The organism is Nonomuraea sp. NPDC003560, assembly GCF_042878785.1.
Lineage (GTDB): Bacteria > Actinomycetota > Actinomycetes > Streptosporangiales > Streptosporangiaceae > Nonomuraea.
In genome coordinates this window covers 1-57,458 of sequence record NZ_JBIAOF010000003.1, presented here as the reverse complement: position 1 = coordinate 57,458, position 57,458 = coordinate 1, and the positions used below count along the sequence as shown (strand labels likewise).

The window sequence follows — 57,458 nt, the reverse complement described above, 5'->3', positions numbered from 1 at the left end:
CAGGAAGCACGGCCCCGTGGCGCTGCTGCACTTCGACGCGCACCTCGACACCTGGGACACCTACTTCGGCGCCGAGTACACCCACGGCACCCCCTTCCGCCGGGCGGTCGAGGAGGGCATCCTCGACACCGAGGCGCTCAGCCACGTCGGCATCCGGGGCCCGCTGTACGGCAAGAAGGACCTGGAGGACGACCGGCGGCTCGGCTTCGGCATCCTGACCGCCGCCGACGTGCTCCGCCGCGGCCTGGACGAGGTCATCGACGTGCTGCGGCAGCGCGTCGGCGACCGCCCGCTCTACGTCTCCGTCGACATCGACGTGCTCGACCCCGCCCACGCCCCCGGCACCGGCACGCCGGAGGCCGGCGGGCTCACCAGCCGGGAGCTGCTGGAGATCCTCCGCGGTCTGGCCGGCTGCCGCCTGATCGGGGCCGACGTGGTCGAGGTGGCCCCCGCCTACGACCACGCCGAGATCACCTCGGTCGCCGCCTCCCACGTGGCCTACGACCTCGTCAGCCTGCTGGCGATGCAGGAGAAGACATGAGCATCACCGAGATCGAGACCTACGGCGTCGAGCGCATCCCCGACGCCGACCGCACCGCCGGGCCGTTCGACCTGTTCCGGGTCGCCTTCGGGGGCGCGAACACGTTCGCCACCTGCGTGCTGGGCGCCTTCCCCATCCTGTTCGGCCTGTCGTTCTGGCAGGGGCTCGCGGCCACCGTGCTCGGCCTGGTGGTCGGGGCGCTGATCCTGGCCCCGCTGTCGCTGTTCGGGCCGCTCAACGGCACCAACAACGCCGTCTCCTCCTCGGCCCACCTGGGCGTGCACGGCCGGGTGGTCGGCTCGTTCCTGTCGCTGCTGACCGCCATCGCGTTCTTCTCGATCTCGGTGTGGTCGTCGGGCGACGCGCTGGTGGGCGGCGCGCACCGGCTCGTCGGTCTGCCCGACACCGACGTGTCCTACGGGGTGGCCTACGCCGTCTTCGCGCTGCTCGTCCTCGTGGTCTGCGTGTACGGCTTCCGCTTCATGCTGTTCGTCAACAAGATCGCGGTCGCGGCGGCGTCGCTGCTGTTCGTGCTCGGGCTGTTCGCCTTCGCCGGGGACTTCGACCCGTCCTACCCCGGGACGCTGGCGGCCGGCGACCCGCTGTTCTGGCCGTCGTTCATCGGCGCGGCGCTGATCGTGTTGTCGAACCCCGTGTCCTTCGGCGCCTTCCTGGGCGACTGGTCCCGCTACATCCCGGCCTCGACCCCGCGCTCCCGCGTGATGGCGGCGGCCTTCCTGTCGCAGCTCGCCACCATCCTGCCGTTCTTCTTCGGGCTGGCCACCGCCTCGATCATCGCCGCCAAGGCCGCCGAGTACGTCGACCCGGCCGCGCCCAACTACGTGGGCGGGCTGCTGGCGATCTCGCCGGCCTGGTACTTCGTCCCGGTCTGCCTGATCGCGCTGATCGGCGGCATGTCCACCGGCACCACCTCCCTGTACGGGACCGGGCTCGACTTCTCCAGCGTGTTCCCGCGCTTCTCCCGGGTGCAGGCGACCGTCTTCATCGGCACCCTGTCGATCGTCTTCATCTTCGTCGGGCGCTTCGCGGCGAACCTGACGGCCAGCATCTCCACGTTCGCCACGCTGATCATCACCTGCACCGCCCCCTGGATGGTGATCATGATGCTCGGCTACGTGACCCGCAGGGGCTGGTACGACCCCGACGCCCTGCAGGTCTTCAACCGGCGGCAGCGCGGCGGGCGGTACTGGTTCACCCACGGCTGGAACTGGCGCGGCCTCACCGCGTGGCTGCTCGCGGCCGCCGTGGCGCTGACGTTCGTGAACCTGCCGGGCCAGTTCGTCGGGCCGCTGGGCGACCTGGCCGGCGGCGTGGACGTCTCGCTGCCGCTGGGCCTCGCGGTCGCGGCCGTGCTCTACCTGACGCTGCTCGCGCTCTTCCCCGAACCGCGCGAGGTGTACGGCCCGCAGGGCCCGCGCCTGGTGCGCTCGGCCGACACGCCGATCCTGCCCATCGTGGACGCGGCAGAATCGATGGCGTGATGGAACTCGTCGACCTGTCGGTGCCCGTCGAGGCGGGGATGCCGGTCTATCCGGGCGATCCCGAGGTCTCGGTCGCCCCGGCGCTCACCGTCGCCCGCGACGGCGTCAACGTGCTGCGCCTGCACCTCGGCTCGCAGTCGGGCACCCACGTCGACGCCCCCTTCCACATCGACGACGCGCTGCCGGCGCTCGGCGACCTGCCGCTGTCCCGCTTCGCCGGGCCGGCCGTGGTGGCCGACGCCCGGGGGCTCGCGCCCCGGTCGCAGATCGGGGCCGGGCTGCTCGACGGCCCGGCCTGGCCGTCCGGCGGCGACGCGCCGATCGTGCTGGTCGCGACCGGCTGGTCGGCCCACTGGGGCGGCGGGTCCTACCAGGCCCACCCCTTCCTCACCGAGGAGGCCGCCAGGCTGCTGGTCGAGCGGGGCGTGCGCACGGTCGGCATCGACGCGCTGAGCGTCGATCCGACGCCGGCCGACGACTTCCCTGCCCACCGCGTCCTGTGCGGGGCGCACGCCGTGATCGCCGAGAACCTCACCGGCCTCGACCGGCTGCTGGACGCCCAGGCCAGGGGGCGGCCGATCGAGGTCTGGATGATGCCGCTGCGGCTCGACGGCGCCGACGGCGCGCCCGTGCGGGCCGTGGCGCGGATCGGTTAGCGCGTGCCCCAGGAGTACGACTGCTTGCGCAGCTTCAGGTACACGAACGACTCCGTGGCCCGGACGGCGGGGATGGCGCGGATCTTGCTGAGGATCTCCAGCAGGTGCCCGTCGCCCTCGCAGACCACCTCGACGATCACATCGAAGGAGCCCGCCGTGAGCACCACGTAGTCGATCTCCTCGATGGCCGACAGCTCGTCGGCCACCGACTCCAGGTCGCCCTCGCAGTTGACCCCGATCATCGCCTGGCGGGGGAAACCGAGGGTGAGGGGGTCGGTGACCGCGACGATCTGCATCACCCCGGCGTCCTGCAACCGCTGGACGCGCTGACGGACCGCGGCCTCGGAGAGCCCGACGGCCTTGCCGATCGCCGCGTAGGGCATGCGCCCGTCTGACTGGAGCTGCTCGATGATCTGCTTGGAGAGATCGTCGAGCACGACGGGCCCGGAACTGGCGTTGTTTCGTCGTACGCGGGGCGGCGTCGTCATGTCAGAGGAATCCTCCTAGCGGTCCGGCGTTACGGGGGCGTTCCCGCTCGATTGCCGTCCTGGTGCGACATGTTGTCAGTTCTTGGCGGTGTGTCAAGCGAATTCGTAGCAATTTGATATCTTCACCACGAAATCCCTTGTCCAGATGCATCTGCTCTGTAAGAGTCGCGGCATCTCAGCCACCTCAACGAGGAGGTCGTGCATTGACCACCCGTCTGCAGAACTTCATCAACGGTGAGTTCGTGGACGCCCAGAGCGGCCGGTTCTCCGACATCATCGACCCTTGCACGGGAGAGGCCTACGTTCAGGCCCCGATCTCCGGCGTCGAGGACGTCGACGCGGCCTACGCCGCGGCGGCCGTCGCGTTCGAGTCGTGGGGTCGGACCACCCCCGGTGAGCGGGCGAACCTGCTGCTCAAGGTCGCCGACGCGATCGACGCCCGGGCCGACGAGATCAACGAGGCCGAGTGCCTCAACACCGGCAAGCCGCGCGCCCGCATGGCCGAGGACGAGACGCCGGTGGCGGCCGACCACTTCCGCTTCTTCGCCGGCGCCGCGCGCACCCTGGAGGGGCCCACGGCCGGGGAGTTCCTCGCCGAGCACACCAGCGTCATCAGGCACGAGCCCATCGGCGTCGTCGGCCAGGTCACCCCCTGGAACTACCCGATGATGATGGCCGTGTGGAAGATCGCCCCGGCGCTGGCCGCCGGGAACACGATCGTCCTCAAGCCGTCGGACACCACCCCGGCCTCGACGCTCAAGCTGGCCGAGATCGTCGGCTCGGTGCTGCCGCCCGGCGTCTTCAACGTCGTCACGGGCGACCGCGAGACCGGCGCGCTCGTCGTGGGCCACCCGACCGCCGCCATGGTGGCGATCACCGGGTCCGTCGGCGCGGGCATGGCGGTCGCCAAGAGCGCCGCCGACGACCTCAAGCGGGTGCACCTGGAGCTCGGCGGCAAGGCGCCGGTCGTGGTCTTCGAGGACGTCAAGGACCTCGCCAAGGCCGCCGCCGACATCGCCACCGCCGGTCTCTACAACGCCGGCCAGGACTGCACCGCGGCCTGCCGCGTGCTCGTCCAGGAGAGCGTGCACGACGAGTTCGTGGCCGCGCTGACCGAGGCCGCCGCCGCGACCGTGACCGGCGACCTGGGCAACGAGGAAGCGCTCTACGGCCCGCTCAACAACGAGAACCAGCTCGCCAGGGTCCAGGGCTTCATCGACCGGGTCCCCGGCCACGCCAAGGTGCTCACCGGCGGTAACCGCGTCGGCGACAAGGGCTATTTCTTCGCCCCGACCGTCGTGGACGGCCTGCGCCAGGACGACGAGATGGTGCAGAACGAGGTCTTCGGCCCCGTCATCACCGTCCAGACGTTCACCGACGAGGCCGACGCGCTGGCCAAGGCCAACGACGTCAAGTACGGCCTGTCCAGCTCGGTGTGGACCTCCGACCACGGCCGCGCCATGCGCATGTCGAACCGTCTCGACTTCGGCGTGGTCTGGGTCAACACGCACATCCCGTTCGTCTCGGAGATGCCGCACGGCGGCTTCAAGCACTCCGGGTACGGCAAGGACCTGTCGGTGTTCGGTCTGCACGACTACACCAGGGTCAAGCACGTCATGCACTACATCGGCGAATAAGGACGAGCCCTGGACATGACCGAGCTATCCGCGATTCAGCTTGAGGACGTCGTCAAGGAGTACCTCTCGCACGGCGAGGTCGTCCAGGCGGTCAAGGGTGTGTCGCTGGACATCGCCGAGGGGGAGTTCTTCTCCCTCCTCGGCCCGTCCGGATGCGGCAAGACCACGACCATGAGGATGATCGCCGGCTTCGAGGAGCCCACCAAAGGGCTCGTGAGGCTGCACGGCAAGGACGTCACCGACGTCCCGCCGAACAAGCGCGACGTCAACATGGTCTTCCAGTCCTACGCCCTGTTCCCGCACATGAGCGTGTGGGACAACGTGGCGTTCGGCCTGAAGCAGCGCAAGACGCCGCCGGAGGAGATCCGGCGGCGGGTCGGCGAGATGCTGGAGATCGTCGACCTGACCGGCCGGGAGAAGCGCCGGCCGCGCGAGATGTCCGGCGGCCAGCAGCAGCGCGTGGCGCTGGCCCGCGCGCTGGTCAACCGGCCGCGGGCGCTGCTGCTCGACGAGCCCCTCGGCGCGCTCGACCTCAAGCTGCGCCAGGCCATGCAGATCGAGCTCAAGCGCATCCAGCGCGAGGTCGGCATCACGTTCGTGTACGTGACGCACGACCAGAACGAGGCTCTGACCATGAGCGACAGGATCGCCGTGATGAACGACGGGCTGGTCGAGCAACTGGCGAGCCCGCGGGAGATCTACGAACGGCCGGCCACCGCGTTCGTGGCGGGGTTCATCGGCACCTCCAACCTGATCACCGGGACGGTGACCGGCGGGGTGCTGGCGATCGGCGGCGGCCGGGTGCTGGTGCCGGGCCACGAGGGCGACGTGACGGTGACCGTCCGCCCCGAGAAGATCACGATCTGCGCGGACGAGCCGGGGCCCGGGCTGAGCGCCGTCCCCGGGACCGTCACGGAGATGGTCTACCTGGGCACCTATAACAGCTACGCGGTGCAGCTCGCCGACGGGGCCGAGATGACCGTTTTCGAGCAGAACGCGCATGACGCGACGGCGACCGCGGAGCGGGGCGACTCCGTGTGGCTGTCGTGGGAGGCGCAGCACTCTTATGTGATTGGAAGTTGATAGCACCCCATGAACCCCCGCCAGATCACCCCCGCCCTCCTGAGGGGCATGACCCAGCCCCGCACCCGCCGCGACTTCTTCCGCGTCACCGGCCTGTCCGCCGCCGGCCTCGCGCTCGCCGCCTGTGGCGTCCAGGGCCAGAAGGCCGCCCCTCCGAAGGCCGACGCCGTCCAGGACTACTGGTCCAAGCAGAGCAAGCACGGCAAGCTCGTCTTCGCCAACTGGCCCGAGTACATGCCCGAGGACCAGGCCCCGCTGAAGAAGTTCACCCAGACCACCGGGATCTCCGTGGAGTACAAGGAGGTCATCCAGGAGAACGCGGAGTTCTTCGGCAAGGCCGACCCCGTGCTCCGCGCCGGCCAGTCGCTCGGCTACGACATCGTCGTGATGACCAACGGCGTGCAGCTCCAGCACATGGTCGAGCTCGGCTACATCGTGCCGCTCGACCACAGCCGGATGCCGAACTTCCTGGCCAACGCCGGTGACAAGTACAAGGAGCGCGCCTACGACCCGGGCAACCAGTACACGATGCCCTACACCTCGGGCGTGACCGGCATCGCGTACAACACCAAGTACGTCAAGGACGACATCACCAGCATCGAGTCCCTGTTCGACCCCAAGTACAAGGGCCGGGTCGGGATGATGGCCGACGCGCAGGAGATCGGCAACTTCGCGATGTTCGCGCTGGGCGTCGATCCGGAGAAGTCGACCGAGGCCGACTGGAAGAAGGCCGGGGAGAAGCTCAAGCAGCAGCGCGACGCGGGAATCGTCCGGAAATATTACGACCAGAGCTACATCGACGCGGTCTCCAAGGGCGACGTCTGGCTGAGCATGGCCTGGTCGGGCGACATCTTCCAGCGGCAGCTCGCCGGCGAGCCGGTCAAGTTCGTGGTGCCGGCGGAGGGTGGCACGATCTGGACCGACAACATGCTCATCCCCAAGGGCGCGGCCAACCCCGTGGACGCGCTCACCCTCATGGACTACCTGTACCAGCCCGCGGTGGCCGCCGACCTGGATGAGTTCATCCAGTTCGTCACCCCGATCCCGGCCGTGCAGGACCTCCTGCGCGAGAAGGCCACGACGGCCAAGGGCGAGGACAAGAAAGCCCTGGAGGACATGGTGGACAGCCCGCTCATGTTCCCCTCGGAGGCCGACTACGCCAAGCTGCGCACCTACACCACGCTGACCACCCAGCAGGAGCAGGTGTTCAACTCCATCTTCCAGTCGATCACCCAGGCATAGCCATGAAACGGCTCACCCCCTACCTGCTCGCCCTGCCGAGCTGGCTGTGGCTGGCGATCTTCCTGGTCGTGCCCATGGTGGCGATGGCGTCGGTCTCGCTCCAGACGGGCAACGCCATCGACGGCTACGCGATGACGTTCAGCTTCTCCAACTACGCCGACGCGCTCGGCAGGTACAGCGACCAGCTGCTGCGCTCGCTCCTGTACGGCGGCCTGGCCACGGTGGCCATGCTGGTGATCGGGTACCCGGTGGCGTACTGGATCGCCTTCAAGGGCGGCAGCCGCAAGTCGGTGTACCTGTTCCTGCTGCTGCTGCCGTTCTTCGTCTCGTTCGTGCTGCGGACGATCTCGTGGAACTTCCTGCTGGCCGACAACGGCATCCTGTTCGGGACGCTGAAGGGCTGGGGGCTGCTGCCGGAGGGCTTCCACGTGCTGGCCACGACCGTGGCCGTGGTGGGCGGGCTCACCTACAACTTCCTGCCGTTCATGATCCTGCCGATCTACGTGGCCCTGGAGCGGGTGGACCCGCGGGTGGTGGAGGCGGCCCAGGACCTGTACGCCACCCGCGCCGGGGCCTTCCGCCGGGTGGTGCTGCCGCTGTCGCTGCCCGGCGTCTTCGCCGGCGTGCTGATGACGTTCGTGCCCGCGACGGCCGACCCGGTCAACGCGCAGATCCTCGGCGGCACGGCCAACACCATGATCGGCAACATCATCCAGACCGAGTACCTGACCAACCTCGACTACCCGACCGCCTCGGCGCTGTCGTTCACGCTGATGGCGATCCTGCTGGTGGGCATCTTCGTCTACGCCCGCGCGCTCGGCACCGAGAACGTCCTGGAGGCGGCGGCGCGATGAGCGGTGAGCGAGCAATGAGCAGGGGCACGCGGGGCAGGTTCGGCGACCGCCTGCTGCACGTCTACACCTGGCTGATCATCCTGTGGCTGTCGTCGCCGATCGCCGTCATGATCCTGTTCGGCTTCAACGACAAGAAGAGCAAGTCGAACACGAGCTGGCAGGGCTTCACCCTCAAGTGGTACGGCGAGCTCTTCGAGATCTCCGACCTGACCACGGCGCTGCGCAACTCCATCGTGATCGCCCTGGCCAGCACCGTGATCACGGTCGTCATCGGGACGATGCTGGGCCTGGCCGTCGGCCGGCACCGCTTCCGCGGCCTCGGCGCCACGAACTTCCTGGTCTTCGCCGCCATCTCCACACCGGAGCTGGTGATGGGGGCCTCGCTGCTGTCGCTGTTCGTCTCGGGCAACGTGCCGCGCGACGGCAACACGATCATCGTCGCGCACGTGCTGTTCTCGCTCTCCTTCGTCGTGGTGACGGTCAGGGCGCGGGTCATCACGCTCGACCCGTCGCTGGAGGAGGCGGCCAAGGACCTCGGCGCGACCGCCTGGGGCACGTTCCGGCAGGTGACGCTGCCCTCGATCATGCCGGGCGTGCTCGCGGGCGCGATGCTCTCCTTCGCGCTGTCGATCGACGACTACGTGGTGACGAGCTTCGTCAACGGCTCGACCGTCACCTTCCCCCTGTGGATCGTGGGTGCGGTGAAGACCGGCATTCCGCCGCAGGTCAACGTGATGGGTACGCTCATCTTCGGGATCGGTGTGCTGATCGCCGTGGCGAACGCCGTGGCCGCCAGACGCCGCGCCTAGGATCTGCTCCAACAGGCTTTCCCCCCGCGATCCGGCGGGGGGATTGGTGTATTCCGACCAAGAACAGGGAGGCGAGATCGGATTTCGGCGGGGGGAACCCGCGCGTGATCACATCATGCTTTTGGATCCCGCAATCAACAAAGAACAACTAAGACTTTCGTAGGGAAGTGGGATTTGTGGATCCGCTGAAGGCGCTGGCTGACGCGGAGCGCAAGCCGTACTGGCTGGACAGCCCGGCCAGACCCGAGCCGCGCGCGCGGCTCATCGGAAACACCGACGCCGACCTGGTCGTCGTCGGCGGAGGCTTCTCGGGGCTCTGGACCGCCCTGATGGCCAAGGAACGTGACCCTTCGCTGGACGTGGTCCTGCTCGAAGGGCGCAGGATCGGCTGGGCGGCGACCGGCCGCAACGGCGGGTTCTGCATGGCGACCCTCACCCATGGCCTGGCCAACGGCCTGGAACGGTGGCCGGAGGACATCGGCCGCCTCGAACGCATGGGCGTGGACAACCTCGACGAGATCGAGCGCACGCTGGAGCGGCACGGCATCGACTGCTCCTTCGAGCGCACCGGAGAGCTGCACGTGGCCACCGAGCCGTGGCAGCTCGACTCGCTGGGCGAACACCTGGACCTGATCTCCGAGCTCGGCCTCGACTACGTGCCGATGGACGAGCGGCAGGTGCGGGCCGAGGTCAACTCGCCGACCTACCTGGGCGGCCTGTGGGAACGCAGCGGCTGCGCCATGCTGGACCCGGCGCGGCTGGCCTGGGGATTGCGCGAGGCGTGCCTGCGGCTCGGCGTACGGGTCTTCGAGCGCAGCCCGGTGCGTTCACTGCGTGACGACGGCACGACGATCACCCTGCGCACCCCGTACGGGTCGGTCGTGGGCCGCCGGGTGGCGCTGGGCACGGGGGTCTTCCCGCCCCTGCTGCGCAGGCTCAAGCACTTCGTCGTCCCGGTGTACGACTACGCCCTGATGACCGAGCCGCTGAGCGCGGCCCAGCTCGCCGAGGTGGGCTGGCACAACCGGCAGGGCGTCGGAGACTCGGGCAACCAGTTCCACTACTACCGGCTCACCGACGACAACCGCATCCTGTGGGGCGGCTACGACGCGGTCTACTACAACGGCGGCCTGGTCAAGCCGGAGTACGAGCAGCGCGACGAGACGTTCGTCAAGCTGGCCGAGCACTTCGCCACCACGTTCCCGCAGCTCTCCCAGGTGCGCTTCACGCACCGCTGGGGCGGCGTCATCGACACCTGCAGCCGCTTCAGCGCCTTCTACGGCACGGCGCACGGCGGCCGGCTGGCCTACGCCGTGGGCTACACCGGCATGGGCGTCGGGGCCACCAGGTTCGGCGCCAACGTGATGCTCGACCTGCTGTCGGGGGAGGCCACCGAGCGGACCGAGCTGCGGATGGTCAAGGAGAAGCCGGTGCCGTTCCCGCCCGAGCCGGTCCGGTCGGGGGTGATCCAGTTCACCCGGTGGTCGATCGCCCAGGCCGACCAGCATCAGGGCAAGCGCAACCTGTGGCTGCGCACGCTCGACAGGATGGGCCTCGGGTTCGACTCCTGATCCGGTGTTCCGAGGGGGCGCCGGGCCCGCCCGCGGCGGGCCTGGCGCACACTTGTCACCATGAAAGTCGAGTTCGCCGCCGACGGCGTGCGCCTGACCGGTGACCTGCGGACGCCCGAGGGCACGGGCCCCTGGCCGGGGCTGGTGCTCACCGGGCCGTTCACCGGGGTGCGCGACCAGGTCACCGGCCTGTACGCCGAACGGCTGGCCCGGCGCGGCTACGTGACGCTGTCCTTCGACCACCGCAACTGGGGCGAGTCCGGCGGCGAGCCGCGCGGGCACGAGGATCCCCAGGGCAAGCTGGCCGACCTGCGGGCGGCGGTGTCGCTGCTGCGGTCGCGCCCCGAGGTGGACGGCGACCTGATCGGCGCGGTCGGCATCTGCCTGGGCGCCGGGTACGCGCTGAGGTTCGCCGCCTTCGACCCGCGCGTACGGGCGTTCGCGGGCATCGCCGGGGCCTACAACAACCCGTACACGATGCGGTCCGGCATGGACTACCAGGCGGCGCTGGCCGGGTTCGCCGGCGTGCTGGAGCGGCAGGACCGGGGCGGCCCGGTCGAGTGCCTGCCCGCCGTGGCCGAGGAGGGCGAGGCCGCGATGCCGGGCGACGAGCCGTTCGCCTACTACGGCACCGAGCGCGGGGCCTCCGCCTCCTGGCGGAACGCGGTGACCCGGGCCGGGCTGCGCGAGCTGATCACCATGGACAACATGATGGGCGCCGACTTCCTGTCGCCGAAGCCCGCCCTGATCGTGCACGGCGTGATCGACAGGTTCTGCCCGCCGGAGGGGGCCGAGGAGGCGTTCAGGCGGCTCGACCAGCCCAAGAGGCTCGTCTGGGTGGACGCCAAGCAGCACATCGACCTCTACGACCGCGAGCCGTACGTGTCGCAGGCCGTGGACGCCACCGCGGACTTCCTCGCCGAGCACCTCCGGCCGGGAGGCTCCGGAGCCTGACGTCTACGCTGGGGGGTATCGCGCGGAATGGGGGGATTCATGCGTGCCATCCAGTTCACCCGCTTCGGCGGCCCGGAGGTGCTCGAAGAGGCCGAGGTGCCCGATCCGGTGGTGGGGCCGGGCCAGGTGCTGGTCGACGTCGAGGCGGCGGGGCTGAACTTCGCCGACGTGCGGCAGATCTCCGGCCACTACTCCGCCCCCGACCGCCTGCCGCACATCCCCGGCAGCGAGGTCGTCGGGCTCGATCCCCGGGGGCGGCGGGTGATGGGCTTCACCGCCAACGGCTACGCCTCCAGGGCCGTCCTGGACGAGGGCGACGTCGTGGTCGTGCCCGGCTCGCTGCGGGCCGGGGAGGCGCTGGCGCTGCTCGTCCAGGGGCTCACCGCCTGGCACCTGCTGCGCTCGTCGGCGCGGCTCAGGGAGGGCGAGAGCGTGGTCGTCCACTCCGGCGCGGGCGGCGTCGGCAGCCTGGCCGTGCAGCTCGCCAAGGTGTTCGGGGCCGGACGCGTGATCGCCACCGCCTCCAGCGAGGACAAACGCTCGCTCGCCCTCGACCTCGGCGCGGACGCCGCCGTGGACGGCGCGGCCGACGGGTACGCCGAGCGCGTCATCGAGGCCAACGGCGACCGGCCGGTGGACGTCGTGCTCGACGCCGTGGGCGGCGCGGTCTTCGACGCGGCGCTGACCGTGCTGGCCCCCTTCGGGCGGCTGGTGAGCTACGGGTCGTCGTCGGGGGAGCAGGCCGCGCCGGTCGAGGTCGCGCGGCTGACCGCGGGCAACCTCGCCGTCCTCGGGTTCTGGCTGCGTCCGCTGCGGGGGCGGCGGGAGATGGTCGGACCCCCGCTGGGCGAGCTGCTCGCGCTGACCGCGGCCGGGCGGCTGAGGCCGCTGGTGGGCGGCGAGTACCCGCTGGCGGAGGCCGGCCGGGCCGTGGCCGACCTGGCCGGACGGCGAACTGTCGGAAAAGTGGTGCTCCTGCCCTGACGTGCAGGGTGTGACCATTGACGCCACTGGGCAGAAGGTGATCAAAACCCCCGAGACGTGACGATCGCGGGGGTTTGCGGGTGTGGTGGAGATGGCTGGCCGTCGTGGTGGTCTGGGGGCTCGCGGCCGGGTGTGCGGCCGGACGGCTGCCCGAGGTGCCCGGCGTGCGGAAGGCGCCGGTGACGGTCGGCCGATGCGTCCTGAAATTTCAGGACAAGAGGGCTGGGAGGGCGGCCCGCGACCGGCTTGAGCACGACATCGAGCAGTACCTGTCCAGACGCCCGGGACGGGTCGCCTACAGCATGCTGGAGCGCGACAGCGGCATCACCCTGGGCCGCGGCGAGCACCAGCACGACATGATCACCGCCAGCGGCGTCAAGGTGGACATCCTGACGGCGCTCGTGCTCGGCCGCGGCGGCCTGGGCGAGGAGGAACGCGACCTGGCCGAGCGCATGATCACCGAGAGCGACAACGGCGCCGCGGACGCGTTGTGGGGCCGGGTCGGCGGCGCGATGGGCGAGTTCTACCGGCGCATGGGCCTGACCGAGACCGTCCCCGGGCCCGGCGTCTTCTGGGGCGGCACCAACACCAGCCCCGCCGACCGCATCCGCCTGCTCCAGGTGCTGGTGGAGGGCGGCGAGGGCCTGTCCGGCCGCGACCGCGACCTCGTGCTCGGCCTGATGGGACGCGTGGTCAAGGACCAGTCGTGGGGCGTCAGCGCGGCCGCCCGCCCGGTGGACCGGGTGGCGTTGAAGAACGGCTGGACGCCACGCCCGTTCATCCACAACACCTGGGCGGTGACCAGCTACGGCCGCGTCGTCGGGCCGGGGCGCGACCTGCTGCTGGCGGTGCAGACCGACGAGCAGCCGGGGGAGGGGGCGGGCATCGAGACCATCGAGGGGGTGGCCAGGATGATCGGCTCCCGCCTCGACGAGCTGTCGCCGACGATGATCCGGTCCTGCCCGAGGAACCCGGGCCCCTGACGCCGCCCCTCCCGACCCCCAAGACCTCCGGCATCCCGGAGTTGAAGTCAACGACAAATGAAATAAGTCGCCCGTTTCCTGCAATAGGATCGGCTCTCGTCGCGTTTGACTGAAGTGACTGATTGACCGCTCGGCGGCCGGCACCCGCCGGTATCTACCCCGGTCGAAGCCCACCTCCGACGGTGCGCTCCCCCGGGGGAGGACTCCGTCATGATCTGGACGGAGACCCTTGAAGTCCTACCTCGACGTGCTGGCCACCCCCGGCGCCTGGCGGTTCCTCGTGCCCGCGCTGCTGGCCCGGGTGCCGTTCGCGATGACCCAGATGGGCATCCTGCTGCTGGTCCAGTGGTCCACCGGCTCCTACGGCGCGGCCGGGATCACCGCCGCCGCCTCCGCCGTCTGCCAGGCCCTCATCGGCCCCCAGACGGGCCGCCTGGCCGACCGGTACGGCCAGGCCCGCGTGCTGCTCCCGCAGGTGGCCCTGCACGCCCTGGCCATGGGCGGCCTGCTGGCCCTGGCCGCCGCGCACGCCCATCTCGCGCCGCTGGTCGCCATGGCCGCCCTCGTCGGCGCGTCAGGACCGCAGGTCGGCTCGATGGTCCGGGCCCGCTGGGCGCACCGGCTCGGCGGCACCGGCAGGCTGAACACGGCGTTCGCGGTCGAGTCGATCACCGACGAGCTGACGTTCACGCTGGCCCCGGTGCTGCTGGTGGGGCTGTCCACGGCGTACTCGCCGGTGGTCGCGCTGCTCGGCGGGCTGGTGCTGATCCTGGTGGGCACGGTCGTCTTCGCCGCCGTCCGGACGGGCGCGCCCGTGCCGGTGCCGGTCAGGATCGCCGCCTCCAAGGGCGTGCTGCGGCGGCGCGGCGTGGCGCTGCTGGCCGCCGCCTTCCTGGCCATGGGGTCGGTCTTCGGCAGCCTCCAGGTCGGCGTCACCTCGCTCACCACCGCCCTGCACGCGCCCGCCGCCGCCGGACCCGTCTACGGCGTCTTCTCCGGCGCCAGCATGCTCGGCGGCCTGCTGTACGGCGCTGTCCGCTGGCGGTCGTCCGCCCGCGCCCGGCTGGTCGCCGGACTGGCCCTGCTCGCGGTCGCGACCAGCGCGTTCACGCCGGCCGGAGCCGTCCCCCACATGTACGTCGCCGCCGCCCTGGCCGGCCTGGTGATCGCCCCCGTGGTGATCACCGGCTACACCCTGGTCGAGGGCCTGGTCGCGGCGGAGGTCCGCACCGAGGCGTTCACCTGGCTGAACGGCGGCATCGCCCTCGGCATCGCGGCCGGGTCGTCGGTCGCCGGGCAGCTCGTGGACCATTTCGGCGCGTCCCTGGCGTTCGTCGTCGCGCCGGCGGCGACGGGCGTGGCCGCGCTGCTCGTGCTGGCCAGGGTGCGCAGCCTGCGCCCGCTGCCCGCCGGGCCCGCGGAAGAGACCCCGTCGCTCACCGAGGGACCGGCTGCTCTTCCTGGATGACCTTCGGCACGCCGCGCAGCCAGGCCAGCGCGAACACCGCGACCACGGCCAGCAGGACCGCCGTGACCAGCGTCGTCACCTGCATCCCCGACACGAACGCCGTGCGTGCCGCGCGCATCAGCTCCCCGGCCGCCTGCGGGGGCAGCTCCGCCGCCGTGGCGGTGGCCCCGGCGATCGACTCCCGCGCCGCCTTGCCGGGCACCCCCGCGGGCACCAGCAGGTTCGCGCGGTAGACGCTGTTGAGCACCGTGCCCAGGACCGCGATGCCCAGCGCCCCGCCCAGCTCGAACGCCGTCTCCGACACCGCGGCCGCCGCCCCCGCCCGCTCCTTGGGCGCGGTGGCCAGGATGTTGTCGTTGTTCACGGTGAAGGTGAGCCCGACCCCCAGCCCGCCGATCATCATCACCGGCAGCAGGGTGAGATAGTCCAGCTCGGTGCCGAGCATGGCGTACCGGACGAACGCGCCGGCGTTCAGCGCCAGGCCGAGCGCGACCACGCCGTTCCTGCCGAGCCGGCCGATGAGCCGGGCCGCGAGCACCCCGCCCACCGCGCCGCTGAGACCGCCGGGCAGCTGCGCCAGCCCGGCCTGGAGCGGGGTCCACCCCAGGACGAGCTGCAGGTACCAGGCGAACAGCAGGTTCATGGCTGACAACGCGAAGATCGCCAGCAGGTTCGTGCCCACGGACGCGCTGAAGGCCCGCCGCCGGAACAGCCGTACGTCGATCAGCGGCGTGGCCAGCCGGCCCTGCCGCCGGACGAACAGCACCAGGCACACCGCGCCCACCACGGCCGTCCCCAGCACGTCGGCGTGCGCCAGGCCCTGGTGGGCGGCCTCCTTGACCGCGTAGACGGCCGTCACGACACCGGCGAAGGACAGCACCACGCTGGGCCCGTCCACCCGCCCGGCGGGGCCGCGCGACTCCGGCAGCACCAGGAACCCGCAGACCAGCACCAACGCCATGATCGGCACGTTGATCAGGAACACCGACCCCCACCAGAAGTGGTCCAGCAGCACGCCGCCGACGACCGGCCCCAGCGCGAACCCGGCCGCGCTCATCCCGCTCCAGATCCCGATGGCCGCGGTCCGCTCACGCGGGTCGGCGAAGACGTTCCTGACGATCGAGAGCGTGGACGGCATGATCATCGCGCCCGCCAGGCCCAGCAGCGTCCTGGCGGCGATCAGCAGCTCGGGGTTCGGGGCGTAGGCGGTCACCACCGAGGCGGCGCCGAAGCCGGCCGCGCCGATCAGCAGCAGCCGCTTGCGGCCCACGCGGTCCCCGAGGTTGCCCATGGTGACGAGGAGTCCGGCCAGGGCGAACCCGTACATGTCGCCGATCCAGAGCAGTTGCGTCGAGCTCGCACCGAGGTCGGCGACCAGCCGGGGGAGCGCCAGGTGCAGCACGGTGAGATCGACCGAGAGCAGCAGCGTCGCCAGGCAGGCGATGGCCAGACAGGCCCATTTTCGCGTCATGCCGTCCACGGTGGCGAGGACGGCTGACGGGCCGCCTACCGTTCGCTGACCGCCCGGCCGAGGGCCTCGTCGATGCGGTTGCGGATGTCCTCGGTGCTGTACCAGTCGTCGGGGCACTCCGCGCGGGCCTGGGCCAGCAGGGACAGCGCGGCGTCGCGCTCGCCGCCGATCAGCGCCACCTCGGCCATCCCGAGGTGCGCCCACGCCAGCATGTCCATGGAACCCACGCGACGGGCCAGCTCGGCCGCCTCCTCGTAGTCGGCCCGCCCGCCCAGCGGCTCGCCCATGCCGAGCAGCGCGTCGCCGCGCCGGCACAGGGCCTCGGCCATCTCCGCCCGCGCGTCGAGCTCGCGGGCCAGCGTCAGCGCCTCGTCCGACAGCGCGTACGAGGCCGCGTAGTCGCCCTCGCGGGAGGCCAGCTCGCCGAGGCCCGACAGCACCAGCACTGCCCCCCAGCGCTCGCCGATGCCCCGGAAGGCGGCCAGGGCGCGCCGGAAGGCGGCCAGCGACTCCTCGACCCGCCCGAGGATCTGCAGCACGAACCCCGCGCCGCTGTACGACAACGCCCGCTGCCAGGGCGGCAGCCCCTCGGTGTGGGCCTGCAGCTCGTGGTAGATCTCCTCGACGTCGCCCGGCGGCCCGGTGAACATCGACCGCATCATCATCAGGAACTCCACCCGCTCCGGCAGATGGGTGATCGGCAGCAGCTCGCGCACCTCGGCCAGCCGCTCGCGCACGACGTCGTCGGCCACGCCCGTCCAGGCGGTGACGAGCAGGCACATGACGTACTCCTCCTCCATGCCTGCGGGGCGGGCGTCGCCGATCCTGGCCAGCAGCGCGGCGGCCAGCCCGGCGATGACGCCGCGGTGGCCGCGCATCCACCAGTAGCAGGCGCTGTGCGCCAGCAGCCGCAGGCCGGTCTCCGGCTGCCCGGACGCGGTCGTCCAGCGCACGGCGGCTTCGAGGTCGTCGCTCTCCTGGTCGAGGCGGGCCAGCCAGGTGAGCTGGTCGGCGGTCCGCAGCAGCGGGTCGGCGGTCAGGACGAGGTCGAGGTAGTAGGCGGTGTGCGCGTCCCTGGTCGCGGCGGTCTCGCCGGACTCGGCCAGGCGTTCCGCGCAGAACGCCCGGATCGTGTCGAGCATGCGGTACCGGCCGCCGACGTACTCCACCAGCGACTTCTCCGCCAGCGAGAACAGCACCTCCTCCGGCAGCCCGCACACCCGCTCGGCCGCCTCGGGCGTGGCGCCGCCGACGAACACGCTCAGGCGGGCGGCCAGGCGCTGCTCGGCGTCGTCCAGCAGGTCCCAGCTCCACGCGACGACCGCGCGCAGCGTCTGGTGCCGGGGCAGCGCCGTACGGCTGCCGCGGGTCAGCAGCCGGAACCGGTCGTCCAGGCGCGCCGCCACGTCGGCGACCGACAGCGTGCGGAGGCGGGCCGCGGCCAGCTCGATGGCCAGCGGCAGCCCGTCGAGCGCCCGGCAGATGCGCACCACGTCGGCGGCGTTGCCGGCGTCCACGGCGAACCCCGGACGCACGGCGGCGGCCCGGTCGGCGAACAGCCGGACGGCGGCGTACTCCAGCGGGTCGTCCGGCTCCGGCGGCGGCAGGCGCAGCGGGGACACCGGCAGGATCGACTCCCCGGTGATGCCCAGCGCCTCGCGGCTGGTCGTCAGCACCCGCAGCCCCGGGCAGGAGGCCAGCAGCGCGTCGGCGAGCTCGGCGACGGCGGCGACCAGATGCTCGCAGTTGTCCAGGACGAGCAGCAGGTCGCGCTCGGCCAGCGCGGTGAGCAGCCGGGTGACGGGACCGACCGCGGCGCGCTGGGGCGCGGGCAGCAGGGCGTCGCGGATGTCGAGGGCGACCAGCACCGCGCCGGGCACCCCGGCGGCGCCCGCCACGTGGGCGAGGGGCACGAAGCACACGTCGCCCGGCTCCTGGGCGGCAGCCTCCTGCGCCAGCCTGGTCTTGCCCGCGCCGCCGGGGCCGATCAGCGTGACGAGCCTGCTGTCCCGCAGCCGCGCGCCCACCTGCGCCAGCTCCTCCGCCCGGCCCACGAAACTGGTCAGCTGCGCCCGCAACCCCTGCTTGAACCCCCCGCGCGACGACCCGGCAGGCCCTCCGGGCGCGGGAAGGGACGAGGGAACCGGCGGCTGGATCGGCGCGGCAGCCGGTGCGGAGGCCGGCGCAGCGTTCGGCGCGGTGCTCAGCGGGGGGTTCGGTGCGGTGCTGAGCGGGGGGTTCGGCGCGGTGCTCAGCGGGGGGTTCGGTGCGGTGATCTGCGGGGTGAGGGACGGGTCGGCGCGCAGGACGGCGAGGTGCGCGGCGGCCAGCTCGGCGCCCGGCTCGATGCCCAGCTCCCGGTCGAGCAGCCGCCGCGCCTCGTCGTAGGCGGCCAGCGCCTCGGCCTGCCGGCCGCTGCCGTACAGGGCGCGCATGAGCTGGGCGCGCAGGCGCTCGCGCAGCGGATGGGCGGCGGTGAGCCGGCGCAGCTCGGCGACCAGGTCGCGGTGCCGCCCGAGCGCCAGGTCGGCCTGGAGGCGGTCCTCGACGGCCGCCAGCCGCAGCTCCTCCAGCCCGGCCGCGGCGGACACCGCGTGCGGCGCGTCGGCGAGCGGCGCGCCCCGCCACAACTCCAGCGCCTCGGAGAGCAGCGCCGCCGCCCGCCCGGCGTCCCCGGCGGCCAGCGCCCGCCGCCCGTCCACGGCCAGGAGCTCGAAGCGGCGCGCGTCCACGTCGTGCGGGTCGGCGACCAGCCGGTAGCCCGCCGGGTGGAACTCGACCAGGTCCCGGCCGAGCGCCCGGCGCAGCCTGGACACCTGGGACTGCAGCGCGTTGGCCACGCCGTCCGGCGGGTGGGGGCCGTAGAGGTCGTCCACGAGCTGTCCGGCGCCGACGACGCGGCCGGCGTTCAGGGCCAGCAGGGTGAGCAGGGCGCGCACCCGCGGCCCGCCGAGCGCCACCGGCGCGCCGTCCTCGTCCAGCACGCTGGTGGGTCCGAGGATCTCGAAGCGCATGCCCCGATTATCGGGTCTGCGGGAGGAGCGCGGCGATTTCTCCGTACGTCGGCAGCGCCGGGGCGTCCTTGCCCTGCGCGCCCAGCACGGCGGCCAGAGCGCCCTGGAGCGCGGCCCGGTAGAGCAGCGAGCCGGTGCTCACCCGGGCCACCCCCGCCTCGGCCAGCCGGTCCAGCGTCGGCCCGCCCGGCTGGTAGAGCACGTTGAGCGGCAGCCGCGTACGCGCGACGACCTCGGCGATCTCCGCGAGATCCGAGAGCCCGGGGACGAAGATGCCGTCGGCGTGCTCGTAGGCGTCCACCCGTTCGCGCCAGTCGCCGGTGCCCAGCCAGTGGGTGTCGGTGCGGGCGTTGACGAACACGCCGTGGCCCTTGGCGGCCTCGATGATCCGCCGGTGCAGCTCGACCGGGCGCAGCGTGCCGTCCGGACGGCCGTCCTCCAGGTTCACGCCCGCCACCCCGAGCGCGGCCAGGCTCGCGACCAGGTCCGACACCTCCTGCGGGTCGTCGCTGAAGCCGCCCTCGATGTCCACCGTGACCAGCACGCCCAGGTCCTTGACCGTCTCGGCGAGTTCGATCGTCTCGGCCCTGGTCGCGCCGGCGGCGTCCGGCTTGCCGTGCACGGCGGACACGCCGAGGCTGGTGGTGCCGATCGCGGGGAAGCCGTGCGCGGCCAGGATCGCGGCCGAGCCGTAGTCCCACGCGTTGGGCAGCAGCAGCGGGTCGCCCGGCTTGTGCAGGTCGTGGAAGTTCATCGGCGGGTCCCTTCGAGGAGCGCGTCGAGCACGCCGGCGGCCAGCGCTAGGGCGTGGGCGGGAGCGGGGCACGGGCGCAGGCCGTCCCCGAACGTCAGGTGGGGGGCGGGGCCCCGGGAGGCGTCGAAGCGGTCGGGGTCGGCGAACACCTCGGGATCGCGGTTGGCCGCGACCAGGTCGATCGTGACCTCCTCGCCGGTGCGGGTGTCGAGCCTGCGGCTGGCCTTCAGCGGCGGGTCCTGCCTGAGCGTCTCGCGCAGCACCGCCTCGGGGTCGTCGCCCGGCACGGCGTGGGTGAGCGCGTTCTCGATGAGCGCCTCGGTGGCGGCGTGGCCCTGGAGCAGCAGGGTGACGGCCGGCAGGTCGGTCAGGCCGAGCAGTTCGGCGACGGCGGCGTCGGCCTGCGGGCTCCCCTCGCCCGACAGGTAGCCGCTCGCGGCCGCGGGCACGGCCGAGGTGTCCGGCACGCCGAGCGCGGCCCCCAGCACGGCCGTCGGCACGCCGCGCCAGTCGCCGTCACGGTCGCCGTCACGGTCGCCGTCACGGTCGCCGCAACGGTCGAGCGTCGCGGCCCTGGCGGCCGTCCGCAGCTCGGCCGGGTCCAGGGCGGACAGGCGCTCGACGACCAGGCGGCGGCGTTCGGCGTGCGTCTCGCCGGTGCTGAAGCGCGACACGTGGGCCCGCAGCCAGGCGAGCGTCCCCGGCTCGCCGTCCTGCGGGACGGGCGGCGGCACGTACCGGCCGTCGGAGAGCACCGCCCGGGCTTCGGCGTGGTGGGTGATGAGCATGGGTCCACGCTAGGCCGCCGACCGTTCGACGGCGGACGAAGTGTGGCTGCGCATCCCCGTCACGCCGCCAGCCGCTGCGGGCTCTCGGGCTGCGCGGGCGCCCCGGTGGCCCGCGTGCCCTGCTCCCGTGCGGCGGCGCGGCCCGGTGCGCAGGCCAGCGCCATGGCGACGACGAGCACGATCTCGGCCAGCACCAGTCCCCGTTCGAGCAGCCCGTAGTACGCCTCGCCGCCGATCAGCGAGGAGGTGACGGCGGCCGGGTGGGCCGCCAGGTAAGCGACCAGCGTGAGCCCGGAGGTCACGCTCAGGGCCTTGACCGCGCTCCAGCGCGCGGCCGCCGCCCGTCCCCTGGCCAGGGTCCAGCCGGCGACCGGCAGCGCGGTGAAGACCACGGCCGCCGACCAGCGGTGGATCTCCCCGCCGAGCGTGCTGACGTCCGACATGCCGGGATCGGTGGGGAAGATGGCGCTGAGCATCAGCCCGGCCGCCCCCGCCAGCAGCAGCACGCGGGTCGCGGCGGTCCGCCCCGGCTCCCGGGCGGCCAGCCCGTACGCCAGCGCCAGGCAGGCGGCGGCCAGCGCCAGCGTCCCGGCCAGCACCGGCAGCATGCCGCCGGGGACGAGTGCGTAGTCGCTGATCAGCGGCTGCTCGGGCAGGGTCACCTGCGCGTAGCCGAGGGCGGCCACCGCCGCCACGGCTCCGGCCACGGGAGCGAGCACGGCACGCCAGGTCATCGTGTCACCTCGTCGTAGATCTGCTCGAAGCGGGCCAGCGACACCTGGTCGTCGTGGGTCAGCGCCAGCGCCCGGCTGGCGTTGCCCAGGCGGGCGCGCAGGTCGTCGTCGGTGAGGACGGCGGTCAGGTGCCTGGCCAGCGCGACCACGTCGCCCGGCTGGTAGAGGTAGCCGTTGCCGTTCACCAGGTGCGGCAGGGCCATCGCGTCGGCGGCCACGACGGGCAGGCCGGACGCCATGGCCTCCAGCGTGGCGATGCTCTGCAGCTCGGCGATGCCCGGCATGGCGAACACGTCGGCGGCGGCGAACGCCTGCGGCATGCTCTCGTCGGGCACGAACCCGACGAAGAACACCCGGTCGCCCACCCCGATGCGCTTGGCCAGCTTCTCCAGCTCCATCCGCTGGTTGCCGCGGCCCACGAACGCCACCTGCGCGTCGGTCTCGTTGAGCACGAGGGGCAGCGCGCGGATGAGCTCGTCGAGGTGCTTCTCCTCGTCCAGGCGGCCCACGAACAGGGCGGTCGGCCGGTCGGGCAGCGCGAACCGCCGGCGCGCCCACGACTTGGGCTCGGCGTGCGGGTGGAACCTGGCCAGGTCGATGCCGCACGAGACGGCCTCGACGTCGCGGGAGAAGCCCTGGTCGGACAGGAGCTTGGCGGCCAGCGGGGTCGGCGTGGTGATGTGGTCGGCGCGCTTGAAGACGCGGCTGAAGTCGCGCCAGGCCAGCCGGCCCGCCCTGGCCCGCAGCGCCTCGGGGACGTGCCCGAACTGGAAGAGGTTGTCGGGCATGAAGTGGTTGGTGGCCACGACCGGCACGCCGCGGCGCCGGGCGGCGGCGATGGCGGCCCGGCCGACCACGAAGTGGCCCTGGGTGTGCAGCACGTCCGGGTCGATGTCGGCCACCAGCCGGTCGAGCCTGGTCGGCACGGTGACCCGCATGGTCGGGTGGACCAGCAGCGGGGCCGAGCGCAGCCGGTGGACGATCACGCCGTCCACCACGTCGGCGCTGGCCGGCCCGGCCTCCGACTGGCACACCACGTGCACCTCGTTGCCGCGCGCGGCCAGGCCGGTGGCCAGGCGGTGGGTGAAGTAGGCGGCGCCGTTCACGTCGGGGGGATAGGTGTCGGTCGAGATCAGGACGCGGCGGGGACGTTCGGGGGCGGGTGCGAGCTGGGCGTGGTCGGTGACGTTGCGCAGGGGCATGGCCATGACGGTGACTCCGCTTTCACAAGGGGGGACGGCTGGGGGAGGGCCGATGGACGAACAGGGGGTTTCGGTCAGGGGAGGGGATCAGGCGAGGTCGTTGCGCGCCTCCAGCGGGGACGTCCGGGCCAGGGCGAACGTGCCCGCCGCGGTCAGGGCGGCGGCCGCGATCGGCGCGAGGCCGGACGGCAGCGGCTCGCCGAGCAGCAGCGCCCCGAAGGCCACCGCCGTGAGCGGGTCGGCGATCTGCAGCGAGGCGAAGGAGACGCCGAAGTGCCCGACGGCGTAGGCGCGTTGCAGCATCACCAGCGCCAGCAGCAGCGGCACCGGCAGGGCCAGCAGGTACCACCAGTTCCAGCCGCCGTCCACGAGCACGCGCATGAGCGTGGCGGTGGCGCCGTACAGGACGCCGGAGCCGGTGGCGAGCAGCGCGGCCCGGCCCGCGGGGGAGGCCGCCTTCGAGCCCGCCCACAGCAGCACCGCCGCGACGCCGGCCACGGCGAGCAGGGTGAGCACGCCCGTGGGCGCCAGGTACGTCGGCCCGTCGGACTCGGGCACCAGCAGCACCAGGCCGATCAGCCCGGCCGCGACCACGCCCGCCGCGGCCAGCTCCTTGCGGGAGGGCCGGCGGCCGTGCAGCGCGGCGGCGATGGGCAGCGCGAACAGCAGGCTGGCCACCCCCATCGGCTGCACCACGGTCAGCGGGCCGAGCCCGAGGGCGACGATGTGCAGGCCGCCGCCCGTCACGATGGAGAGGCCGCCGAGCAGCCAGCGCGGCCTGCGCAGCAGGGCCAGCAGCGCGGGCTTCGCCGAGCCCGCCGCCTCGAACTGCTGCAGCGCGGCCCCGAGCGCGAAGAACAGCGAACCGACCAGCGCGATCGCCGCGGCCAGCACACTCATGCGCACTCCCTTCAGACGGATGGTTGCCGGACAGGGTCAAACGGACGTGTCCACCGGAAGACGTTCCGGGGAAGGCTGGGTGGCGCGCCGCTTCCTGGCCCACCGCACCAGCTCGACGAGCCCGGTGATCGACAGCGCGATCCCGAGGCCCAGCAGCAGGCCCTTGATCGGGTCGTTCTCGAAGGCCATGCCGCCGAAGAAGCCGATCAGCCCGGAGTACACCGCCCACGAGCTCGCCGCGATGGCGTCGAAGAACGTGAACGAGCGCAGCGGATGACCGACGGCGCCCATGGTCAGCGTCGTCGCGGTCCGCCCGCCGGGGATGTACCTGGCCACGATCAGCACCATTCCGCCCCGCTCGGCCAGCGCGCCGCGCGCCCAGACGAACGCCTTCTTGTCCCGCAGCCGCCTGGCCGACTTGTTGCCGATCAGGTACGACACGTGGTCGCCCACGAACGCGCCGAGCGCCGCGACCACGATCACCAGGGCCAGGTTGGTCTGGCCGGAGGCGGCGAACACCGCCGCGGTGATGACCGACGTCTCGGCGGGCACGACGGGGAAGAACCCGTCGAGCAGCGCCAGGGCGAACAGCGCCACGTACAGCCATGGCGATGACATCACCTGCTGGACGAGGTCGAGAATGGCGTGCGACATATGCGTGGACTCCGATCGTCAGGGCACTCACCAAGCCTGTCGGCGTGAGCGGACCGGGGACATCGGGGATGCCCCCGGTCGAACGCGGGCCCGTCCCCTAGGAGGGTCAGGGCCGCCTACCCCATGAAGGTAGAAATTCCGCAGGTCGTGGCACATCGGCCCATCGGCACGCGCCACCCCCTACTTTCGTCAGGGGCGAACGTGCGACTTCCGCGTGACACCCACGATCAAACCGGTTGCGCGCCCCGGAAACAGGAGAGGAGGTATCCGCCTTTCAGGTGGGGTTAGCCCCACCGTGATCACTGCACGAGGCCCCACCCTGACTTTCGTCAGGGGCGCCGCATGACCTTCGGGCGGGACCGGCCCCGCCGGGCGGCGGATACCGTCGGTGCGTGAACCGTCTGCGTCGTGAGAGCCGCCGTCAGGTCGTCCTCGACCTGCTGCTGTGGGCCGTGCTGGGCATCTTCGTGACCGCCATGGGCCCCGACCCGTTCGCCGATCCGGCCGGGTTCGCGTTGGTGACGCCGCCCAGGGTCGGGCTGGCCGCGCTGGCCGTGCTCGTGGGCCGGCCCTGGCCGCTGGCGGCGCTGGTGCTGCTGCTGCCGCTCGGCCCGTGGACCTTCACCGAGGGCTTCGCGACGGTGGACCTGACGTGGCTGCTGCCCCGGCGCGACGTGAAGATCCTGCCGCTGCTCGCGACCTCGCCGTTCATCATCTGGTACGCCTACCTCACCGGCCGGCGCCTGACCCGGCTGTGGCCCGCGGGCGCCGTGTTCTGCCTGATCACGGCCATCGGCTGCGGGGTCGTGCTGCTCCAGGGCGGTGACCTGGCGCTGTGGGTGTCGATGGGCACCGGGCTCGTCGGCACGTACCTGGTGCCGTACCTGCTGGGGCTGCTCCGGCGGGGCGTGCTCCAGCAGCGGCGGCAGGCGCGGCTGTCGGTCGAGGCGCAGGCGCGGCTGCGCGAGCGGGCCAGGATCGCCCGCGAGATGCACGACTCGCTCGGCCACGACCTGGCGTTGATCGCGGTGCGCGCCGGCGGGCTCGAAGTCGCCCCCGGGCTCGGCCCGGCGCAGGTCAAGGCGGCCGGCGAGCTGCGCATGGCGGCGGCCGACGCGACCGAGCGGCTGCGCCAGATCATCGGCCTGCTGCGCGAGGACGCCGAGGAGGCCCCGCTGTCCCCGGTGGGCGAGGACGTCGCCGAGCTGGTCGGCCGGGCCAGGGACTCCGGCATGTCGATCACCCTGGAGCTGGCGCCGGGGGCGTCGTCGGAGCTGGCGCACGCCGTCGTCCAGGAAGGGCTGACGAACGCGGCCAAGCACGCGCCGGGGGCGGCGGTCGCCGTGTCGGTCGCGCCGCACCGGGTGGTCGTGCGCAACGGCCCGCCGAGCTCGCGTCCCAGCGCCCGGCGCGGCGGGCTGGGCCTGGCGGGGCTGCGCGAGCGCGTACGGCTGGCCGGCGCGACGCTGACCGCGGGCCCCGACGGCGACGGCTTCCGCCTGGCCGTCGAGCTCCCCCGCGAGGGGGAGGCGGATCCCCGCCGGTCGGGAGGGGACCGGCCCGCCTGAGGCGCACGATCGTGGCATGACAGAACAGCGAGCGGGCATCGGCCGGCTCACCGCCGCGATCGTGGCGGTCGCCGCCACGCTGCCCTACCTCACGATCAAGACGCTCTGGCTGACCGGCGACCCCGTCGGCGTCTCCGACCCGGCGCTCATGGACAACGGGCAGATGCTGGGGATGAACGCGCTGACCTTCGCCATGGAGGCCGCCGGGCTGCTGCTGGCGCTGGCCTTCACCATGCGCTGGGGCATGCGGCTGCCCGCCTGGCTGGTGCTGCTGCCGCTGTGGGTGGGCACCGGCCTGCTGTCGGTGCTGGCCGTCACGACCCCGCTGATCGTGCTGATCGGCGGCCTGACGATCTTCAGCGGCGGCCCGATCCAGACCTGGGTCTACCTGGTCGTCTATGGCGGTTTCATCACCCTCGGCGTCGCCCTCATGACGGCCTTCGCCCTCTACGCCCGCGACCGCTGGCCCGCCGTCTTCGCCACCCCGGTCAGGCTGCCGTTCCCGAGCGCGACCAGATCGTTCCAGGAGGTGGTGGCGTGGGGCGCGCTTCTGGTGGCGACCGCCGTCGGGGCGCTGCGGGTCGTCATGGCGTTCGACGGGACCGTCCAGGCCGTGCAGAACGGGCTGAAGGCGCTGCTCGCGGTGGGCGGGGCGGCCGCGCTGGTGGCCCTGGTCAGGCGGCGCGGGAACGGCCCGTTCTGGCGGCCGCTGGCGCTGGCCTGGCTGGGGTCGGGCTCGCTGTTCGGCTGGGGGCTGTTCTCGATGATCGTCAGGTCCACGGGCGGCCCCCTGGCCTACGGCGGCACGGGCGTCGCGGACTTCGCCGAGCTGTTCGGCATGCTGACCGGGCTGGTGATGGGGATGTGTGGAGCGTTCCTGCTGGCCGAACGGTCAGGCGTGGGCCACGTGCAGCCTGGCCAGGACGCGCTTGAACGCCAGGATCGAGAAGGTGATCGCCAGCCCGCTGATCACGGCCACCGCTGAGGTGCGCAGCACCATGAACGCGCCGAGCGAGCCCTCCAGCTTCTCGTAGACGGCCAGGAAGATGCTCAGCGTCGAGTTGGCCAGCAGCACGAACGCCCACAGCAGCGTGATCCTGGCGAAGAACCTGCGCACCCGCTCGTGCTTGAGCACGGCCGACGGCAGGTGGATGTAGTCGAGGGTGAGCTTCTGCACCAGCGGCCGGTTGAGCCGGACGGAGGCCAGGAAGACCATGCTGATGCAGATCGTGCCCAGCTCCGGCTGGATGAAGAACCACATCCAGGTGCCCGTCCAGAACGACACCAGGGCCCGCACCGTGACCGCGAACGCGGCCAGGAACATGGTGGCGGGCACCTTGATCCCTCTGACCAGCCGCCAGGCCACGCCGAGGTACACCCAGGAGACCGTGGCCACCAGGGCCCACTTGAAGCCCAGCACGACCATGGCGAGGTAGAACACCAGCAGGGGGGCGACCACGCCTTCGAGCAGGCGGGGGGCCGCCTGACGGGCGAGCGCGGTCAGACGGGGGAGTGCGACCGGATGGTGGTTCAAGGCTGCTCCGCAGATAGGCCGACGATCAGCGTCTACCCGGGCTTCGGGGGTCCAGGCTTGCCGGATGGACCGGTCGTCGTCACCGCCGGATGCGACTCCGCCCGGTGCGACCCCGAAGGCCGGTGGCCTACCGTACCGGAGCCCGGCGAGTAGGACTGCCGCTTTTGCCGCGTTCCATCTGTTCCATACGAAACCAGCTCACCCTTGAACCCGGCTTTCAGCCGAGTGACGCCGTGGCGAGCTTGGCGCCGAACCCGAGGAACAGCGCGCCGACGCCCGAGGTCAGGCCCGCGCTCAGCTTCCTGTGCCGGCGGAACTGACCGGCCAGGAACGTGCCGGAGAAGATCAGCGTGGTGAGGTAGAGCACGCTGAAGATCTGGATCACCGCGCCCAGGATGAGGAACGACAACCAGGGGGCGCTGTACCCGGGGTCCACGAACGGGATGAAGAACGACAGGAAGAACAGGATCGCCTTCGGGTTCAGCAGGCTGATCGTCAGGGCCTTGCGGAACGGCCTGGCCTGCCGCACGGGGGCCGCCCCGGACTCGTCCGCCGCCGCCGTACGGGCCCGCCAGGCCCGTACCGCGCCGCGGATCATCTGGAAGCCCATCCAGGCCAGGTAGGCGGCGCCGGCGTACTTGACGACGGTGAACAGCACGGGCGTCGCGCGCAGCAGGGACGCGGCCCCGGCGGCGGCGAGCACCATCAGGACGGTGTCGCCGAGGAACACGCCCGCCGCGGCCCGGTAGCCCTGCCGGACGCCGTGCTGGGCGGCGAAGCTGAGGACGTACAGGGAGTTCGGGCCGGGGAGCAGCACGATGAAGAAGGCGCCGACGACGTAGGTCCAGATGTCCGTGATACCGAAGAACACGCTTAACGGTATCGCGTGATATGTGCCGATTCAGTCGGTCGGTGGCTGCACATTGCGGCGCTGATGCCTATTGACCCAGTAGGGATACTCGTGAATATCTGGTGTCATGGCTCTCTGGACCCCCGACCCCACGTTCTATCCTTCCCCGCGCGACGCCGTCGAGGCCCCCGTGGAGAAGCTGGCCTACGTCGCCGCCTTCGACCGGTCGGCGAACCGTCCGGACGCGCTGGCCGTGCTCGACACCGACCCCGCCTCGCCGGCCTACGGCACCGTGATCGGCTGGACCGACCTGCCCGGCACCGGCGACGAGCTGCACCACTTCGGCTGGAACGCCTGCAGCAGCGCCCTGTGCCCCAACGCGCCGCACCCGCACGTCGAGCGGCGCTACCTGGTCGTGCCCGGCCTGCGCTCCTCGCGCATCCACATCTACGACACCAAGGACCGGATCAGCCCCGAGCTGGTCAAGGTGATCGACGCCGAGTCGCTGGCCAGGCGGGCGGGCTACTCCCGCCCGCACACCGTCCACTGCGGCCCCGAGGGCCTGTACGTCTCGGCGCTCGGCGGCGCGGACGGCGCCGAGGGCCCCGGCGGCATCGCCGTGCTCGACCACACCTCCTTCGAGGTGCTCGGCCGGTGGGAGCTGGACCGCGGGCCGCAGTACCTCGCCTACGACTTCTGGTGGCACATCAACCACGACGTGCTGATCACCTCGGAGTGGGGCACGCCGTCCATGATCGAGGACGGCGTGGTCGGCGAGCTGCTGCTCGGCCGCAAGTACGGCCACAAGCTGCACTTCTGGGACCTGCGCAAGCGCCGGCACGTCCAGGAGGTGGACCTGGGCGACCAGCACCAGATGCCGCTGGAGCTGCGCCCCGCCCACGACCCCACCCGCCTGTACGGCTTCGTCGGCGTGGTCACCAGCGTGGAGGACCTGTCGGCCTCCGTCTGGCTGTGGTTCCACGAGGACGGCCGCTGGCAGGCGCGGAAGGTCATCAGCATCCCCGCTGAACCGGCCGACCCCGCCCTGCTGCCGCCCGTGCTGCAGCCGTTCGCCGCCGTGCCGCCGCTGGTCACCGACATCGCCCTCTCCGTGGACGACCAGCGCCTGTACGTCTCCTGCTGGGGCACCGGGGAGCTGAAGCAGTACGACGTGTCGGACCCGTACAAGCCGGTCGAGCTGGGATCCCTGCGGATCGGCGGCATCACCCGGCGCACCCCGCACCCCGCCGAGCCCGGACTCCCGCTGCGCGGCGGTCCCCAGATGGTCGAGGTGAGCCGCGACGGCCGCCGCGTCTACCTCACCAACTCCCTGTACGGCTCCTGGGACGACCAGTTCTATCCCGAGGGCGTCGGAGCCTGGCTCGCCAAGGTCGACGCCGACTCCTTCACCTTCGACACCGCCTTCTTCCCCCACGGCGACGCCTTCCGCGGCCTGCGCCCCCACCAGGTGCGCCTCCAGGGTGGCGACGCCTCCTCCGACTCCTACTGCTACCCGTGACCATGCCTGCCACCATGCCCGCCACCATGCCCGCCATGAGCACCGCGACGGTCCTGCTGCTCGGAGCCTTCCACGGCCTGAACCCGGCCATGGGCTGGCTCTTCGCGGTGGCCCGCGGCCTGCAGGAGCGCAGCCGCGACCTGCTGCTCCAGTCGATCCCCGTGATCGCCCTGGGCCACCTGGCGTCGGTGGCCCTGGTCGCCCTGGTCGTGGCCGCCACCGGCTCCCTGGTGACGGGCGCGGCGCTGCCGGTGGCCGGCGGGCTGGTGCTGGTGGCGTTCGGGCTGTGGCGGCTGCTGTCCACCCGCCACTTCCGGTGGGTGGGCATGCGCCTGTCACTCGCCCAGCTCGCCGGCTGGTCGTTCCTGATGTCGTCGGCCCACGGCGCCGGGCTCATGCTGCTGCCCGTACTCACCGGGCTGCGCGCGGAGGGCCACCCGGGGCACGCCGTCTCAGGAGGACTGGCGGTGGCGGCCCTGCACACACTGGCCATGTTCGTGGTGGCCGGCGTCGTGGCCCTGGTGGTCTACGAGGTGCTCGGCCTGACGATCCTGCGCCGCGCCTGGTTCAACGTGGACCGCATGTGGGCCGCCGCCCTGATCGCCGCCGGCCTCCTCACCCTCCTCCAGGCCTGACCCGAACACCTCGCAGAGCCGATCGGCGTGAACGGCCCTGTCGATCCAGGTTTCGAGGAGGGCGATGTCCGTGCAGGCGGTGACCCTCTCCCGCACGTCATCGGGCACCTCCACGCCTCGCCCGTCCAGCAGCCGCAAGAGCCCCCTGGCCATGCCCCTGGCCATGCCCCTGGCCCTGGCCTCCGCCCTGCCCTCGGCGCGCAGCATCTCGGCGTACTCGGACCGGTAGCGGTACGTCATGGCCGCCGGTCAGCCCTGTTCCGGTTGCTCGTCGTCCATGCCGAAGATGTCGGTGAGGCTGGTGGCGTGGATGGCCCGCTTGCACCAGGTTTCGAGGACGGTGGTGTCCGCGCAGGTGGTGATGCGCCGGCGCACCTCGTCGGGGATCACCACTCCACGGCCGTCGAGGATCATCAGCAGCACCTTGGCTTCGCCTTCGGCGCGCAGCATCTGGGCGTACTCGGACTGGTAGCGGTAGGTCTTGGTCGCCATCAGGTCTCTCCAGATTCGTCGGGCGTCGGTGTTTCCGAGGCCTATTTCGGTTTGTTCGGCGATGTGTCCCGCGCTGGTGGTGTCGGTGGTGTCCAAGGCGTCTGCCAGGACTTCCAGTATGGCAGCGACCTCCTTGGAACGGGCGTGGGTCAGCGCCGAGAACATGGTGAGCACCACGTCGTTCACCGCCTCGGCGAGGTCGTCGATCACGGGGATGTTGTGCGGGCCCACGACGACCGCCCGGACGGACAGCGTCGGCCAGTCCGGCAGGCCGATCGTCTTCGGAAGGGCGGCCCAGGTGGCGGTCGCCTCGTCCTGGCAGATCACCAGCAGCGTCACGGGGCAGCCGAACTTGACGTGCACGTGGCTGATGTAGTGCGCCCAGGCGGCGGTCTTGCGGTCATCGGGCTTGGACTGCGACTCGGTGATGACCGCGTGCTGTCCCTCCAGGGACGTGAACATCATGATCGTGTCGGCGCGCCGCTCGATCGGCTTGATCTCGGTCAGGTCGGTGTCCACCACCGCGACCTCGGTCGGTGACGGGAAGGGGATGTCGAGCACCTTGAAGACGCTCGTGCAGAGCTCTGGATTGTCACGGAAGACGCGGTGCAGCGCCTCGTGCTGGGAGGAGATCACGGGCGGAACGTTAGCGGCCGATGACGCTCTGTGTCCGCGAAAAAGGACGGCAGGCGCGTGGAGGTGGAAAGAGTTGATCCCTGGGAGGAAACGGGCGGGAGAAAGATCTCTACCGGAGCATGTGCGCAGGCAGGGCAGGATGTGATGGATGCGGATATCCATCCTGGGGCCGTTGGAGGTCGAGGGCGACGGGGGAGCGGTCGTGGTCGGCGGTCTCCGGCTGCGGGCGCTGCTGGCCGTGCTGGCGCTCGAAGCGGGCCGTACGGTCACGGCGGAGCGGCTGATCGACGTGCTCTGGCCGCAGGAGCCGCCCGCCAACGCGGCCAACGCGCTGCAGACGCTGGTCAGACGGCTGCGGGCGGCGCTCAGGCCCGGCGAGGTGATCGACAGTCGCCCCGGCGGGTACGCCCTCGCGCTCCCCGCCGAGCAGGTGGACGCGCTGGAGTTCCGGCGGCTGGCGGGCGAGGACGCGGACCGGGCACTGGCGTTGTGGCGTGGGGCGGCGCTGGCGGATCTCATGTCGGTCCCGTACCTGGCGGACGCGGCGACCGCGCTGGAGCTGGAGCGGCTGGCGGCGGTCGAGGCCAGGGCCGAGCGCCTGCTGGCGGCCGGGCGGCCGGTCGAGCTCGCCGCCGAGGTGACGGCGCATCCGTTGCGCGAGCGGCTGGTCGGGCTGGCCATGCGCGGGCTGGCCGCGTCCGGACGGCAGGCCGAGGCGCTGGAGCTGTTCGACCGCACCCGTCACCGGCTGGCCGACGAGCTGGGCGTCGATCCCGGCGCCGAGCTGCGGGCCGCGCACCTGGCCGTGTTGTCGGCGGAGCCGCCTCCGGTCGCGTGGCCCAGAAGCCGGCCGAAGGGCAACGTACGCAAGCCGCGCACCAGCTTCATCGGCCGGGAGGCCGAGCTCGGACGGCTCACCGGCCTGCTCCGCCACGACCGGCTCGTCACGCTCGTGGGCCCCGGCGGCGCCGGCAAGACCAGACTGGCGACCGAGGCGGCCCTCCAGCTGTCCACCGAACCCCGCACCGACGCGGCCCTCCGGCCCGCCACCGAACCGCGCACCGAGGCGGGCCTCCGGCCGGCCGCCGAACCCTCCACACCTCGGACGGCAGGCGAGCCCGGCGGTCGGCAGGGGGTCGTGGCGTGGATGGTGGAGCTGGGCTCGGTCAGTGACCCGGTCGGCGTGTCCGGAGCCGTGCTCGACGCGCTCGGCCTGCGCGACGACCGCCCCGGCTACCGCCCGCCCGAGGCGGCCAAGGACGTGGTCGAGCAGGTCGCCGAGGCGCTGGGCGAGCGGCCCGCGCTGGTCGTGCTGGACAACTGCGAGCACGTGGTGACGGCCGCGGCCGTGCTGGTCGAGCGGCTGCTCGACGAGTGCCCCGAGCTGCGCGTGCTGGCCACCAGCAGGGAGCCGCTCAACGTGCCGGGCGAGCGGCTGCTGCCCCTCCCGCCGCTCGAACCGCCGCCGGCGGGCGCCGGGCCCGCCGAGGCGGCGGCCTACCCGTCGGTGCGGCTGCTGGTCGACCGGGCGGCGGCGGCCCGGCCGTCGTTCGCCGTGGACGAGGGCAACGCGGCGGCCGTGGTCGCGCTCTGCCGCAGGCTCGACGGCATGCCGCTGGCCATCGAGCTGGCCGCCGCCCGGCTGCGCACGATGACCCCGCGCCAGCTCGCCGACCGGCTGGACGACAGGTTCAGGCTGCTCGACGGCGGCAGCCGTACCGCGCTGCCGCGCCAGCAGACGCTGCGGGCGGTCGTGGAGTGGAGCTGGGACCTGCTCGACGAGCGGGAACGCGTGCTGGCCAGGCGGTTCGGCGTGTTCGCCGGCGGCGCGTCCCTGGAGGCCGTCGAGGAGGTGTGCGGCGGCACGGCCGACGTTCTCGGCGCGCTGGCCGACAAGTCCCTGGTGCTCCTGTCGCCCGAAGGCCGCTACTCGATGCTGGAGACCATCCGCGCCTACGCCCTGGAACGCCTGGCCGAGGCGGACGAGACCGCCGAGTACCGCGACCGGCACGCCCGCCACCTGCTCGACCTGGCCGAACGCGCGGTGCCCGAGCTGCGCACCGCCACCCAGGTGGAGTGGATCGAACGGCTGGCGGCGGAACGCGACGACTTCGCGGCGGCGCTGCGCTGGCTGATCGACCGGCGGGACGCCGGGCCCGCGCTGCGGCTGTGCGGGGCGCTCAACTGGTACTGGTGGATGTGCGGCTACCGCCGCGAGAGCGCGGCCTGGGCCAGGCAGGCGCTCGACCTGGCCGGGGACACGCCGCCGCCGGGGCTCGCGGAGGCGTACACGTCCTGCATGTTCGCCTACGGCGTCGACGTGTTCGGGACGATCAGCAACGACCGCGCGGCCATGCTGGAGCTGTCGGCCCGGATGGAGGAGCTGGTGGAGCGAGCGGTCCGGGAGGGGCCGGTGCACCCGCTGCTGCTGATCAGCAGGGTCGTCATGGCCGCGGCGGCCGGGCAGGACGAGCGGGCGGCCGCGCTGATCGGCGACTACGCCGCCAGCGACGACCTGTGGTTGTCGTCCGCCGCCCTGATGATCGGCGGCCGGATGCGGCCGGGGGGAGAGCGGGAGCGGGAGCTGGAACGGGCGGTCGAGGGGTTCCGGCGGCTCGGCGACCGCTGGGGGCTGAGCGAGGCGCTGCTGGGCCTGGCCGACCTGCGGGCCGAGCGCGGCGCAGGCGCCGACGACCTGATCGCCGAGACCAGGTCGCTGACCAGCGAATGGATCAGCGACGACGAGTCGATCTCCACCCTGATCCGGCTCGCCCAGCTCCGCCTGCGGGTGGACGACCTGGACGGCGCGGGCGCCGACCTCGCCATGGCCAGGTCCCGGGTGGGCGAGGAGACGTCGCCGTGGACGCTGGTGCTGCTCGGCCTGGGGGAGGCCGCGTACCAGGAGCGGCGCGGCGACCTGGCCGGCAGCCTGGCGATCTACCGGGACATGGACGGCGTCGTGGCCGCGGCTCCCCGGGTGCCGCAGATCACGGCGGTGTACCTGACCTCCTACGGCCGGGCCCTGGCCCGCGCCGGCGACCTGGACGCCGCGCTGGCCCGGCACCGCCAGGCGCTCGACGTCCTCGGCGACGTCAGCCCCGACCGGCCGCTGCTGTCGATGACGCTGGCCGGGTTCGCGCTGGCGGCGCAGGCCGCGGGCGACCAGGAACGGGCGGCGGTGCTGTTCGGCGGGGCGTCGGCGGTCGTCCCGCAGGACACCTCGCCCGACACCGCGGAGGGACACGCGGCGGCCAGGAAGGCGCTCGGCGACGAGCTCTTCGACCGCCGTTTCGCCGAGGGCGCCGCCCTGCCGCCGGACGAGCTCTACGCGATGGCCCGCAGCACCACGTAGGAGGGCGCGGCGGCACCACGTAGGAAGGCCCGGCGGCACCACGTAGGAGGGCGCGGTCACCGCACTTTCCGGTTGTAGGCACGAAGGGCGAAGGGGGCGAAGAGGGCGAGCAGCGCGGCGGCCCAGCCGAGCGTGATCCACACGTCGGACGCCGCCAGGCCGCCCACCAGCAGCCCGCGCAGCGCGCCGGCCAGGTGCGAGACCGGGTTGACGCCCATCCACCAGGTCAGCCAGCCCGGCAGGTCGGTGGCGGGGATGAAGGCGCTGCTGCCGAACGTGAGCGGCAGCAGCACGGCGGTCGCGATGCCCTGCATCGAGGCGACCGACTTGGCCACCAGCCCGATCCAGGCCGACCCCCAGCTCAGTGCCGTCACCATGAGCAGCACCAGGCCGATCCCGGCCAGCGCGCTCAGCGGATCGGTCCGCACGCGGAAGCCGACGGCGTACCCCACGGCCAGCGACATGGCGATGGTGATCAGCAGGGTCAGCAGGTCGGCCATGATGCGCCCGGCCAGCGGCGCCGACCTGGCGATCGGCATGGTCCTGAACCGGTCGAACACGCCGTTGCCGATGTCGGTGGCCAGGTTCATGCCCGTCGTGATCGTCGCCATCAGCGCGACCTGGACGAGCACGCCGGGCAGCATGTACGACACCGCGCCCGCCCGGTCGCCGCCGGCCGCCCCGCCGAACAGGTAGACGAAGATGACGATCATGAAGACGGGCTGGAGCAGCAGCCCGGCGAGCTGGCCGGGGTTGTTCTTCAACGGGATCAGGCTGCGCCAGGCGAGCGTCAGCCCTTGGGAGAGCGCGGTGGTCATGAGCTTGCTCCGGTGAGTGTGCGGAAGACGTCGTCGAGGGAGGGCAGGCGCAGGGCGTGCTCGGCCAGCACGATCCCGGCGTCGTCCAGCCGCCTCAGCAGGTCGGGCGGCGCGGCCAGGTCGTGCACGGGCACGCTGAGCAGCCCGTCCACGGCCGTGGCGCCGAGGATCGAGCCGGCCTTCTCCAGGTCGGCGACGTGCAGCGGCCGGACGTCCAGCCGGTGGCCGCCGGCCAGCGACTTGAGCTCGGCCGGCGTGCCGCTCGCCGCCACCCGGCCGCGGTCGATGACCAGCAGGTCGTCGGCGAGCTGGTCGGCCTCCTCCAGGTACTGGGTGGTCAGCAGGACCGTCACCCCGTCCGCGACCAGCTCCCTGACCACGTCCCACAGGTCGCCGCGGGCCCGCGGGTCGAGGCCGGTCGTCGGCTCGTCGAGGAACAGGATCCGGGGCCGGCTGACCAGGCTGACCGCCAGGTCCAGCCGGCGGCGCATGCCGCCCGAGTAGCCGGCCGCCGCCCGGCCCGCCGCCTCCTCCAGGCCGAACCTGGCCAGCAGCTCGGCGGCCCTGGCCCTGGCGGCCGCTCTGGACAGGCCGAGCAGGCGGCCGACGAGCACGAGGTTCTGGGTGCCGGTCAGCTTCTCGTCGACCGAGGCGTACTGGCCGGTCAGGCCGATCAGCTCGCGGACCCGGCGGGCCTGGGTGACGACGTCGTGCCCGCCGACCGTGGCGTGGCCGGCGTCGGGAGCGGCGAGGGTGGCCAGGATGCGGACGGCGGTGGTCTTGCCCGCGCCGTTGGGGCCGAGCACGCCGAGCACGGTGCCGGTCCTGACCCGCAGGCCGACGCCGTCCAGCGCGGTCTTGTCGCCGTACCGCTTGACGAGCCCTTCCGCTTCGATCGCGTATGTCATGCCCCTACGGTCGCGGAGGGCGCTGGCAGCGGCCTGGCACCTACCTGTCAGCCGCCGCCAGCGGCAGCACCCGGTGCGGCACGACGGTCGACAGCGCGATGACGGTGGTGCTCCGGCGCACGCCGGGGATCGTCAGCATCCGGTCGATCACCCGCTGCACGTGCTCGTTGTCGCGGCCCGCGACGCGGCACCAGACGTCGCCAGGACCGGTCACGATGCACGCTTCGAGCAGCTCGGGGATGGACTCCAGGGTTCTGGAGATGTGCTCGCGGGCGGCCTGCTCGACCTCCAGGGTGGTGAACGCCTGCACCGGGTAGCCGAGCGCGGCGGGGGACAGGTTCGGGCCGTAGTCGGTGATCACGCCGTCCGCGGCCATCCGGTCCAGCCTGGCCTGTACGGTCCCCCGCGCCACCCCGAGCAGCCGGGCGATCTCCAGCAGCCCGCTGCGCGGCCGGTCGGCGACCAGGCGCAGGACGCGCAGGTCCAGATCGTCGAGCCCGCGGCGACGTGCCGGCATATTCGCCTCCCAAAAGCCGATTCGGCTGTCAGATCGGCAGCATACGGCGCGCGGTGTTGTCAGACCCGCCGGTCGTGCCGAGACTGCGGATCTTATGGAGCACCAGTTTCCGTTCGTCCCCTACCGGCCCGAACGTTACGACGCCGACGAGATGGTCAAGCGCGGGGAGGAGTTCCACGCGCTGGCCGACCGGCGGCGCAGCGTGCGCTTCTTCAGCGACGAGCCGGTGCCGTACCGGTGCGTCGAGCTGGCCGTGCGGGCGGCCAACACCGCGCCGTCGGGCGCGCACCAGCAGCCGTGGAAGTTCGTGGTGATCGGCGACCCGGAGGTCAAGCGGCGCATCCGCGAGGCCGCCGAGGAGGAGGAACGCCGCAACTACGAGGGCGGCAGGCTGCCGCAGGAGTGGCGCGAGGCGCTGGCCCCGCTGGAGACGACCTCCGACAAGGGCTACCTGGAGGTCGTGCCGTGGCTGGTGGTGTGCTTCGCCGAGAAGTACGGCGTGCGCCCCGGCGGCCGCAAGGTCAAGCACTACTACGTCAACGAGAGCGTGGGCATCGCCTGCGGCCTGTTCATCACCGCCCTGCACGCCATGGGCCTGTCCACGCTCACCCACACCCCCAACCCGATGGCCTTCCTCAGCGAGATCTGCGAACGCCCCGCCAACGAGCGGCCCTACATCCTGTTCCCCGTCGGGTACGCCGCCCCCGACGCCGAGGTGCCTGACCTCGCCAGGAAACCGCTGGACGAGGCCCTGATCCGGTTCGACGGAAAATTGGGCCTTTCCTAGGGCACCCATCGTCTTCACTCTCAGTTCAGGCGCGGGTCAAACCCCCCAGTCCCGCGCGGGCGAGGAGGACGAGGTGAAACGCCGATTACTCATCCTGCTGGCGGTCCTGGGCATGGTCAGCCTGACCGGCATGACCGGCGCCGGGGCCGGCGCGGAACCACCGGCGAACAAGCAGTACCGGGTCTCCGGCCCGGCCGACGCGCGGCAGCGCAGCGCCGTGGCGGCGACGGGCGCCGCCATCGAGGACGTGCAGGCGGACTCGGTGCTGGTCACCGCCACGGGAGCGGAGATCGCGGCCATCAGGCGGCTCGGCTACCGGGTGACGGAGGCCCCGCGCCCGGCGCCGCCGGACGCCGTCGGGACGTTCGACTTCCCGCCATCGGACTCCGGCTACCACAACTACGCCGAGATGACGGCGGAGATCAACACCCTGGTCGCGGCCCATCCGGGGATCATGAGCCAGAGCACGTTCGGCACCTCGTACGAGGGCCGGCCGATGCGCCTGGTCAAGATCAGCGACAACGTGGGCACGGACGAGGCCGAGCCCGAGGTGCTGTTCACCGCCCACCAGCACGCCCGCGAGCACCTCACGGTCGAGATGGCGCTGTACATCATGCACCTGCTGACCGACAACTACGGCACCGACGCCAGGATCACGAACCTGGTCAACACCCGTGAGATCTGGATCATGCCGGACCTCAACCCGGACGGCGGCGAGTACGACATCGCCAGCGGCACCTACCGTTCCTGGCGCAAGAACCGGCAGCCGAACTCCGGCTCCTCGGCGGTCGGCACCGACCTCAACCGCAACTGGGCGTACCAGTGGGGCTGCTGCGGCGGCTCCTCGGGCTCGACCTCCAGCGAGACCTACCGCGGCGCGAGCGCCGAGTCGGCCCCCGAGGTCAAGGCGGCGGCCGACTGGGTGCGCAGCCGGGTCGTCGGCGGCGTGCAGCAGATCAGGACGAACCTCGACTGGCACACCTACAGCGAGCTGGTCCTGTGGCCCTACGGCTACACCTACAACGACACCGCCCCCGGCCTGACCCAGGACGACCGGGACGCCCACGCCACCCTCGGCCAGAACATGGCCGGCACCAACGGCTACACGCCCGAGCAGTCCAGCGACCTCTACATCACCGACGGCACGATCGACGACTGGATGTGGGGCCAGTACAAGATCTTCAGCTTCACGTTCGAGATGTACCCGGTCGGCGCGAGCCCCGGCTTCTACCCGCCGGACGAGCAGATCGTCCCGCAGACCACCCGCAACAAGGAGGCCGTGCTGCGTTTCCTGGAGTACTCCGACTGCGTCTACCGGATCATCGGCAAGGAGTCGCAGTACTGCGGCACCGGCACGCCGCCGGTGACGGTCTGGTCCGACACGTTCGAGACGGCGACCGGCTGGACGGCGAACCCGTCCGGCACCGACACCGCCACCACGGGCGCGTGGGAGCGCGGCGACCCGGAGGCGACCACCTCCTCGGGCGCCAAGCAGCTCGGCACCACGGTCAGCGGCACGAACGACCTGGTGACCGGCCGCCTGGCGGGCGCCGCGGCCGGTGACTACGACCTCGACGGCGGCGTCAGCTCGATCCAGTCGCCGCCGATCACGCTGCCCTCGACGGGCACGCTGAGCCTGTCGCTGTCGTGGTACCTGGCGCACGGCTCCAACGCCTCCAGCGCGGACTACTTCCGGGTCCGCGTGGTCGGCGGCACCACGACCACCGTGTTCCAGCAGGCCGGCGCGGCCACGAACCGCAACGGCGCCTGGGCCGTGGCGACGGCCGACCTGACCGCCTACGCGGGCCAGACGGTCCGCATCCTCATCGACGCGGCCGACGCCTCCGGGGCCTCCCTGGTGGAGGCGGGCGTGGACGACGTCAAGATCACCCAGCAGCCCTGACCCGACCATCGCGCCCCCTCGTCCGGACCCCGGTCCGGGTGAGGGGGCGCTGCCGTTGCCGCCGGCACCCCGCGTTTCGGCACGTCACGGGCCGTCACGTGATTGGGTCTTGTAAGCACAGGGTGTCAAGGCTACGATCGCGACAACTCTTAGGAAACTTTCCTAAAAGAAATCATGGATCGGATGGCCCATGACTCGCTCGCCGCCCGCATGACTCGCTGCTGAGCTGCGGAGACATCCGCCCGAACGACCCCTTCTTCCACGCCCCCGGTGCTGCGGGCGTGCACACCCCCCATCTCTTCCCAGCCGCTGGAGCGGTCACGCGGCCCGGCCGGGCGCACCGGCCCTGACTGCCGCTGCAAGCTCCGCGCGCGCCTGCCTTTCCACCGGCCTGCGCCGACACCCCCCGAAAAGGCCCGTGTCTCACCTCCACGGGCCCGTGCCGTACGGCTTGCGCTCTCACCCCCCGGTGCAAGCCGTACGGCACGCCAGAAGAACGGAAATCGACAGTGAGATTTCGCGCGATCTTCTTAGCGCTCGCGACCCTCGCACTGAGTCTCCTGGCCCTGCCCGCCCACGCCGCCGCCGCCACCGCGACCTTCGTCAAGGTCGCCGACTGGGGGTCCGGCTTCGAGGGCAAGGTCACCGTCGTCAACGGCACCACCGCCCCCCTGGCCTGGAACGTGCAGTTCGACGTGCCGGCCGGGTTCTCCATCCCGTCCGCCTGGGACGCGGTCCTGACCAGGAGCGGCCAGCACTACACGTTCACCGCGCCGAGCTGGGCGGGACCGCTGGCGGCCGGGGCGAGCACGAGCTTCGGCTTCAACGGCGCCCCCGGCAACTTCCCCGGCATCACCGGCTGCACGCTGAACGGCTCCTCCTGCGGCGGCACGACCGTCGAGGTCCCCGGCAAGCCCGGCACGGCCACCGCGACCAGCACCGACACCAGCATCGCCCTGTCCTGGGGCGCCTCCACGGGCACGGTGACCGGCTACCGCGTCTACGAAGGCGGCGCCGTCAAGGCCACCGTCACCGGCACCACGGCGACGATCTCCGGCCTCGGGACCTGCCAGAGCCACACCTACACCGTCAAGGCGTACAACTCGGCGGGCGAGTCGGCCGCCGGCGACGCCGTGACCGCGACCACCACGGGCTGCGGCACCGGCGTGCCCGGCAAGGCCGGTCCGATCACCGTGACCGGCACGTCCCAGACCGGCGCCACGGCCACCTGGCCGGCGGTCGCCGGAGCCACCGGTTACCAGGTCCGGCTCAACGGCTCCCAGGTGGCCACCGTCACCGGCACCTCCTACACCCTCACCGGCCTGACCGCCTGCACCTCGTACTCGCTGACGGTCACCGCGTCGAACGCCGCCGGCGACGGGCCGCCCAGCGACGCCGCGACCTTCACCACCCCGGGCTGCACCACCGACCCGCTGCCCAAGCACTTCCTGACCGGCTACTGGCACAACTTCGTCAACGCCGCGACCGAGCTCAAGCTGTCGGCCGTGCCCAACGAGTACGACGTCGTCGCCGTCGCCTTCGGCGAGGCCACCTCCACCGCGGGCGAGGTCGTCTTCTCGGTCGACCCGGGCCTATCCACCGCGCTCGGCGGCTACACCGACGCCCAGTTCAAGGCCGACGTGCAGGCCCTGCACCAGCGCGGCAAGAAGGTCATCCTGTCGGTCGGCGGCGAGGCCGGCCGCGTGCAGGTCTCCAGCGGCGCGGCCGCCACGAAGTTCGCCGACACGGTGTACGCGCTGATGCAGAGCTACGGCTTCGACGGCGTGGACATCGACCTGGAGAACGGCCTCAACGCCACCTACATGGGCCAGGCCCTGCGGTCGCTGCGCGCGAAGGCCGGCAGCGGACTGATCATCATGATGGCCCCGCAGACCATCGACATGCAGTCGACCGGGATGGAGTACTTCAAGCTCGCCCTGAACATCAAGGACATCCTCACGGTCGTCAACATGCAGTACTACAACTCGGGCTCCATGCTCGGCTGCGACCAGTCCGCGGCGTACTCGCAGGGGACGGTCAACTTCATGACCGCCCTGGCCTGCATCCAGCTGGAGAACGGCCTGCGCCCCGACCAGGTGGCACTGGGCCTGCCGGCCGGGCCCGGCGCCGCGGGCGGCGGCGTCGTCTCGCCCTCCCTCGTCAACCAGGCGCTCGACTGCCTGGCCAAGCGCACCAGTTGCGGATCCTTCGTGCCGCCGCGCGCCTACCCGGACATCCGGGGCGCGATGACCTGGTCCATCAACTGGGACGCCAGCAACAACTGGTCCTTCTCCAAGACCGTCAAGCCGCACCTTCAGGGAATGCCATGAGATTACGTAGCAGACTGATCAGCTCGGTGGCCGGCCTGGCCATCGCCCTCACCGGGGCCGGCCTGGCCACGGGCGTCCCCACCGCCTACGGCGCCGCCGCCCAGCAGCTGGCCGCCGCCTGGGCGCCGTGGACCGCCTACGCCACCGGCGCCGCCGTCACCTACAACGGCGTGGACTACGTGGCCCTCCAGGGTCACACCTCCCAGCCCGGCTGGGAGCCGCCGAACGTGCCCGCGCTGTGGAAGCAGGGCAGCGGCGGAGGCGACCCCACCCCGCCGTCGGTGCCCGGCAACCTGCGCTCGACCACCGTCACCGCCACCAGCGCCGGCCTGGCCTGGGACGCCTCCACCGACAACGTCGGCGTGACCGGCTACAACGTCTACCGCGGCGGCACCCAGGTCGGCACCGCGACCGGCACGACGTACACCGACAACGGGCTGACGGCCTCGACCACCTACAGCTACACCGTCCGGGCCCGCGACGCCGCGGGGAACCTGTCCGGCGTCAGCAACGCGCTCAGCGTGACCACCCCCGGCGGCACCGGCGCGCCCGGCCAGCCCGGCACGGTCACCACGACCGTGACCGACACCAGCATCGCGCTGTCGTGGGGCGCCTCCTCCGGCACGGTGACCGGGTACCGCGTCTACGAGGGCGCGACCCAGAAGGCCGAGGTCACCGGGACCAGCACGACGATCTCCGGGCTGAGCGCCTGCCAGAGCCACACCTACACCGTCAAGGCGTACAACTCGGTGGGCGAGTCGGCCGGGCGTGACGTCTCGGCGACCACGACCGGCTGCCCGACCGGCGGCAAGATGCCCGGCGCCCCCTACCTCTACACCGGCTGGGGCGACCCGCCCTCTCCCACCACGGTGATGAGCGCGACCGGCATCAAGTCGTTCACGATGGCCTTCATCCTGGCCAGCAACGGCTGCAACCCGGCCTGGGACGGGCAGCGCCCGCTGACCGGCGGCCAGGACGCGCAGGCCATCTCGGCCATCAAGGCGGCCGGCGGCAGCGTGCAGGTGTCCTTCGGCGGCTGGCAGGGCAACAAGCTCGGCCCGAACTGCTCCACGCCCGAACTGTTCGCCGGCGCGGTGCAGAAGGTCATCAACGCCGTCGGCCCGGCCGTGGTGGACTTCGACATCGAGAACACCGACGAGTTCGAGAACCTGACCGTCCAGGACCGCATCCTGAACGCCCTCAAGATCGTCAAGGCGGCCAACCCGAACGTCAAGATCGCCGTCACCTTCGGCACCGCGACCACCGGCCCGACCTACTACGGCACCCGCCTGATCAACCGCGCCAAGGAACTGGCGGTGCCGATCGACAACTACACGATCATGCCGTTCGACTTCGGCGGCGGCGCCAACATGTACCAGAACACCGTCAACGCGGCCGAAGGGCTCAAGAACGCCCTGAAGACCGCCCAGGGCTGGACCGACGCCCAGGCGTACGCCCACATGGGCATCTCCGGCATGAACGGCCTGTCCGACCAGCAGGAGCTCACCAACCAGAGCACCTGGACCCAGATCCGCGACTACGCCAACTCCCACGGCCTGACCAGGCTCGCCTTCTGGTCGGTCAACCGCGACCGCCCCTGCCCCGGCGGTGGCGTCGCGGAGAACTGCAGCGGTATCGCCCAGGACAACTGGGAGTTCACCAAGATCACCGCTGGCTTCTGACCCGCTGAGGCGGCCCGCCACCCCCCGGTGGCGGGCCGCACCGGCGCGCGGTCCGCACCCCCCGAAAGGACCCGCATGAGACCCCGCACGAGACTGCGCGGACTGGCGGCCACGGCCCTGGCCGCACTGGGACTCACCGTCCTGCACGCCACCCCGGCCGCCGCCGCGAACATCCTGTCCAACCCCGGCTTCGAGTCCGGCCTGAGCGGCTGGACCTGCCCGGCCGGCGCGCAGGCCGTCACCACCCCCGCGCACGGCGGCACGCAGGCGCTCCAGGCCACCCCGCAGGGCTCCGACCTCGCCCGCTGCCAGCAGACCGTCACGGTCAAGCCCGGCACCGCCTACCAGCTCTCGGCCTGGGCCCAGGGCTCCTACGTCTTCCTCGGCGCGACCGGCGCCGGCGTCAACGCCAGCACGTGGGGCGCCCCCGGCAACCAGTGGGGCCAGCTCAGGACCTCCTTCACCACCGGAGCGGGCACCACCTCCGTGACCGTGTACGTCAGCGGCTGGTACGGCCAGAGCGCCTACACCGCCGACGACGTCGTCCTCGACGGCCCCGGCGGCCCGCCCGACACGCAGGCGCCGACCGTCCCCGGCGGCGTGGCCGTCGGCGGCCCCACCGGCACCTCCCTGACGGTGACCTGGTCGCCCTCCACCGACGACTCCGGCTCGGTGGCCCGCTACGAGGTCTCCAGGGACGACGCCGCCCCCGTCGCCGTCCCCACGACCAGCCACACCGCGACCGGCCTCACCCCCGACACCTCCTACGCCTTCCGCGTGCGGGCCTGCGACGCCGCCGGCAACTGCTCGGCCTACTCGCCCCCGGTCAGCGGCCGCACCACCAAGGACACCGTCCCGCCCGCCGGCGACATCCGGTACGCCCCCTACATCGACATCACGATGACCAGCCCGTCCCTGGTGGGCGCGGCCAACGCGACCGGCGTGAAGAACTACACGCTGGCCTTCGTCCTCGGCGACAGCAGCGGCTGCAACCCGGCCTGGGGCGGCACGATCCCGCTCGCCGACACCCGGATCGTCAACGACGTCAAGGCCCTCCAGGCCCAGGGCGGCCAGGTGGTCGTGGCCAGCGGCGGCGCGGTCGGACCGTACCTGGAGCACGCCTGCGGCACCTCGGCGGCGCTGCTGGCCGCCTACAAGAAGGTGCTCGACACCGTCGGCACCAACCACCTGGACGTCGACGTCGAGGCGAGCATCGACGCGAACAAGGTGAACACCGCGCTCAAGCAGCTCCAGGCCGAGCGCGGCACGGTGATCAGCTACACGCTGCGCGTGCAGGGCCAGGACTACGGCGTGGACCCGTTCTCGCTGCAGATCCTCCAGGACGCCGCCGCCAAGGGCCTCGACGTGATCGTCAACCCGATGCTGATGAACTTCGGCTACACCGGCAACTGGGGCGACGCGATGACCGCCGCCGCCCAGGCCACGCTCGGCCAGATGAAGGGCGTCTGGCCGGCCAGGAGCGACGCCCAGCTCAGGCGCGCGCTCGGCGTCACCCCCATGATCGGCAAGAACGACACCGGCATGACCACCACCCAGGCCGACGCCCGCAAGCTCCTGACCTGGGCCAACAGCAACCACATCGGATTCGTCGGCTTCTGGTCGGCCGCCCGCGACAACGGCGGCTGCCCCAACGGCCAGGTCTCCCCGACCTGCAGCGGGATCTCCCAGTCCAGCTACGAGTTCACGAACATCTTCAAGGGGTTCACCGGATGAGCGGCATCTTCAGGTGGCGCACCGCCGTCGCGGCGGTCGCGCTCGCCCTCGGCACGGCGGGCCTGACCGCCACCCCCGCCCTGGCGGCCAACATCGCCGTCAACCCCGGCTTCGAGGACGGGCTGACCGGCTGGACCTGCAGCGCCTCCGCCGGGGCCGCGGCCGTCACCTCGCCCGTCCACGGCGGGACGAAAGCGCTCAAGGCCACCCCGGCGGGGGCCGACCTCGCCCGCTGCCAGCAGCAGATCAAGGTGCAGCCGTCGTCGTCGTACACGCTGTCGGCCTGGGTGCAGGGCGGCTACGTCTTCCTCGGCGCGACCGGCACCGGCGGCACCGACCCCCAGACGTGGGGCTCGCCCGGCTCGGCCTGGACGCAGCTGCGCACCACGTTCACCACCGGCGCCGCCACCACGTCCGTGACCATCTATCTCAACTCCTGGTACGGCCAGAGCGCCTACCTCGCCGACGACGTCGTCCTGGACGGCGCGCCCGGCGGCGGAGGCGGCGGCGACACCCAGGCTCCCACCGTCCCCGGCAACCTGACCGTGGGCGGCGCGACGAGCAGCTCGCTCACCGCCACCTGGTCGGCCGCCACCGACAACGTCGGCGTGGACCGGTACGAGGTCTCCCGCGACGGCGGCGCCCCGGTCGCGGTGACCGCCACCAGCCACACCGCCACCGGCCTGGCCGCCTCCACCTCCTACCGCTTCAAGGTCCGCGCCTGCGACGCCGCCGGCAACTGCTCGCCCTACACCGCCGAGGCCACCGGCACCACGACCGCCGGCGGCGGCGGGGGAGGCGGCCTGCCCAAGCGCGTCCTGGTCGGCTACCTGCACGCCTCCTTCGCCAACGGCTCCGGCTACATCCGCATGGCCGACGTGCCCGCCGAATGGGACGTCATCAACCTCGCCTTCGGCGAGCCCACCTCGGTCACCTCCGGCGACATCCGCTTCCGCCAGTGCCCGGCCGCCGAGTGCCCGAACGTCGAACCCGAGGCGGACTTCGTCGCCGCCATCAAGGCCAAGCAGGCCCAGGGCAAGAAGGTGCTCATCTCCATCGGCGGCCAGAACGGCCAGGTGCAGCTCACCACCACGGCCGCCAGGGACAAGTTCGTCGAGTCGGTCGCGGCCATCATCGACAGGTACGGCCTGGACGGCCTCGACGTGGACTTCGAGGGCCATTCCCTCTACCTCAACCAGGGCGACACGAACCTGGCCAACCCCACCACGCCCGTCGTCGTCAACCTGATCTCCGCGCTGCGCGCGCTCAAGAGCCGCTACGGCGCCAAGTTCGTGCTCACCATGGCGCCCGAGACGTTCTTCGTGCAGCTCGGCTACCAGTTCTACGGCCCCGGCCCGAACGGCTCGGCCGACAGCAGGGCCGCCTCCTACCTGCCGGTCATCCACGCCCTACGCGACGACCTGACCCTGCTGCACGTGCAGGACTACAACTCCGGCCCGATCACCGGCCTGGACAACCAGTACCACACGATGGGCGGCCACGACTTCCACGTCGCCATGACGGACATGCTGCTGGCCGGCTTCCCGATCATGGGCAACCCGAACAACGTGTTCCCGCCGCTGCGCCAGGACCAGGTGGCCATCGGACTGCCCGCCTCGCCCAACGCGGGCAACGGGTTCACCACCGTCGCCGAGGTCCAGAAGGCGTTCGACTGCCTGGCCAAGGGCAGCAACTGCGGGACCTACAAGCCGCGCGGCGTCTACCCGAACCTGCGCGGCCTGATGACCTGGTCGATCAACTGGGACAGGTACAACGCCTTCGAGTTCTCAAGGAGCCACCGGGCCTACCTCAACGGCCTGTGAACGGCCGGACGAGCTGGGTGGGCTTGAGCGGCACCCCCAACCCCGGCGGACGGTAGGTCGGCAGCGCCTCGCCGTACTCGTGCATCCAGGCGTGGTCGACCATCAGGCGCATGCACCCGTCCGCCGGCGTGCCGTCCGGGTCCGCCCGGGACGTCCGCCCGGCCAGCCGGGCCACCGCCTCGGCCACCAGGCCCGCGTCCGGCGGCGCCAGGTCGCACTGCTCGTCGGGGCCGATGAGCAGGTCGACCTCCGGCGGCAGCGGGTAGATCGGCCGGGGGATGGCCAGCACGCGCGGCGAGGGAGCCATCGGCCACCCGTCGCGCACCGCCTCCAGCAGCACCGACCGCGACGTGCGGCGCGCGAACAGGCCCTCGCACAGGGCCCAGCTCAGCGCGCCCACGTCGGCGCGGTCCTCGCCGCAGGCGTGCAGGCACAGGTACGGCACCAGCGGGATCCCCGCGCCGCCCGCCGGCTGCGCCCACCCGCTGCCGCACCCGGTCAGCACCAGCAGCGCCAGCATCGCCCGGTAGGCGGTGTCGGCGTGCGGCGTCTCCAGCCGGCCCGGCACGATCATGCACCGCCCGCCGGTCTTCTCCGCCGTCACGCCCAGCTCCCGCGCCGTCTTCACGGTCCGCGAGGCGGCCACCCCGGTGTAGATCTCCTGCCAGCCCGGCGTGTACGGCTCCCGGTCCCCGTACCCCTGCGGCCACACCCCCGGCAGCCCGTCCCGGGCCACGCCGTAGGCGGCCAGCAGCAGGTCGAACACCGTGGTCACCAGCTCGCCGCCGTCCCTGACGACCGGCACGCCGCGCCGCAGCACGCCCGGCCCGAAGTCGAAGCGCGGCAGCAGCACCTGCACCGCCTCGCCGCCGTACACGCTGAGCCGGTCGCAGGCCCGGCCGAGCAGCCCGCCCGGCACGTACGCGTCCTCGCGCTCGCGCAGCCGCACCAGGAACGGCAGGTCGGTCCGCTCCATCGCGTGCGCGGCGAACGGCGGCCGGTCCAGGAAGAACTCCTTCAGCAGGACGTGCCCCATCGCCATCGCCAGCGCGCCGTCCGTGCCCGGCCGCACGACCAGCGTCTCGTCCGACAATCGGGTCGGATGGGTGCCGATCGCCACCACCTTCTGGCCCTTGTACCGCCCGGCGATCACCCAGGGCGTGTCCGCCGTCCGGGCCAGCCGGTTGTTCTCCCCCCACAGCAGCACGTACGCCGCCCGCGCCCAGTCCTCGGCCCCCGGCCCCGTGAACCGCGGCCCGAGCACCTGCTCCGACGCGCACGGATGCTCGGTCAGCAGCGCGCCGCCCAGCCCGTCCACCACGCCCGCCAGCGGCGACGTCGCCAGCGCCGCCACCCGGTCCGCGCCGTGCTCCGACGCCGTGTGCACGATCGCCGCCGCCGCCAGCTCGGCCGCCGTGGCGTCGTCCAGCGGGACGCGCCGCTCCCCGCGCCGCGCCTGGTAGACCTGAGAGTTGCCTGTGAGTTTCGCCCAGGCCGCGACCGGGTCACGGACCCCGTCCCTCACCTCGAAATAGAGCCTGACCAGTGCCTGGTTGACCTGCGATCCCCCCATGGAAAAAGTTCAACACAGACAGTCATGTTCTATCGCGTTACGTGTCCGCATGTCGGGGATAAGAATTGGAAGCCCAGGTGGCGGCACTCAGATTGTTACGGCAGGCTAGGGGCCGCCATGGATTACGCAGTTCTCACGGGGGTCGTCCTCGTCACCGGTGTCGTCCTCGCCCTCGTCGCGCAGTGGCGCGACTGGCGTCCGCCCCTCTACGTCGCCGTGCTCGTCGGCATCGCCGTCCGCGTGCTGATCATGTACACCTCCGCGATCGACTCATGGCAACCCGTCGACTTCATGGAGAGCTTCAAGCCCGCCGGCGAGGCGGTGCTGCAGGGCAAGGACCCGGTGCTGGCCAGCGAGGGCGGCTGGCACTTCCTGCCGACCATCCCCTACGTCTACGGCATCCTGCTGTGGCTCGGCATCCCGTGGGAGTACGCCGGCCGCCTGGTCACCGTCGTCGCCGACATCGTGCTGATCCCGCTGGTCGGCAAGCTGGCCGGCGGCCCCAAGGCGTCCCTGCGCGCCCTCCAGTACGCGTTCAACCCGCTGGCCGTGCTCATCGCCAGCGTCCACGGCCAGGTCGAGCCGGTCGCGCTCGTGTTCGGCGTGGCCGCGTTCGTGGTGGCCCGAGGGCCCGGCGCACCCGACCGTCCCGGCGTGGCCATCGACGCCGCCGGCCTCGCCGCCGCGGTGCGCCGCCCTGTCGCCATGCTGCGCCGCGCCCTCATGCCCGGCTCCGACGACCGCGCCGACCTGCGGCGCGCCATGCTGGCCGGGCTGCTCATGGGCCTCGCGCTGTGCGCCAAGAGCTGGCCGATCTGGCTGATCCCCGGCATGCTGCTGCTCCTGCCCCACCTGCGGGCCAGGATCGCCGCGCTCGTCATGACCGGCATCGTCCCGGTGTTCTTCCTGCTCACCTCGCCGATCTTCGCGGGCACCACGCTCGACGAGATCCCGGCCGTCATCCGTACTATCCAGGACATCCGTCCGATCGTCGGCGAATGGGGTTACACCCCGTGGTTCACCGGCGGTGACTGGGCCCTGATGCCGGGGCTGGCCTCGTTCGGCACGAAGCTCATCTACGTCAGCGTCGTCGGCGTCCTGCTGCTGTGGCGGCGGGCCGACCCGATCGACCTGACCACGGCCATCCTGCTGATCTTCATGGTCATGACGCCCCGCCTCGGCGCCCAGTACCTGCTGTGGTTCATGCCGTTCCTGGTGGCCAGGCCGACCAGGTGGGCCTGGCCGGCCATCATCGGCACCTCCTTCTGGGCCGCCTTCGGCTACCTGTACATGACGCAGTTCAGCGTCAACGACTGGTGGTACCTCCACCGCGACTGGTCACGGGCCTCCATCGTGCTGCTGCCGGTGCTGCTGCTGGCGATGCCCTGGGCCCGTCGCGTGTCGACGGCCCAGGACAGAGTCGCCGCCGTCCCGCCGAAGGTCGCCTCAACGGCGCTCTAGCCGTCGCCACAGGCTCACCCACTGGTCCGGGTGCACGTGCCCCACGACGGCGTCGCGGGGCACGCCCGCCTCGCCGAGCGCCGCGTCCACCCCCTGGTAGCGCGGGCGCAGGGAGGCGCGCACCGAGCCGCCGACCCCGCCGAAGCCCAGCTCGACCAGCTCCAGGTAGCTCCCGCGGTCGCTCACCAGCGGTTCGGGCCGCCGTCGCACGCGCAGGATCGCCGAGTCGACCGACGGCACGGGACGGAAGCTCTCCCTGCCGATCGTGTCGCCGAGCCGCCAGTCGAACCACGGCCACGACGACACCGTGACCAGGCTCCACCGGCCGTAGTCGCCGGTGCGCTTGCGCGCGTACTCCCGCTGGGTGAGCAGCGTCGCCGAGGTCAGCTCCCGCGCCCGCAGGCACCAGTCGACGATCCTCGACGTGATCGAGTACGGGATGTTGCCCACGACCGCGAACGGCTCACGCGGCGCCCGCGCGGCCGTGAAGTCAGCCCTGACCACCTCGATCCGCGGATCGTCGCGCGTACGCGAGGCCAGCCGCCCGGCGAGCCGGGGATCGAGCTCGTAGCCGATCACCCGCGCACCGGCCTCGGCCAGCGCCAGCGTGAGCGCCCCCGGCCCGGAGCCGGGTTCGAGCACCAGCCCCTCCGGCGCCGCCGCCTTGATCATCAGCTCCACGGCATGCCGGTCGGCCAGGAAGTTCTGCGAGAGCTCACGCCTGAGCCGGTCGGCGGGCGTGCGACCGCCGCCGCCGCCGTTCCTGACGTTCTTCTGGGTGTGTGAATAGTTTCCGTGCGCGAAGTTCTGCGCCACAGCACTGCCCTTTCGGGTCCTTGAGACGAACAGGTCTCGAAGGGCCCTGGGCGCGCCGGCGGACGCGCGGTGTCAGCCGTCCGCTAGCGGGCCAGAGCCCGGCCGCGGCGGATGCGGATGAACACGGTGCAGAACATGGAACACATGGCGCCGACAGTAGGCCGGGCGGCGCCACCAGGGCAAACGATTAAATGTGATGCGCGGGCACGCCCGGTTCGTCACCCTTGGACGCATGCAGGCAACGGTCACCGTCACTCCGGCGCAGCTTCCGGAGGTGCTGCTGCACGTCGCCGTGGTCCGCCCGGTCTTCCTGTGGGGCGCGCCCGGCATCGGCAAGAGCTCGCTGGTGCGCGAGTTCGCCGGCTCACTCGGCCTCGACTGCGTGACCCTGCTCGGCACCCAGCTCGCCCCCGAGGACCTGATCGGCGTGCCCGAGCTGGTCGGCGGGCGCAGCCGGTTCGCGCCGCCGGAGTCCATCGCCCGCGACGAGCCCTACTGCCTGTTCCTCGACGAGCTCAACGCCTCCGCGCCCGAGGTGCAGAAGGCGTTCTACTCGCTGATCCTCGACCGCCGCATCGGCACGTACGAGCTGCCCGCCGGCTCGGTCGTGATCGGCGCCGGCAACCGGGCCACCGACAACGCGCTGGCCCGCCCGATGGCCTCGGCCCTGATCAACCGCCTGGTCCACGTGCACCTGCGCGCCTCGGCCGACGACTGGCTGAAGTGGGCGGCGTCCAGCGGCATCCACCCCTGGATCGTCGACTACCTCGTCCAGCGCCCCGACCACCTGTGGAGCCCGCCGCCCAAGACCGAGGAGCCGTTCTCCTCCCCGCGCGCCTGGCACATGCTCTCCGACGTGCTCACGTCCTACGGTGACGACGTCGGCGACGAGACCCTCGCGATGCTCGCCTTCGGCACCCTCACCACCGCCCACGCCTCCGCCTTCCGCGCCTACGTCAGGACCGTCCGGCACGCCTACGACCTCGACGCCGTGCTCAAGGGCGAGGCGCCCTGGCCGCGCCGCCCCGAGGAGCGCGACCTGCTCTACTTCCTGGCCGAGACCTTCCGCGCCCGCCTGATCAAGGAGCTGCCCGCCGACAAGCGCGGCGCCTCGGCCCGCGGCCGCGACCTCGGCTTCCGCGCCAAGACACTGCTCGTCGAGCTGGCCGAGATCTCCCTCGAATGCGCCCAGCTCGTCATCGCCAACGACGCCGACGGCGCGCCCGCGCTGCCCACCTGGTTCCTCGTCGAGATCGGCAGGGACGTGCCCCGGCTCATGGCGGCCCGCTCGTGAGCCGCCGCAAGCCCAAGGCCGACCCCTGGCGGGCCGAGGTCATGAACGGCTGGGCCGCCGTCAACCGCCACCCGCTGTTCGCCGGCCTGCACGGCACCCTGCTGGAGGCGGCCGACGGCCGGCTGCCGCCCGAGACGTGGGCCGTCGTCAGCCAGGACGGCGACGTCACCTTCCACCCCAAGCGCCGCGCCCCCGCCGAGGAGTGGGCATGGGTCTTCGCCCACCTGCTGCTCCACCTGGGCTTCGGCCACGCCGACCCGCGCGCCTGCGCCCCCAAGGACGTCGACGGCGACCTGCCCGACCCCGCCTACCACGCGGCCTGCTGCCTGGCGGTCGACCGTTTCCTGCGCACCGTCAAGATCGGACACTGCCCCGCGCCGCTGCCCGCCGAGCTGCCCGAGGAGGACGAGGTGACGCTCTCCGAACGGTGGCGCAGGACCGGCGTCCCGCCCCCGTTCCAGCCGCTCGGCCCGGCCGACTTCCACATCGGCACCGAGCAGGACGCCGCACACTTCGACTTCCAGCGCGGCTTCGCGATCGGCGTAGCCTGGTCCGCCACGTCCGCGCTCGACCGGGCCGGCGCGCCGCGCACCCCCGCCGAAGGCCACGTCAAGGGCCCCTGGGACGGCGCCCTGCGCTGGTTCATGTCGTCGTACCCGCTGCTCGGCGCGCTGGCCGCGGGCATGAAGATCGTCGCGGACGCCGAGCTGGCCAGGGCCTGGGACATCTCGATCGCCGCCGTCAGCGCCGAGGCGGCCGAGATCTACGTCAACCCGCTGGCCACGCACACCGAGCACGAATGGCGTTTCGTGCTCGCCCACGAGATGCTGCACGCCGCCCTGCGGCACGGCGAACGAGCCGGCATGCGCGACCCGTACCTGTGGAACGTCGCCTGCGACTACGTGATCAACGGCTGGCTGGTCGAGATGGGCGTCGGCGAGATGCCCGAAGGGCTGCTGTTCGACCAGTCGCTCAGCGGGCTGTCCGCCGAGGCCGTCTACGACCAGATCGCCGGCGACCTGCGACGCATGCGCAAGCTGGCCACCCTGCGCGGCCGGGGCATGGGCGACGTTCTCGACCGCCCGGCACGCCAGGCCCGCGGCTACGTCGACCTCGACGACTACTACCGCAACGCCCTGTGCACCGGCCTGGCCTACCACCACTCCAGCGGACGCGGCCTGCTGCCCGCCGGGCTCGAACAGGAGATCCGCGCGCTCGAACAGCCGCCCCTGCCCTGGGACGCCCAGCTCGCCCGCTGGTTCGACGAGCACTTCCGGCCCGAGGAGTCGCGCCGCTCGTACGCCCGCGCCTCCCGCCGCCAGGCCGCCAGCCCCGGCATCCCCCGTCCCGGCCGGATACGGCCCGAGGAGGTCGTCCGCAGGAAGACGTTCGGCGTCGTCCTCGACACCTCCGGCTCCATGGACGTCAAGCTGCTCGGCAAGGCACTCGGCGCCATCGCCTCCTACGCCGCCGCCCGCGACGTGCCCCGGGCCAGGGTCGTCTTCTGCGACGCCACCGCCTACGACGCCGGCTACCTGCCGGTCGAGGAGATCGCCGGCCGGGTCAGGGTGCGCGGCCGCGGCGGCACGATCCTCCAGCCCGGCGTCAAGCTGCTCGAACGCGCCGACGACTTCCCGCCCGACGGCCCCATCCTGCTGATCACCGACGGGCAGTGCGACGTGCTGCGCATCCGCCGCGAGCACGCCTTCCTGGTGCCCCAGGGCGCGCCGCTGCCCTTCCGGCCGCGCGGCCCGGTCTTCTTCATGAAGTGACCCGCCGACGCGTCCGATTCCGACAAGACCCGTCCGCGCCCCCGCCGGTACCGTCGCAGGACACGGCTCTCTCCACGGAAGCGGACACGGAAGCGGACATGCAAGCGGACATGGACACACTCGACCGAGCGGCACAGTTCCTGCGACTCCACGGCAGGCTCATCGACAGACTGAGATTCGAGGCCCTGTTCGCGGGCGGCTCCCGCGCCCGCGTCCTCGACGCCCTGCGCTGCTACCAGAACGCCGACGGCGGCTTCGGCAACGCCCTGGAGCCCGACCTGCGCGGCGCCGGCAGCCAGCCGCAACCGGTCGAGGTCGCCTTCTGGATCCTCGACGAGCTCGACGCCTTCGACTCGCCGATGGTCGCCGCCGCCTGCGACTACCTGGCGGGCATCACGGCCGCCGGGGGCGGGGTGCCGTTCGTGCTGCCGTCCGTCCGCGACACGCCGCGCGCGCCCTGGTGGCAGGCCCCGGACGACCCGCCCGGCGACCTCAACCCCACCGCCGCGCTCGCCGGGCTGCTGCACAAGCACGGCGTCACCCACCCCTGGCTCGGGCCCGCCACCGACTTCTGCTGGTCGCGCATCGCCCGGCTCACGCGGACCACTCCGTACGAGGCCCGCGCCCTGCTCGTGTTCCTCGAACACGTCCCCGACCGGGAGCGCGCGGCCGCCGAGTTCGACCGGCTGCGCGAGGCCGTCCTGGCCACGGTCACCTTCGACCCGCACGCCGAAGGCGCGGTCCACCACCCCCTCGACTTCGCGCCCACACCGTCGGCCCTGCCCCTCTTCGACGCCGCCACCCTCGACCCCCACCTGGACGCCATGGCCGCCGCCCAGTCCCCGGAAGGCGGCTGGCACCCGAACTGGAACACCTGGACCCCGTTGGTCGCCCACGAATGGGCGGGCTACCTGACCGTGGCACGCCTGCGGACCCTGCGCGCGTACGGCCGCCTGCCCGCCTGAACGGATTCTGTCGGCGGGGTCGCGTACGTTGGAGGCATGTACGCGGAACGGCACCCGGGCGACGCTCTCTCCAGCCGTGTCGCCTGCGTGTGGCAGCAGGTCAGCGAGGGCGACACCACGCAGCTCGTGGTGCCCGACGCCTGTCTCGACCTCGTCTGGGGGCCCGGCGGCCTCTTCGTGGCCGGCCCCGACACCGGCCCGGTGCCCACCCCGATGGCGGCGGGCGACGCCTACGTCGGCATCCGCTTCAAGCCCGGCGCGGCTGGGGCCGTCTTCGGCGTCCCGGTCCGCGAGCTGCGCGACCGCCGCGTCCCGCTCGCCGCCCTGCCCCCCCTCCCCGTCGCGTCCCCGCTGCTGTCCGACGCGGCCCCCGCGCCCGACCCGGCGGCGCGGCTCGCGGCCATGCGCGCCGCCGTCCTGACCCGCCTGCGCGAAACCCCCGCCCCCGACCCGGCCGCGCCCGCCATCGCCGGGGCGCTGCGCATGGGCCGCAGCGTGCGCGACGTCGCCTGGGCCATCGGCCTCAGCGAACGCCAGCTCCACCGCCGCAGCCTCGCCTCCTTCGGCTACTCGCCCAAGACCCTCCAGCGCGTCGTCCGCTTCCAGCGCGCGCTCACCCTGGCCCGCGCGGGCGTGCCGGCGGCGGAGGCGGCGGTCCGCGCCGGCTACGCCGACCAGGCCCACCTGTCCCACGACGTGAAACGGCTGAGCGGCGTCCCGCTGGGCCGCCTGCTCTCACCCGTCCGGCATCTTCCCTGACACCAGCGCCTGCACCCACTTCGCGCTCGGGTCGCTGTCGATCAGCACCGCCCGCGCCAGCAGGCTGAGCGGGATCGCCAGGATCGCGCCGAGCGGCCCCAGCATGAACGTCCACACGATCAGCGACAGGAACGTCATCGTGGTCGAGAGCCCCACCGCGTCCCCCAGGAACTTCGGCATGATGAACGACTGCGTGACCACGTTGATGACGATGTAGGCCACGACGACCAGCACCATCGTCTTGACGCCGCCGTGCAGGAGCGCCAGCAGGGCGGGCGGCAGCAGCCCGATGACGAACCCGATGTTCGGGATGTAGTTGGCGATCAACGCCAGCACCCCCCACAACAGCGGCAACGGCACGTCCAGCAACGACAGCACGATGACGTCGAGAACCGCGTCGATCAGCCCGAAGACCGTCGAGACGATGAGGTACCGCCGCGTCTTGTGCGCGAACGTCGCCAGCGCCGTCACCAGCTGCGGCCGGTTCCCCTCGCCGGTGGTGAGGATCCGCGCCGTCACCGGCGCGTCGAGGCACATCGCCAGCAACAGCACCACGATCAGGAACAGGCTCGACAACACGCCGATCAGGCTCCCGAGCAGGCTCTGCGCCAGCCCCAGCATCCGGCCGGGATCGATCGCCTGCACCGCCTTGGCCAGCACGTCGTTGCCCAGACCGTGGGTGCCGGCCCAGTGTTGCGACGCCGCCAGCAGCTCCTCGAACTGTTTGGCGTACGTCGGCAGCAGCGAGGCGAGCTGGGTGACGGAGATCGTCAGGATCCCCACCATGCCGAGCAGCACCAGCACCACGATCAGGAACGGCACCGCCACCTGCACCCATATGGGCGCCCGCCGCGCCGTCAGCCAACTGCGCACCGGCGCCACGGCGATGACCAGCACGAGCGCCAGCACGACGGGCCCGACGATGGAATTGATCTCGCGCAGCCCGAACAGAGCGATCACCGCGCCGGCGATGCCCACCAGGAGGATGAGTGCTCTCGGCACGGATTGGTCTCGCACGCCGGAATACCTACCCACCATGTCTTCCCGACGCGTGGCGGGTCGCCGATTTGACGGTTCTGGGGACCGTACATAGAGTTCACCAGTCCCACGAGGAAGGCGTTGATCGCCGACCTCACTCGGGGGCCACCTCCAGACACTGCCACTCCGGCGGACGTCCGCGTCCAACGGAAGGTCGATTCGACAAGAGTCAGGCTTGGGAGTAAGTTAGAGGGGTTGTCCCGGAAGCGGGGCGCGACTTAATTCCAGCAGGTCGAGCAAGTCCGGTCAATTTGACAGAGACTTGAACGGCTGAAAGAATTAAGACACAACGAAAGAACGCAAGACGAAATGAACGCCTCCGAGCGGGGATCCGGGAACGGGTTCTGGTGAGGAAGTACGCGTCCGTTTCTTGAGAACTCAACAGTGTGTTAAAAGCCAGTGC

General features: G+C 72.1%; 48 protein-coding genes (1 of these 48 running past the window's edge). 30 read left to right on the top strand and 18 right to left on the bottom strand.

From position 1 onward, the window contains the following. The 3 genes in view from speB to ACFYUV_RS11085 are tightly spaced (each overlapping or abutting the next) and all read left to right on the top strand, a layout consistent with a single transcriptional unit that may run on beyond the window. A protein-coding gene (gene speB / locus ACFYUV_RS11095) for an agmatinase (RefSeq protein ID WP_358283807.1) crosses the window boundary here: on the top strand, positions 1-541 show its 3' portion. Its footprint begins 392 nt before the window's first position; the window shows 541 of its 933 coding nt (coding positions 393-933); its start codon lies off the left edge, out of view; the stop codon is at positions 539-541. Next, positions 538-2,043 carry a purine-cytosine permease family protein gene (locus tag ACFYUV_RS11090; RefSeq protein WP_387667601.1) on the top strand — a complete coding sequence of 502 codons (1,506 nt, stop codon included), beginning with the start codon at positions 538-540 and terminating at the stop codon, positions 2,041-2,043. Before speB ends, ACFYUV_RS11090 begins: the two co-directional genes overlap by 4 nt. Continuing rightward, positions 2,043-2,699, top strand: a complete 657-nt coding sequence (locus ACFYUV_RS11085) for a cyclase family protein (RefSeq protein WP_387669263.1) — start codon at positions 2,043-2,045, stop codon at positions 2,697-2,699. Before ACFYUV_RS11090 ends, ACFYUV_RS11085 begins: the two co-directional genes overlap by 1 nt. Here the strand turns inward: ACFYUV_RS11085 and ACFYUV_RS11080 are convergent. Beyond that, complete coding sequence (locus tag ACFYUV_RS11080) at positions 2,696-3,187, bottom strand: Lrp/AsnC family transcriptional regulator (protein ID WP_352322709.1); 492 nt, start codon at positions 3,185-3,187, stop codon at positions 2,696-2,698. The two genes, ACFYUV_RS11085 and ACFYUV_RS11080, sit on opposite strands and share 4 nt — an antisense overlap. Positions 3,188-3,390: 203 nt before the next feature. On the opposite strand from ACFYUV_RS11080, the gene ACFYUV_RS11075 reads away from it, so the two are divergent. The 10 genes from ACFYUV_RS11075 to ACFYUV_RS11030 all read left to right on the top strand — a co-directional run bounded on the left by ACFYUV_RS11075 (position 3,391) and on the right by ACFYUV_RS11030 (position 14,772). Beyond that, positions 3,391-4,824 carry a gamma-aminobutyraldehyde dehydrogenase gene (locus ACFYUV_RS11075; RefSeq protein ID WP_387667599.1) on the top strand — a complete coding sequence of 478 codons (1,434 nt, stop codon included), beginning with the start codon at positions 3,391-3,393 and terminating at the stop codon, positions 4,822-4,824. 15 nt (positions 4,825-4,839) lie between these two features. Then, positions 4,840-5,907 carry an ABC transporter ATP-binding protein gene (locus ACFYUV_RS11070; protein ID WP_387667597.1) on the top strand — a complete coding sequence of 356 codons (1,068 nt, stop codon included), beginning with the start codon at positions 4,840-4,842 and terminating at the stop codon, positions 5,905-5,907. Between the two features lie 48 nt (positions 5,908-5,955). After that, positions 5,956-7,149: a spermidine/putrescine ABC transporter substrate-binding protein gene (locus tag ACFYUV_RS11065; RefSeq protein ID WP_387667594.1), complete on the top strand. Its 1,194-nt coding sequence runs from the start codon at positions 5,956-5,958 to the stop codon at positions 7,147-7,149. 2 nt (positions 7,150-7,151) lie between these two features. Next, on the top strand, positions 7,152-8,003 hold the full coding sequence (locus ACFYUV_RS11060) for an ABC transporter permease (RefSeq protein ID WP_358283817.1): 852 nt from the start codon (positions 7,152-7,154) through the stop codon (positions 8,001-8,003). Between the two features lie 14 nt (positions 8,004-8,017). Beyond that, on the top strand, positions 8,018-8,812 hold the full coding sequence (locus ACFYUV_RS11055) for an ABC transporter permease (RefSeq protein WP_357984262.1): 795 nt from the start codon (positions 8,018-8,020) through the stop codon (positions 8,810-8,812). 176 nt (positions 8,813-8,988) lie between these two features. Then, positions 8,989-10,383: an FAD-dependent oxidoreductase gene (locus ACFYUV_RS11050; protein WP_358283821.1), complete on the top strand. Its 1,395-nt coding sequence runs from the start codon at positions 8,989-8,991 to the stop codon at positions 10,381-10,383. A 60-nt stretch (positions 10,384-10,443) separates the two neighbouring features. Further along, positions 10,444-11,337, top strand: a complete 894-nt coding sequence (locus tag ACFYUV_RS11045) for an alpha/beta hydrolase (RefSeq protein ID WP_387667590.1) — start codon at positions 10,444-10,446, stop codon at positions 11,335-11,337. Between the two features lie 39 nt (positions 11,338-11,376). Next, on the top strand, positions 11,377-12,321 hold the full coding sequence (locus ACFYUV_RS11040) for a zinc-binding dehydrogenase (RefSeq protein ID WP_358283824.1): 945 nt from the start codon (positions 11,377-11,379) through the stop codon (positions 12,319-12,321). Between the two features lie 80 nt (positions 12,322-12,401). Beyond that, positions 12,402-13,304 carry a serine hydrolase gene (locus tag ACFYUV_RS11035; RefSeq protein WP_387667588.1) on the top strand — a complete coding sequence of 301 codons (903 nt, stop codon included), beginning with the start codon at positions 12,402-12,404 and terminating at the stop codon, positions 13,302-13,304. Between the two features lie 229 nt (positions 13,305-13,533). Next, positions 13,534-14,772: an MFS transporter gene (locus ACFYUV_RS11030; RefSeq protein WP_387667586.1), complete on the top strand. Its 1,239-nt coding sequence runs from the start codon at positions 13,534-13,536 to the stop codon at positions 14,770-14,772. On the opposite strand, the gene ACFYUV_RS11025 is transcribed toward ACFYUV_RS11030, so the two are convergent. The 8 genes from ACFYUV_RS11025 to ACFYUV_RS10990 form a co-directional block, all read right to left on the bottom strand. Then, positions 14,741-16,243 (bottom strand): MFS transporter, encoded by a 1,503-nt coding sequence (locus ACFYUV_RS11025; RefSeq protein WP_387667583.1) that lies wholly within the window; start codon positions 16,241-16,243, stop codon positions 14,741-14,743. The genes ACFYUV_RS11030 and ACFYUV_RS11025 overlap by 32 nt on opposite strands. Before the next feature lie 35 nt (positions 16,244-16,278). After that, positions 16,279-19,257: a BTAD domain-containing putative transcriptional regulator gene (locus ACFYUV_RS11020; RefSeq protein WP_387667580.1), complete on the bottom strand. Its 2,979-nt coding sequence runs from the start codon at positions 19,255-19,257 to the stop codon at positions 16,279-16,281. 7 nt (positions 19,258-19,264) lie between these two features. Further along, positions 19,265-20,011, bottom strand: a complete 747-nt coding sequence (locus ACFYUV_RS11015; RefSeq protein WP_387667578.1) for an isocitrate lyase/phosphoenolpyruvate mutase family protein — start codon at positions 20,009-20,011, stop codon at positions 19,265-19,267. Continuing rightward, on the bottom strand, positions 20,008-20,799 hold the full coding sequence (locus ACFYUV_RS11010; RefSeq protein WP_387667575.1) for a cytochrome P450: 792 nt from the start codon (positions 20,797-20,799) through the stop codon (positions 20,008-20,010). Before ACFYUV_RS11010 ends, ACFYUV_RS11015 begins: the two co-directional genes overlap by 4 nt. A gap of 59 nt (positions 20,800-20,858) precedes the next feature. Next, positions 20,859-21,533, bottom strand: a complete 675-nt coding sequence (locus ACFYUV_RS11005) for a DUF998 domain-containing protein (protein ID WP_387667573.1) — start codon at positions 21,531-21,533, stop codon at positions 20,859-20,861. Continuing rightward, a complete protein-coding gene (locus tag ACFYUV_RS11000) occupies positions 21,530-22,741 on the bottom strand; it encodes a glycosyltransferase (protein ID WP_387667571.1) in 1,212 nt (403 codons plus the stop codon). The genes ACFYUV_RS11005 and ACFYUV_RS11000 overlap by 4 nt, the downstream gene beginning before the upstream one ends. Positions 22,742-22,822: 81 nt before the next feature. Next, positions 22,823-23,635 carry a DMT family transporter gene (locus ACFYUV_RS10995; protein ID WP_387667568.1) on the bottom strand — a complete coding sequence of 271 codons (813 nt, stop codon included), beginning with the start codon at positions 23,633-23,635 and terminating at the stop codon, positions 22,823-22,825. A gap of 36 nt (positions 23,636-23,671) precedes the next feature. Further along, entirely contained in the window at positions 23,672-24,289 is a 618-nt protein-coding gene (locus tag ACFYUV_RS10990; protein WP_364324315.1) for a DedA family protein, read from the bottom strand. A gap of 392 nt (positions 24,290-24,681) precedes the next feature. Between ACFYUV_RS10990 and ACFYUV_RS10985 the strand changes: the two genes are divergently transcribed. Beyond that, complete coding sequence (locus ACFYUV_RS10985) at positions 24,682-25,857, top strand: sensor histidine kinase (RefSeq protein ID WP_387667565.1); 1,176 nt, start codon at positions 24,682-24,684, stop codon at positions 25,855-25,857. A 16-nt stretch (positions 25,858-25,873) separates the two neighbouring features. Beyond that, a complete protein-coding gene (locus ACFYUV_RS10980) occupies positions 25,874-26,842 on the top strand; it encodes a hypothetical protein (RefSeq protein ID WP_387667562.1) in 969 nt (322 codons plus the stop codon). On the opposite strand, the gene ACFYUV_RS10975 is transcribed toward ACFYUV_RS10980, so the two are convergent. Together ACFYUV_RS10975 and leuE are read right to left on the bottom strand one after the other, a co-directional pair. After that, a complete protein-coding gene (locus tag ACFYUV_RS10975; protein ID WP_364324307.1) occupies positions 26,750-27,391 on the bottom strand; it encodes a VC0807 family protein in 642 nt (213 codons plus the stop codon). The two genes, ACFYUV_RS10980 and ACFYUV_RS10975, sit on opposite strands and share 93 nt — an antisense overlap. A gap of 217 nt (positions 27,392-27,608) precedes the next feature. Beyond that, the gene (gene leuE, locus ACFYUV_RS10970) at positions 27,609-28,262 is read right to left on the bottom strand and encodes a leucine efflux protein LeuE (RefSeq protein WP_387667559.1); all 654 of its coding nucleotides are present in this window, start codon (positions 28,260-28,262) and stop codon (positions 27,609-27,611) included. Positions 28,263-28,368: 106 nt separating this feature from the next. Here leuE and ACFYUV_RS10965 point away from each other — a divergent pair, with 106 nt between their 5' ends. The 3 genes from ACFYUV_RS10965 (at position 28,369) to ACFYUV_RS10955 (ending at position 30,624) form a co-directional block, all read left to right on the top strand. Beyond that, complete coding sequence (locus ACFYUV_RS10965; RefSeq protein ID WP_387667557.1) at positions 28,369-29,760, top strand: selenium-binding protein SBP56-related protein; 1,392 nt, start codon at positions 28,369-28,371, stop codon at positions 29,758-29,760. A 35-nt stretch (positions 29,761-29,795) separates the two neighbouring features. Next, positions 29,796-30,395, top strand: a complete 600-nt coding sequence (locus ACFYUV_RS10960) for a hypothetical protein (protein WP_387667555.1) — start codon at positions 29,796-29,798, stop codon at positions 30,393-30,395. Between the two features lie 64 nt (positions 30,396-30,459). Further along, positions 30,460-30,624: a hypothetical protein gene (locus ACFYUV_RS10955; RefSeq protein ID WP_387667553.1), complete on the top strand. Its 165-nt coding sequence runs from the start codon at positions 30,460-30,462 to the stop codon at positions 30,622-30,624. A gap of 20 nt (positions 30,625-30,644) precedes the next feature. Here ACFYUV_RS10955 and ACFYUV_RS10950 read toward each other — a convergent pair whose 3' ends face one another. Then, positions 30,645-31,523, bottom strand: coding sequence for a hypothetical protein (locus ACFYUV_RS10950; protein WP_387667551.1), 879 nt, complete (start codon positions 31,521-31,523; stop codon positions 30,645-30,647). 148 nt (positions 31,524-31,671) lie between these two features. Here ACFYUV_RS10950 and ACFYUV_RS10945 point away from each other — a divergent pair, with 148 nt between their 5' ends. Continuing rightward, on the top strand, positions 31,672-34,875 hold the full coding sequence (locus ACFYUV_RS10945) for a BTAD domain-containing putative transcriptional regulator (RefSeq protein ID WP_387667549.1): 3,204 nt from the start codon (positions 31,672-31,674) through the stop codon (positions 34,873-34,875). A gap of 56 nt (positions 34,876-34,931) precedes the next feature. On the opposite strand, the gene ACFYUV_RS10940 is transcribed toward ACFYUV_RS10945, so the two are convergent. The 3 genes from ACFYUV_RS10940 to ACFYUV_RS10930 are packed head-to-tail and all read right to left on the bottom strand — an operon-like array spanning position 34,932 to position 37,118. Further along, entirely contained in the window at positions 34,932-35,693 is a 762-nt protein-coding gene (locus tag ACFYUV_RS10940) for an ABC transporter permease (RefSeq protein ID WP_352350427.1), read from the bottom strand. Further along, positions 35,690-36,601 carry an ATP-binding cassette domain-containing protein gene (locus ACFYUV_RS10935; protein ID WP_387667545.1) on the bottom strand — a complete coding sequence of 304 codons (912 nt, stop codon included), beginning with the start codon at positions 36,599-36,601 and terminating at the stop codon, positions 35,690-35,692. Before ACFYUV_RS10935 ends, ACFYUV_RS10940 begins: the two co-directional genes overlap by 4 nt. Before the next feature lie 40 nt (positions 36,602-36,641). Next, entirely contained in the window at positions 36,642-37,118 is a 477-nt protein-coding gene (locus tag ACFYUV_RS10930) for an Lrp/AsnC family transcriptional regulator (RefSeq protein ID WP_387667542.1), read from the bottom strand. Positions 37,119-37,212: 94 nt separating this feature from the next. On the opposite strand from ACFYUV_RS10930, the gene ACFYUV_RS10925 reads away from it, so the two are divergent. The 6 genes from ACFYUV_RS10925 (at position 37,213) to ACFYUV_RS10900 (ending at position 47,377) form a co-directional block, all read left to right on the top strand. Further along, positions 37,213-37,905 carry a nitroreductase family protein gene (locus ACFYUV_RS10925; RefSeq protein ID WP_387667539.1) on the top strand — a complete coding sequence of 231 codons (693 nt, stop codon included), beginning with the start codon at positions 37,213-37,215 and terminating at the stop codon, positions 37,903-37,905. Between the two features lie 73 nt (positions 37,906-37,978). Next, positions 37,979-39,808 (top strand): M14 family zinc carboxypeptidase, encoded by a 1,830-nt coding sequence (locus tag ACFYUV_RS10920; protein WP_387667537.1) that lies wholly within the window; start codon positions 37,979-37,981, stop codon positions 39,806-39,808. A 509-nt stretch (positions 39,809-40,317) separates the two neighbouring features. Continuing rightward, positions 40,318-42,138: a cellulose binding domain-containing protein gene (locus ACFYUV_RS10915; RefSeq protein ID WP_387667534.1), complete on the top strand. Its 1,821-nt coding sequence runs from the start codon at positions 40,318-40,320 to the stop codon at positions 42,136-42,138. Then, positions 42,135-43,820: a fibronectin type III domain-containing protein gene (locus tag ACFYUV_RS10910; protein WP_387667531.1), complete on the top strand. Its 1,686-nt coding sequence runs from the start codon at positions 42,135-42,137 to the stop codon at positions 43,818-43,820. The genes ACFYUV_RS10915 and ACFYUV_RS10910 overlap by 4 nt, the downstream gene beginning before the upstream one ends. Positions 43,821-43,895: 75 nt before the next feature. After that, complete coding sequence (locus ACFYUV_RS10905; protein ID WP_387667528.1) at positions 43,896-45,554, top strand: carbohydrate binding domain-containing protein; 1,659 nt, start codon at positions 43,896-43,898, stop codon at positions 45,552-45,554. Next, positions 45,551-47,377: a chitinase gene (locus ACFYUV_RS10900; RefSeq protein WP_387667526.1), complete on the top strand. Its 1,827-nt coding sequence runs from the start codon at positions 45,551-45,553 to the stop codon at positions 47,375-47,377. Before ACFYUV_RS10905 ends, ACFYUV_RS10900 begins: the two co-directional genes overlap by 4 nt. Here ACFYUV_RS10900 and ACFYUV_RS10895 read toward each other — a convergent pair. Then, complete coding sequence (locus ACFYUV_RS10895) at positions 47,364-48,950, bottom strand: molybdopterin-dependent oxidoreductase (RefSeq protein WP_387667523.1); 1,587 nt, start codon at positions 48,948-48,950, stop codon at positions 47,364-47,366. The genes ACFYUV_RS10900 and ACFYUV_RS10895 overlap by 14 nt on opposite strands. Positions 48,951-49,067: 117 nt before the next feature. Here ACFYUV_RS10895 and ACFYUV_RS10890 point away from each other — a divergent pair, with 117 nt between their 5' ends. After that, positions 49,068-50,411, top strand: coding sequence for a hypothetical protein (locus ACFYUV_RS10890; protein WP_387667521.1), 1,344 nt, complete (start codon positions 49,068-49,070; stop codon positions 50,409-50,411). Here ACFYUV_RS10890 and erm read toward each other — a convergent pair. Beyond that, the gene (gene erm, locus ACFYUV_RS10885) at positions 50,397-51,083 is read right to left on the bottom strand and encodes a 23S ribosomal RNA methyltransferase Erm (protein ID WP_387669261.1); all 687 of its coding nucleotides are present in this window, start codon (positions 51,081-51,083) and stop codon (positions 50,397-50,399) included. The genes ACFYUV_RS10890 and erm overlap by 15 nt on opposite strands. Positions 51,084-51,459: 376 nt before the next feature. Between erm and ACFYUV_RS10880 the strand changes: the two genes are divergently transcribed. The 4 genes from ACFYUV_RS10880 (at position 51,460) to ACFYUV_RS10865 (ending at position 56,017) form a co-directional block, all read left to right on the top strand. Then, entirely contained in the window at positions 51,460-52,521 is a 1,062-nt protein-coding gene (locus ACFYUV_RS10880; protein ID WP_358283877.1) for a MoxR family ATPase, read from the top strand. Further along, entirely contained in the window at positions 52,518-54,293 is a 1,776-nt protein-coding gene (locus ACFYUV_RS10875) for a hypothetical protein (RefSeq protein WP_387667518.1), read from the top strand. Before ACFYUV_RS10880 ends, ACFYUV_RS10875 begins: the two co-directional genes overlap by 4 nt. A gap of 110 nt (positions 54,294-54,403) precedes the next feature. Next, positions 54,404-55,258, top strand: a complete 855-nt coding sequence (locus tag ACFYUV_RS10870) for a hypothetical protein (RefSeq protein ID WP_387667516.1) — start codon at positions 54,404-54,406, stop codon at positions 55,256-55,258. A 36-nt stretch (positions 55,259-55,294) separates the two neighbouring features. Then, on the top strand, positions 55,295-56,017 hold the full coding sequence (locus ACFYUV_RS10865; protein WP_387667514.1) for a DUF6597 domain-containing transcriptional factor: 723 nt from the start codon (positions 55,295-55,297) through the stop codon (positions 56,015-56,017). Here the strand turns inward: ACFYUV_RS10865 and ACFYUV_RS10860 are convergent. Continuing rightward, entirely contained in the window at positions 55,994-57,034 is a 1,041-nt protein-coding gene (locus ACFYUV_RS10860) for an AI-2E family transporter (protein ID WP_387667511.1), read from the bottom strand. The two genes, ACFYUV_RS10865 and ACFYUV_RS10860, sit on opposite strands and share 24 nt — an antisense overlap. Positions 57,035-57,458: the final 424 nt, after the last annotated feature.

What these genes read in the sequence shown, in the direction of transcription:
- ACFYUV_RS10960 (WP_387667555.1), top strand. Translation starts at nt 29,796, where the DNA reads ATGAGCACCGCGACGGTCCTGCTGCTCGGAGCCTTCCACGGCCTGAAC.
- ACFYUV_RS11005 (WP_387667573.1), bottom strand. Translation starts at nt 21,533, where the DNA reads ATGACCTGGCGTGCCGTGCTCGCTCCCGTGGCCGGAGCCGTGGCGGCG.
- ACFYUV_RS10910 (WP_387667531.1), top strand. Translation starts at nt 42,135, where the DNA reads ATGAGATTACGTAGCAGACTGATCAGCTCGGTGGCCGGCCTGGCCATC.
- ACFYUV_RS10980 (WP_387667562.1), top strand. Translation starts at nt 25,874, where the DNA reads ATGACAGAACAGCGAGCGGGCATCGGCCGGCTCACCGCCGCGATCGTG.
- ACFYUV_RS10965 (WP_387667557.1), top strand. Translation starts at nt 28,369, where the DNA reads ATGGCTCTCTGGACCCCCGACCCCACGTTCTATCCTTCCCCGCGCGAC.
- ACFYUV_RS11065 (WP_387667594.1), top strand. Translation starts at nt 5,956, where the DNA reads ATGACCCAGCCCCGCACCCGCCGCGACTTCTTCCGCGTCACCGGCCTG.
- ACFYUV_RS10925 (WP_387667539.1), top strand. Translation starts at nt 37,213, where the DNA reads ATGGAGCACCAGTTTCCGTTCGTCCCCTACCGGCCCGAACGTTACGAC.
- ACFYUV_RS11070 (WP_387667597.1), top strand. Translation starts at nt 4,840, where the DNA reads ATGACCGAGCTATCCGCGATTCAGCTTGAGGACGTCGTCAAGGAGTAC.
- ACFYUV_RS10955 (WP_387667553.1), top strand. Translation starts at nt 30,460, where the DNA reads ATGTCCGTGCAGGCGGTGACCCTCTCCCGCACGTCATCGGGCACCTCC.
- ACFYUV_RS10905 (WP_387667528.1), top strand. Translation starts at nt 43,896, where the DNA reads ATGAGACCCCGCACGAGACTGCGCGGACTGGCGGCCACGGCCCTGGCC.
- ACFYUV_RS10935 (WP_387667545.1), bottom strand. Translation starts at nt 36,601, where the DNA reads ATGACATACGCGATCGAAGCGGAAGGGCTCGTCAAGCGGTACGGCGAC.
- ACFYUV_RS10890 (WP_387667521.1), top strand. Translation starts at nt 49,068, where the DNA reads ATGGATTACGCAGTTCTCACGGGGGTCGTCCTCGTCACCGGTGTCGTC.
- ACFYUV_RS10940 (WP_352350427.1), bottom strand. Translation starts at nt 35,693, where the DNA reads ATGACCACCGCGCTCTCCCAAGGGCTGACGCTCGCCTGGCGCAGCCTG.
- ACFYUV_RS10945 (WP_387667549.1), top strand. Translation starts at nt 31,672, where the DNA reads ATGCGGATATCCATCCTGGGGCCGTTGGAGGTCGAGGGCGACGGGGGA.
- ACFYUV_RS10900 (WP_387667526.1), top strand. Translation starts at nt 45,551, where the DNA reads ATGAGCGGCATCTTCAGGTGGCGCACCGCCGTCGCGGCGGTCGCGCTC.
- ACFYUV_RS11080 (WP_352322709.1), bottom strand. Translation starts at nt 3,187, where the DNA reads ATGACGACGCCGCCCCGCGTACGACGAAACAACGCCAGTTCCGGGCCC.
- ACFYUV_RS11015 (WP_387667578.1), bottom strand. Translation starts at nt 20,011, where the DNA reads ATGAACTTCCACGACCTGCACAAGCCGGGCGACCCGCTGCTGCTGCCC.
- ACFYUV_RS10930 (WP_387667542.1), bottom strand. Translation starts at nt 37,118, where the DNA reads ATGCCGGCACGTCGCCGCGGGCTCGACGATCTGGACCTGCGCGTCCTG.
- ACFYUV_RS11085 (WP_387669263.1), top strand. Translation starts at nt 2,043, where the DNA reads ATGGAACTCGTCGACCTGTCGGTGCCCGTCGAGGCGGGGATGCCGGTC.
- ACFYUV_RS11060 (WP_358283817.1), top strand. Translation starts at nt 7,152, where the DNA reads ATGAAACGGCTCACCCCCTACCTGCTCGCCCTGCCGAGCTGGCTGTGG.
- ACFYUV_RS10990 (WP_364324315.1), bottom strand. Translation starts at nt 24,289, where the DNA reads ATGTCGCACGCCATTCTCGACCTCGTCCAGCAGGTGATGTCATCGCCA.
- erm (WP_387669261.1), bottom strand. Translation starts at nt 51,083, where the DNA reads ATGATCAAGGCGGCGGCGCCGGAGGGGCTGGTGCTCGAACCCGGCTCC.
- ACFYUV_RS11055 (WP_357984262.1), top strand. Translation starts at nt 8,018, where the DNA reads ATGAGCAGGGGCACGCGGGGCAGGTTCGGCGACCGCCTGCTGCACGTC.
- ACFYUV_RS11000 (WP_387667571.1), bottom strand. Translation starts at nt 22,741, where the DNA reads ATGGCCATGCCCCTGCGCAACGTCACCGACCACGCCCAGCTCGCACCC.
- ACFYUV_RS11040 (WP_358283824.1), top strand. Translation starts at nt 11,377, where the DNA reads ATGCGTGCCATCCAGTTCACCCGCTTCGGCGGCCCGGAGGTGCTCGAA.
- ACFYUV_RS10870 (WP_387667516.1), top strand. Translation starts at nt 54,404, where the DNA reads ATGGACACACTCGACCGAGCGGCACAGTTCCTGCGACTCCACGGCAGG.
- ACFYUV_RS10880 (WP_358283877.1), top strand. Translation starts at nt 51,460, where the DNA reads ATGCAGGCAACGGTCACCGTCACTCCGGCGCAGCTTCCGGAGGTGCTG.
- ACFYUV_RS11090 (WP_387667601.1), top strand. Translation starts at nt 538, where the DNA reads ATGAGCATCACCGAGATCGAGACCTACGGCGTCGAGCGCATCCCCGAC.
- ACFYUV_RS10995 (WP_387667568.1), bottom strand. Translation starts at nt 23,635, where the DNA reads ATGAGTGTGCTGGCCGCGGCGATCGCGCTGGTCGGTTCGCTGTTCTTC.
- ACFYUV_RS11025 (WP_387667583.1), bottom strand. Translation starts at nt 16,243, where the DNA reads ATGACGCGAAAATGGGCCTGTCTGGCCATCGCCTGCCTGGCGACGCTG.
- ACFYUV_RS11045 (WP_387667590.1), top strand. Translation starts at nt 10,444, where the DNA reads ATGAAAGTCGAGTTCGCCGCCGACGGCGTGCGCCTGACCGGTGACCTG.
- ACFYUV_RS11010 (WP_387667575.1), bottom strand. Translation starts at nt 20,799, where the DNA reads ATGCTCATCACCCACCACGCCGAAGCCCGGGCGGTGCTCTCCGACGGC.
- ACFYUV_RS10895 (WP_387667523.1), bottom strand. Translation starts at nt 48,950, where the DNA reads ATGGGGGGATCGCAGGTCAACCAGGCACTGGTCAGGCTCTATTTCGAG.
- ACFYUV_RS10865 (WP_387667514.1), top strand. Translation starts at nt 55,295, where the DNA reads ATGTACGCGGAACGGCACCCGGGCGACGCTCTCTCCAGCCGTGTCGCC.
- ACFYUV_RS11020 (WP_387667580.1), bottom strand. Translation starts at nt 19,257, where the DNA reads ATGCGCTTCGAGATCCTCGGACCCACCAGCGTGCTGGACGAGGACGGC.